The organism is Streptomyces crystallinus, from assembly GCF_039521265.1.
GTDB classification, from domain to species: Bacteria; Actinomycetota; Actinomycetes; order Streptomycetales; family Streptomycetaceae; genus Streptomyces; species Streptomyces crystallinus.
In genome coordinates, this window is the sequence record NZ_BAAACA010000018.1 from 1 (window position 1) to 57671 (window position 57671).

At 71.3% G+C, this 57671-nt stretch carries 48 protein-coding genes (1 of these 48 running past the window's edge); 16 read left to right on the top strand and 32 right to left on the bottom strand.

Annotated elements, in window-relative coordinates; translation table 11 throughout:
* Positions 1–204: 204 nt before the first annotated feature.
* Positions 205–513, bottom strand: coding sequence for a DUF5955 family protein (locus tag ABD236_RS17060; RefSeq protein WP_344074578.1), 309 nt, complete (start codon positions 511–513; stop codon positions 205–207).
* A 161-nt stretch (positions 514–674) separates the two neighbouring features.
* On the opposite strand from ABD236_RS17060, the gene ABD236_RS17065 reads away from it, so the two are divergent.
* From ABD236_RS17065 to ABD236_RS17075, 3 genes are all read left to right on the top strand, one after another.
* Entirely contained in the window at positions 675–1319 is a 645-nt protein-coding gene (locus tag ABD236_RS17065; protein WP_344074580.1) for a nucleotidyltransferase family protein, read from the top strand.
* A 236-nt stretch (positions 1320–1555) separates the two neighbouring features.
* On the top strand, positions 1556–3175 hold the full coding sequence (gene aceB / locus ABD236_RS17070) for a malate synthase A (RefSeq protein ID WP_344074581.1): 1620 nt from the start codon (positions 1556–1558) through the stop codon (positions 3173–3175).
* 80 nt (positions 3176–3255) lie between these two features.
* On the top strand, positions 3256–4461 hold the full coding sequence (locus ABD236_RS17075; RefSeq protein ID WP_344074582.1) for an FAD binding domain-containing protein: 1206 nt from the start codon (positions 3256–3258) through the stop codon (positions 4459–4461).
* A gap of 21 nt (positions 4462–4482) precedes the next feature.
* Here the strand turns inward: ABD236_RS17075 and ABD236_RS17080 are convergent, their stop codons facing one another.
* Positions 4483–5469 (bottom strand): fibronectin type III domain-containing protein, encoded by a 987-nt coding sequence (locus tag ABD236_RS17080; protein WP_344074583.1) that lies wholly within the window; start codon positions 5467–5469, stop codon positions 4483–4485.
* A gap of 326 nt (positions 5470–5795) precedes the next feature.
* Complete coding sequence (locus tag ABD236_RS17090) at positions 5796–6404, bottom strand: TMEM175 family protein (protein ID WP_344074584.1); 609 nt, start codon at positions 6402–6404, stop codon at positions 5796–5798.
* Between the two features lie 172 nt (positions 6405–6576).
* Between ABD236_RS17090 and ABD236_RS17095 the strand changes: the two genes are divergently transcribed.
* The gene (locus ABD236_RS17095) at positions 6577–7383 is read left to right on the top strand and encodes a chitosanase (protein WP_425543892.1); all 807 of its coding nucleotides are present in this window, start codon (positions 6577–6579) and stop codon (positions 7381–7383) included.
* An 84-nt stretch (positions 7384–7467) separates the two neighbouring features.
* Here the strand turns inward: ABD236_RS17095 and ABD236_RS17100 are convergent, their stop codons facing one another.
* The 7 genes from ABD236_RS17100 to ABD236_RS17130 all read right to left on the bottom strand — a co-directional run bounded on the left by ABD236_RS17100 (position 7468) and on the right by ABD236_RS17130 (position 13353).
* Positions 7468–8874, bottom strand: coding sequence for a nucleobase:cation symporter-2 family protein (locus tag ABD236_RS17100; RefSeq protein ID WP_344074585.1), 1407 nt, complete (start codon positions 8872–8874; stop codon positions 7468–7470).
* Positions 8875–9208: 334 nt separating this feature from the next.
* Positions 9209–10594, bottom strand: a complete 1386-nt coding sequence (locus ABD236_RS17105) for an 8-oxoguanine deaminase (protein ID WP_344074586.1) — start codon at positions 10592–10594, stop codon at positions 9209–9211.
* Between the two features lie 133 nt (positions 10595–10727).
* Entirely contained in the window at positions 10728–11651 is a 924-nt protein-coding gene (pucL, locus tag ABD236_RS17110) for a factor-independent urate hydroxylase (protein WP_344074587.1), read from the bottom strand.
* A 5-nt stretch (positions 11652–11656) separates the two neighbouring features.
* Entirely contained in the window at positions 11657–12046 is a 390-nt protein-coding gene (gene uraH / locus ABD236_RS17115) for a hydroxyisourate hydrolase (protein ID WP_344074588.1), read from the bottom strand.
* Positions 12046–12570: a 2-oxo-4-hydroxy-4-carboxy-5-ureidoimidazoline decarboxylase gene (gene uraD / locus ABD236_RS17120; RefSeq protein ID WP_344074589.1), complete on the bottom strand. Its 525-nt coding sequence runs from the start codon at positions 12568–12570 to the stop codon at positions 12046–12048. The genes uraH and uraD overlap by 1 nt, the downstream gene beginning before the upstream one ends.
* 157 nt (positions 12571–12727) lie before the next feature.
* Complete coding sequence (locus ABD236_RS17125; RefSeq protein ID WP_344074590.1) at positions 12728–13105, bottom strand: helix-turn-helix domain-containing protein; 378 nt, start codon at positions 13103–13105, stop codon at positions 12728–12730.
* The gene (locus tag ABD236_RS17130; RefSeq protein ID WP_344074591.1) at positions 13102–13353 is read right to left on the bottom strand and encodes a YkoF family thiamine-binding protein; all 252 of its coding nucleotides are present in this window, start codon (positions 13351–13353) and stop codon (positions 13102–13104) included. The genes ABD236_RS17125 and ABD236_RS17130 overlap by 4 nt, the downstream gene beginning before the upstream one ends.
* A 135-nt stretch (positions 13354–13488) precedes the next feature.
* Between ABD236_RS17130 and ABD236_RS17135 the strand changes: the two genes are divergently transcribed.
* The 3 genes from ABD236_RS17135 to ABD236_RS17145 all read left to right on the top strand — a co-directional run bounded on the left by ABD236_RS17135 (position 13489) and on the right by ABD236_RS17145 (position 16982).
* Entirely contained in the window at positions 13489–14343 is an 855-nt protein-coding gene (locus ABD236_RS17135; protein ID WP_344074592.1) for a TIM barrel protein, read from the top strand.
* A gap of 68 nt (positions 14344–14411) precedes the next feature.
* On the top strand, positions 14412–15302 hold the full coding sequence (locus ABD236_RS17140) for a 2-hydroxy-3-oxopropionate reductase (protein WP_344074593.1): 891 nt from the start codon (positions 14412–14414) through the stop codon (positions 15300–15302).
* Between the two features lie 222 nt (positions 15303–15524).
* Positions 15525–16982, top strand: a complete 1458-nt coding sequence (locus ABD236_RS17145; protein WP_344074594.1) for a catalase — start codon at positions 15525–15527, stop codon at positions 16980–16982.
* Positions 16983–18017: 1035 nt separating this feature from the next.
* Here ABD236_RS17145 and ABD236_RS17150 read toward each other — a convergent pair.
* Together ABD236_RS17150 and gcl are read right to left on the bottom strand one after the other, a co-directional pair.
* Positions 18018–18239 (bottom strand): hypothetical protein, encoded by a 222-nt coding sequence (locus tag ABD236_RS17150; protein WP_067166032.1) that lies wholly within the window; start codon positions 18237–18239, stop codon positions 18018–18020.
* Between the two features lie 161 nt (positions 18240–18400).
* Complete coding sequence (gcl, locus tag ABD236_RS17155) at positions 18401–20182, bottom strand: glyoxylate carboligase (protein WP_344074595.1); 1782 nt, start codon at positions 20180–20182, stop codon at positions 18401–18403.
* 684 nt (positions 20183–20866) lie between these two features.
* Here gcl and ABD236_RS17160 point away from each other — a divergent pair.
* Entirely contained in the window at positions 20867–21550 is a 684-nt protein-coding gene (locus tag ABD236_RS17160; RefSeq protein ID WP_344074637.1) for a hypothetical protein, read from the top strand.
* Between the two features lie 210 nt (positions 21551–21760).
* Here ABD236_RS17160 and ABD236_RS17165 read toward each other — a convergent pair whose 3' ends face one another.
* Both ABD236_RS17165 and ABD236_RS17170 read right to left on the bottom strand, forming a co-directional pair.
* On the bottom strand, positions 21761–23368 hold the full coding sequence (locus tag ABD236_RS17165) for an AMP-binding protein (RefSeq protein WP_344074596.1): 1608 nt from the start codon (positions 23366–23368) through the stop codon (positions 21761–21763).
* On the bottom strand, positions 23365–25053 hold the full coding sequence (locus tag ABD236_RS17170; protein ID WP_344074597.1) for an AMP-binding protein: 1689 nt from the start codon (positions 25051–25053) through the stop codon (positions 23365–23367). Before ABD236_RS17170 ends, ABD236_RS17165 begins: the two co-directional genes overlap by 4 nt.
* A gap of 515 nt (positions 25054–25568) precedes the next feature.
* Here ABD236_RS17170 and ABD236_RS17175 point away from each other — a divergent pair.
* A complete protein-coding gene (locus ABD236_RS17175) occupies positions 25569–26018 on the top strand; it encodes an SAV_915 family protein (protein WP_344074598.1) in 450 nt (149 codons plus the stop codon).
* 17 nt (positions 26019–26035) lie between these two features.
* A complete protein-coding gene (lysA, locus tag ABD236_RS17180; RefSeq protein ID WP_344074599.1) occupies positions 26036–27367 on the top strand; it encodes a diaminopimelate decarboxylase in 1332 nt (443 codons plus the stop codon).
* A 39-nt stretch (positions 27368–27406) separates the two neighbouring features.
* Here the strand turns inward: lysA and ABD236_RS17185 are convergent, their stop codons facing one another.
* The gene (locus tag ABD236_RS17185; protein ID WP_344074600.1) at positions 27407–28561 is read right to left on the bottom strand and encodes a winged helix DNA-binding domain-containing protein; all 1155 of its coding nucleotides are present in this window, start codon (positions 28559–28561) and stop codon (positions 27407–27409) included.
* Between the two features lie 190 nt (positions 28562–28751).
* Between ABD236_RS17185 and ABD236_RS17190 the strand changes: the two genes are divergently transcribed.
* Positions 28752–29906: a magnesium and cobalt transport protein CorA gene (locus tag ABD236_RS17190; protein WP_344074601.1), complete on the top strand. Its 1155-nt coding sequence runs from the start codon at positions 28752–28754 to the stop codon at positions 29904–29906.
* Positions 29907–30109: 203 nt separating this feature from the next.
* On the opposite strand, the gene aspA is transcribed toward ABD236_RS17190, so the two are convergent.
* From aspA to ABD236_RS17215, 5 genes are all read right to left on the bottom strand, one after another.
* Entirely contained in the window at positions 30110–31522 is a 1413-nt protein-coding gene (gene aspA, locus ABD236_RS17195; RefSeq protein WP_344074602.1) for an aspartate ammonia-lyase, read from the bottom strand.
* Positions 31523–31561: 39 nt separating this feature from the next.
* Positions 31562–32590, bottom strand: a complete 1029-nt coding sequence (locus ABD236_RS17200) for an asparaginase (protein WP_344074603.1) — start codon at positions 32588–32590, stop codon at positions 31562–31564.
* The gene (locus tag ABD236_RS17205; protein WP_344074604.1) at positions 32587–34044 is read right to left on the bottom strand and encodes an amino acid permease; all 1458 of its coding nucleotides are present in this window, start codon (positions 34042–34044) and stop codon (positions 32587–32589) included. Before ABD236_RS17205 ends, ABD236_RS17200 begins: the two co-directional genes overlap by 4 nt.
* A complete protein-coding gene (locus tag ABD236_RS17210; protein WP_344074639.1) occupies positions 34041–34718 on the bottom strand; it encodes a FadR/GntR family transcriptional regulator in 678 nt (225 codons plus the stop codon). The genes ABD236_RS17205 and ABD236_RS17210 overlap by 4 nt, the downstream gene beginning before the upstream one ends.
* A 293-nt stretch (positions 34719–35011) precedes the next feature.
* Entirely contained in the window at positions 35012–35206 is a 195-nt protein-coding gene (locus tag ABD236_RS17215) for a hypothetical protein (RefSeq protein WP_344074605.1), read from the bottom strand.
* Between the two features lie 319 nt (positions 35207–35525).
* Between ABD236_RS17215 and ABD236_RS17220 the strand changes: the two genes are divergently transcribed.
* Positions 35526–36824 (top strand): phosphatase PAP2 family protein, encoded by a 1299-nt coding sequence (locus ABD236_RS17220; protein ID WP_344074606.1) that lies wholly within the window; start codon positions 35526–35528, stop codon positions 36822–36824.
* 150 nt (positions 36825–36974) lie between these two features.
* Entirely contained in the window at positions 36975–37577 is a 603-nt protein-coding gene (locus ABD236_RS17225; RefSeq protein WP_344074607.1) for a hypothetical protein, read from the top strand.
* A 46-nt stretch (positions 37578–37623) separates the two neighbouring features.
* Here the strand turns inward: ABD236_RS17225 and ABD236_RS17230 are convergent, their stop codons facing one another.
* The 3 genes from ABD236_RS17230 to ABD236_RS17240 are packed head-to-tail and all read right to left on the bottom strand — an operon-like array spanning position 37624 to position 42361.
* Positions 37624–38991 carry an MFS transporter gene (locus tag ABD236_RS17230; protein ID WP_344074608.1) on the bottom strand — a complete coding sequence of 456 codons (1368 nt, stop codon included), beginning with the start codon at positions 38989–38991 and terminating at the stop codon, positions 37624–37626.
* Positions 38988–41012 carry a PEP/pyruvate-binding domain-containing protein gene (locus ABD236_RS17235; protein WP_344074609.1) on the bottom strand — a complete coding sequence of 675 codons (2025 nt, stop codon included), beginning with the start codon at positions 41010–41012 and terminating at the stop codon, positions 38988–38990. The genes ABD236_RS17230 and ABD236_RS17235 overlap by 4 nt, the downstream gene beginning before the upstream one ends.
* Positions 41009–42361, bottom strand: coding sequence for an ATP-grasp domain-containing protein (locus ABD236_RS17240; protein WP_425543891.1), 1353 nt, complete (start codon positions 42359–42361; stop codon positions 41009–41011). Before ABD236_RS17240 ends, ABD236_RS17235 begins: the two co-directional genes overlap by 4 nt.
* A 481-nt stretch (positions 42362–42842) precedes the next feature.
* Here ABD236_RS17240 and ABD236_RS17245 point away from each other — a divergent pair, with 481 nt between their 5' ends.
* Positions 42843–43862: a PAS domain-containing protein gene (locus tag ABD236_RS17245; protein ID WP_344074611.1), complete on the top strand. Its 1020-nt coding sequence runs from the start codon at positions 42843–42845 to the stop codon at positions 43860–43862.
* A gap of 17 nt (positions 43863–43879) precedes the next feature.
* Here ABD236_RS17245 and ABD236_RS17250 read toward each other — a convergent pair whose 3' ends face one another.
* The 3 genes from ABD236_RS17250 to ABD236_RS17260 all read right to left on the bottom strand — a co-directional run bounded on the left by ABD236_RS17250 (position 43880) and on the right by ABD236_RS17260 (position 49479).
* Positions 43880–45799: a serine/threonine-protein kinase gene (locus ABD236_RS17250; RefSeq protein WP_344074612.1), complete on the bottom strand. Its 1920-nt coding sequence runs from the start codon at positions 45797–45799 to the stop codon at positions 43880–43882.
* A 124-nt stretch (positions 45800–45923) separates the two neighbouring features.
* Positions 45924–48050 carry a nuclease-related domain-containing DEAD/DEAH box helicase gene (locus ABD236_RS17255; RefSeq protein ID WP_344074613.1) on the bottom strand — a complete coding sequence of 709 codons (2127 nt, stop codon included), beginning with the start codon at positions 48048–48050 and terminating at the stop codon, positions 45924–45926.
* Between the two features lie 115 nt (positions 48051–48165).
* Positions 48166–49479: a cation:proton antiporter gene (locus ABD236_RS17260; protein ID WP_344074614.1), complete on the bottom strand. Its 1314-nt coding sequence runs from the start codon at positions 49477–49479 to the stop codon at positions 48166–48168.
* A 212-nt stretch (positions 49480–49691) separates the two neighbouring features.
* Here ABD236_RS17260 and ABD236_RS17265 point away from each other — a divergent pair, with 212 nt between their 5' ends.
* Entirely contained in the window at positions 49692–50837 is a 1146-nt protein-coding gene (locus ABD236_RS17265) for an aromatic ring-hydroxylating oxygenase subunit alpha (protein WP_344074615.1), read from the top strand.
* 48 nt (positions 50838–50885) lie between these two features.
* Here the strand turns inward: ABD236_RS17265 and ABD236_RS17270 are convergent, their stop codons facing one another.
* From ABD236_RS17270 to ABD236_RS17295, 6 genes are read right to left on the bottom strand one after another with little or no spacing between them, the layout of a single operon-like run.
* The gene (locus ABD236_RS17270; RefSeq protein WP_344074617.1) at positions 50886–52124 is read right to left on the bottom strand and encodes a benzoate/H(+) symporter BenE family transporter; all 1239 of its coding nucleotides are present in this window, start codon (positions 52122–52124) and stop codon (positions 50886–50888) included.
* Positions 52121–53299, bottom strand: coding sequence for an acyl-CoA dehydrogenase family protein (locus tag ABD236_RS17275; RefSeq protein WP_344074618.1), 1179 nt, complete (start codon positions 53297–53299; stop codon positions 52121–52123). Before ABD236_RS17275 ends, ABD236_RS17270 begins: the two co-directional genes overlap by 4 nt.
* Positions 53296–54078, bottom strand: a complete 783-nt coding sequence (locus ABD236_RS17280) for a thioesterase II family protein (protein ID WP_344074619.1) — start codon at positions 54076–54078, stop codon at positions 53296–53298. The genes ABD236_RS17275 and ABD236_RS17280 overlap by 4 nt, the downstream gene beginning before the upstream one ends.
* 7 nt (positions 54079–54085) lie before the next feature.
* Entirely contained in the window at positions 54086–54358 is a 273-nt protein-coding gene (locus ABD236_RS17285; protein WP_344074621.1) for a phosphopantetheine-binding protein, read from the bottom strand.
* A 19-nt stretch (positions 54359–54377) separates the two neighbouring features.
* Positions 54378–56012, bottom strand: coding sequence for an amino acid adenylation domain-containing protein (locus ABD236_RS17290; RefSeq protein ID WP_344074622.1), 1635 nt, complete (start codon positions 56010–56012; stop codon positions 54378–54380).
* A gap of 44 nt (positions 56013–56056) precedes the next feature.
* Positions 56057–57019, bottom strand: coding sequence for a chlorinating enzyme (locus tag ABD236_RS17295; protein WP_344074623.1), 963 nt, complete (start codon positions 57017–57019; stop codon positions 56057–56059).
* Positions 57020–57532: 513 nt separating this feature from the next.
* Between ABD236_RS17295 and ABD236_RS17300 the strand changes: the two genes are divergently transcribed.
* Positions 57533–57671, top strand: partial view of a 3-oxoacyl-[acyl-carrier-protein] synthase III C-terminal domain-containing protein gene (locus ABD236_RS17300; RefSeq protein WP_344074624.1) — the beginning only. 902 nt of this gene lie beyond the right edge of the window; only the first 139 of its 1041 coding nucleotides appear in the window; it begins with the start codon at positions 57533–57535; the stop codon falls past the right edge of the window.

Genomic DNA, 57671 nt, shown 5'->3' on the forward strand with positions numbered 1-57671 from the left:
CAGCCACAGATCTTTTAGGGGCGCGGGGAACTGCGCGAGAAGCGGCCACCGGCCCGCACACGAAGGCCGGGCGCAAGAAGGGGCGCGGGGAACTGCGCGAGCAACCCACCACTCACCCGCAGACAAAGGCCGGGCCCGAGAAGGGGCGCGGGGAACTGCGCGGCCAGCCCGCCACCGGCCCGCAGACAACGCCCGGGCATCATTTCATCGCGGTGGCTCGCCGAAGAGGTCGACCGCCTCGCGTACCCCCTTCACCGCCACCGACAGCGCGCTCACCGACCCGATCGACCCCGCGATCAGCAGCAGCGAGCGCCGCAGCCGTAACACCTCCGGCGCGCCCGACGCCGCCATCGCGTCCAGCGCCGCCAGCTCGTCCTCCGCGACGGCCCGGTCCGGGAACTCCCCCGGGTACCCCGCGAGCTCCCGGCGCAGCCGCGCCACCGCGCCCCGTAGCTCCGCCACCCTGGGATCCGTCACTCCGGCCACCGGCCACTGCTCCACGCGTCGCAACAAAATTCCTTCCCCACGCACGTCACGCACGTCTTCGTGCCGGTGCTCACAGCCCGTCAGCGAAGGTCAACTGACGGGAGTTGCGGGCCAGTTAACGCCATCGCGCCCGGCGCGCGCCACCGTGTGGACGGAATTCGGCGGCGGCATTCGGTATACGTGGGGCCATGACCTCATCGACGAACGACGAACCCCAGGTCGTGGGCCTGCTGCTGGCCGCGGGCGGCGGACGGCGGCTCGGCGGCCGCCCCAAGGCCCTGTTGACGCACCGGGGGCGCCCGCTGGTGGAGCACGCGGTACGGATGCTCCGCGAGGGCGGCTGCGCCACCGTGCACGTGGTGCTGGGCGCCGCCGCGGACGAGGTGCGCGCCCGCGCCGACCTCACGGGCTGCGTGCTGGTCGACAACCCGGAGTGGCCCGAGGGCATGGGCTCCTCCCTGCGCGTCGGCCTCGCCTCACTGGCCAGAGCCGGGGCCGAAGCCGGGGCCAGGACCGAAGCCGGAGTCAGGGCCGACGCCGCCCTCGTCAGCCTCGTCGACCAGCCCGGCATCGGCGCCGAGGCGATCGCCCGCGTACGCGGCGCCTACCGCTCACCGGCCTCCCTCGCCGCCGCCGCGTACGACGGCAGGCGCGGTCACCCCGTCCTCCTCGGCGCCGACCGCTGGCAGCCGGTCGCGGCGAGCGCCCGGGGCGACCGCGGGGCGCGCGCCTATCTCGCCGCGCACGAGGGGGAGATCACGCTGGTCGAGTGCGGGGACGTGGCCGAGCCGTACGACATCGACACGGCGGCGGATCTCGGGCGGCTCGGCTGATCCTCCGGTACACCTGGAGTGAACGCGATGGCACCGAGCGCCACGGTCTGTCGAACCGGAGAATCTCGACATCAACAAACCATTGAACTTCCACTATGAGGAAACTAGTATCCACTGTTCAGAAGCGCCCGATTGATTGAGACGGCGCCCCCAGTCGCATCCGGGGCCCTGGCACTCAGTGCCTTTTCTGCCTCCGGCGGCCGGTCTGGGCACCGCCCGCGAAGGAGTGACAGCACATGTCCGCACCAGCGCCGTCCCCGCTGGCCATCGTCGACGCCGAACCCCTGCCCCGACAGGACGAGGTGCTCACCGACGCGGCCCTCGCCTTCGTGGCCGAGCTGCACCGGCTGTTCACGCCCCGCCGTGACGAGCTCCTGCTCCGCCGCCAGGAGCGCCGCGCCGAGATCGCCCGCACCTCCACCCTGAACTTCCGCCCCGAGACCGCCGCCGTGCGCGAGGGCGACTGGAAGGTCGCCCCGGCCCCGGCCGCGCTCAACGACCGCCGGGTCGAGATCACCGGCCCGACCGACCGCAAGATGACCATCAACGCGCTGAACTCCGGCGCCCGGGTCTGGCTCGCCGACTTCGAGGACGCCTCCGCTCCCACCTGGGAGAACGTCGTCCTCGGCCAGCTCAACCTGATCGACGCCTATGAGCGCCGGATCGACTTCACCGACCCGAAGTCGGGCAAGTCGTACGCCCTCAAGGACGCGGGCGAGCTCGCCACCGTCGTGATGCGCCCGCGCGGCTGGCACCTGGAGGAGCGCCATCTGCGCTTCGACGGCCGCCCGGTCCCCGGCGCCCTGGTGGACTTCGGCCTCTACTTCTTCCACAACGCCAAGCGCCTCATCGAACTCGGCAAGGGCCCGTACTTCTACCTCCCGAAGACCGAGTCGTATCTGGAGGCGCGTCTGTGGAACGACGTCTTCGTCTTCGCGCAGGACTACGTCGGCATCCCGCAGGGCACGGTCCGCGCGACCGTCCTCATCGAGACGATCACGGCCGCGTACGAGATGGAGGAGATCCTCTACGAGCTGCGCGACCACGCCGCCGGGCTGAACGCCGGCCGCTGGGACTACCTCTTCTCGATCGTCAAGAACTTCCGTGACGGCGGCGCCAAGTTCGTCCTGCCGGACCGCAACGCGGTCACCATGACGGCGCCGTTCATGCGCGCGTACACCGAACTCCTGGTCCGCACCTGCCACAAGCGCGGCGCGCACGCCATCGGCGGCATGGCGGCCTTCATCCCGTCCCGCAAGGACGCCGAGGTCAACAAGGTGGCGTTCGAGAAGGTCAAGGCGGACAAGGACCGCGAGGCGGGCGACGGCTTCGACGGCTCCTGGGTCGCCCACCCCGACCTGGTCCCGATCGCCATGGCCTCCTTCGACGCGGTCCTCGGCGACAAGCCGAACCAGAAGGACCGGCTGCGCGAGGACGTCTCCGTGGCGCCGGGCGATCTGATCGCCATCGACTCGCTGGACGCCAAGCCCACGTACGACGGTCTGCGCAACGCCGTCCAGGTCGGCATCCGCTACATCGAGGCCTGGCTGCGGGGCCTGGGCGCCGTCGCCATCTTCAACCTCATGGAGGACGCGGCCACCGCCGAGATCTCCCGCTCGCAGATCTGGCAGTGGATCAACGCGGGGGTGGTGTTCGAGAACGGCGAGCTCGCCACCGCCGAGCTCGCCCGCCAAGTCGCGGCCGAGGAACTCGCCGCGATCCGCGCCGAGATCGGCGAGGAGGCCTTCGCGGCCGGCCGCTGGCAGCAGGCCCACGACCTGCTCCTCAAGGTCTCCCTCGACGCGGACTACGCGGACTTCCTGACCCTGCCGGCCTACGAGCAGCTGGTCGGCTGACACAGCGTCACCTCACGCGGGGCCGGGGCGAATCCGTCGCCTCCGGCCCCGCGCCGCGTGCGCCCTGCCAGAATGAGCGGATGTTACGTGGAGGCAGGGTCGCCGTGGTCGGCGGCAGTATCGCCGGGTGTGCCGCGGCCTTGGCCGCCCACTGGGGCGGCGCGTCGGAAGTCACCGTCTTCGAGCGGGCATCGGGCCGCCTCGCGGACCGGGGCGTGGGGCTGGCCATGCACAACGACCGGTACGCGGAGCTGGAGGCGGCCGGATACCTCGACGCCACGATGCCGTGGCTCCAGCTGGGCCGGCGGTGCTGGTACGTGAAGAACGGCTCGGCGCCGCTGGGGCGGCTGGTCGGGGTGCTGCCGTTCCCGTTCCGTACGTACAACTGGGGTCCGCTCTGGCACGAGCTGCGGGGCCGGGTGCCCGAGTCGGCCGATTTCCGGTCCGGGAGGGCCGTCGGTGCGGTCGAGGTCACCCCGGACGGCGTGGAGCTGGCGACCGGGTCCGGCAGCGAGCGGTTCGACCTGGTGATCGGCGCCGACGGCTACCGCTCGGCGGTGCGCACGGCCGCCTGCCCCGAGGTCCGCCCGCGCTACGCGGGCTATCTGGCCTGGCGCGGCGCCTTCGAGGCCGAGCGGCTGATGGCGCCGGAGCTGTGGCCCGACGAGGACTGCGTGTACGCGGTCTTCCCCGGCGGGCACGTCATCATCTACCGCATCCCCGACGGCCGGGGCGGGCTGCGGATCAACTGGGTGCTCTACACCGCCCCTCCCCCCGACCTCGACCTGCGCTTCGACAACCCGACCAGCCTGCCGCCCGGCACCCTCGCCGAGACCCTGCACACCCGGCTCGCCCACATCGCGGACACCCGGCTCGCGCCCTACTGGGGCCAGTTGGTGCGGACGACCACTGCCGACGAGCTCTTCGTCCAGCCGATGTACGACTTCACCGCGCCGCACTACGCCACCGACCGGCTGGTGCTCACGGGCGACGCGGCCACGGTGGCGCGTCCGCACACCGGCGGCGGCGCGGTCAAGGCGCTCCAGGACGCCACCGCCCTGGAGGCCGCGCTGACGAACGCGACGGACTGGCGCGAGGCGCTGGGCGCGTACGACAGGGGGCGGGCCGCGAGCGGCCGCTCCATGGTCGAGCTGGGCCGCCGGCTCGGTGCCGGGCTGGTGGAGCGGACGCCGGACTGGAGCGCGATGGACCAGAGCGGCCTGGAGAAGTGGTGGCAGGAGGTGGACGGCTCGGGCGGGTTCGGCGGCCGCCGCCTCAACCCGTAGGCGCCTCACCTCGTAGCCACCTCAACTCGTGGGCGTACGGCTCCCGATGACGACCGTGCGCTGCGCCGAGAAGTCGCCCCACTTCCCGTCGGGCAGCCGGGCGCGGAGCTTGAGGCTGTAGCGGGTGCCCGGCTTCTCGGCGGAGACGGTGAGCGTGTACGAGGCGCGGCCCGGGGGCGGCCCCGCGCCGAACACGATCGTGGTGGTCAGCCGTCCGTCGAGGAAGAGCTGGTACGAGGTGACCGGGCCGCCGGTGTCCGGCGGCTGCCAGGACAGCTCGACGGTCGGCACCCCCGCCGCCTCGCCGACCCGCGCGCTCAGCCCGGTGGGCGCGGTACTGGGCGGCGCGCCCGGCGCGGACGCCGTGGTCAGGTCCACCGCGTCGCTGTCCGGCGAGGAGTGGTCGGCGGCGTCGCGCGCCCGCACGGTGAAGGTGTAGACGGTCCCGGGCCGCAGCCCGGTGACCCGGGCGCTGGTCTCGAGCCCGGGGACGCTGTGGATCCGTACGTCCTCCTGGTAGATGTCGTACGAGGTCACGCCCACGTCGTCGGTCGCCCGCCGCCAGCTCAGGGTGGCCGCGCGGCTCCCGTCGGCCCGGCCCCGCAGCGCGCCGGGCGCGCTGGGCGGGCCGTGGTCGGCGCGGCTCGGCGCGGGCGTCGTGACGGCCACGGGGGCGCTGGGCGCCGAGAAGTTCCCGGCGGCGTCGCGGGCGCGCACGGTGAAGCGGTAGGCGGTCGAGGGAGCGAGCCCGTCGACGTCGATCATGTGCTTCTCGCCCGGCACCGCCTTGACCCGGGTGCCGCGCTGGAGGACCTCGTACCCGGTGACGCCCTTGTCATCGGCCGACGCCTCCCACATGACGTGCACGGAGGTGGCGCTGCTGGCCTGCGCGGTCACCCCGCCGGGCACGGTCGGAGCCGTGCCGTCGCGCTCCTCGGCGGTGGCCGAGCAGGCGGCGAGGGCGAGAGCGGCGCAGACCGACACGGCGTATCTGGTGGGGCGGTGCACGGCCTCTCCCTCCGTACGGGCTCGCACGAGATGGTCCAGACCTATATCGCACAGCTCGCGTCGCGCGGCAAGGGGGCGGACGCCTCGGGTCGCGCGTGACGCACAGCGGAACGTCCCTCCGCACGCGATGAGTTCCGCCCGCCGGTCAGGTCTGCACTGCCATGGACACGCACACACAGACCCCCGGGCCGGTCGTCGAGGTGTCCGAGGACGCCCCGGTGCTCGACCGGGTGGTCGGGCTCAGTGGACGGGAGCCGGGCTGGACCGCCTGAGAGTCTGGCCGCCGGGGAGGCCGCGGGTCCGCCGGGCCCGCGGCCTCCCGTGTGTCAGACGGTCTCCCTGGTGGGGATCCTGAGCTGGTTGAAGCCGTAGTACAGCGCGAGCACCCCGTGCGCGGCGAGCGTCAGCGGGGCCGAGACGAAGGCGAGCAGCACGGTCGCCGGGTAGGCGAGCGAGCCGAGTGCGAAGCGGGCGCGGGTGGCGCGGGCGGCGGTGACGTCGACGCGGTCGTCGAAGAGGTGGCCGGTGCGGGTCACATGCCACCACAGCGCCTGGAAGTTGAGGGCCATGACGACCATGAGCCCGCTGTAGACGGCGGCGGCCACGTGCGAGGCGTTGTCCTCCCTGAGGTATTCGGCCATCAGTCCCGCCGGCCAGGGGATCGCGGCGACGGTCATGAGCAGCAGCAGATTGAGGAACATCAGCGTGCGGTCGACGCGCACCACATAGCTGAACAGCGTGTGGTGGTTGACCCACATGATGCCGATGACCAGGAAGCTCACCACATAGGCGGCGTACGAGGGCCACTGGTGGCCCAGATCGCTCCAGAGGTGGTCGCCCGCGTGCGGGGGCACCTTGATTTCCAGGATCAGAAGGGTGATCGCGATGGCGAAGACGCCGTCGCTGAAGGCCTCCACCCGGCTCGATTCATTCACCGGGTGAACTGAACCGGACACGGCCGAAATCTTCAACTTCCTTTTGCCGCAAGGGTGTACGCCTCCCTCCGCCAATGGTAGGAAAGTTTCCTAACAAAACAGCGAACGACGAACTCCCTCAGGAGGTCTGGTGCTCACCCCCCACCACAGCGCCCTCGCCCGTCGTCTCAGGATCACCGCGACCGCCGTGCTCGGCGCCGCAGTGATCGCCGTACCCGCGGCCACGGCCACCGCCGCGACCAGCCACAATGCCCCCATGGCAGCAGCGGCTACCGGGCTCGACGACCCGGCCAAGAAGGAAATAGCGATGGAGCTCGTCTCCAGCGCGGAGAACTCCTCACTGAACTGGAAGGCCCAGTACAAGTACATCGAGGACATCGGCGACGGCCGCGGCTACACCGCCGGGATCATCGGGTTCTGCTCCGGCACCGGAGACATGCTCGACCTGGTCGAGCTCTACTCGGCCCGCGAGCCCGGCAACGTGCTCCAGAAGTACCTGCCCGCACTGCGCAAGGTGAACGGGAGCGACTCGCACGCCGGGCTCGACCCCAACTTCACCAAGGACTGGAAGACGGCCGCCTCCGAGACCGCCTTCAAGAACGCCCAGAACGACGAGCGGGACCGGGTGTACTTCAACCCGGCCGTCAAGCAGGGCAAGTCCGACGGCGTCGGCACGCTCGGGCAGTTCATCTACTACGACGCCATCGTCATGCACGGCGACGGCGGCGACCCGACCAGCTTCAGCGGCATCCGCAAGAAGGCGCTGGCCAAGGCGAAGCCGCCGTCCCAGGGCGGCGACGAGACCAAGTACCTGAACGCCTTCCTCGACGCCCGGGTCTGGGCGATGAAGCAGGAGGAGGCGCACAGCGACACCAGCCGCGTCGACACCGCGCAGCGGGTGTTCCTGAAGAAGGGCAACCTCAACCTGAACACGCCGCTGGACTGGAAGGTCTACGGCGACTCGTACCACATCGGCTAATCGCGCCGACAGATGGAAGAGCGGCGCGTACGACACGGGGTAGGTGTCGTACGCGCCGCTCGCGTGCGGGCCGGGCGGGGCGGCTCAGTGCGCGGCCACCACGGGCTCGGCGATCACGCCCGGGTCCTGGGGCGAACTCTCCTTCTGGCCAAGGTGGTTGAAGGCCAGATTGAGGACGATCGCGACGACGCAGCCGGTGGAGATGCCGGAGTCGAGAACCACCCGGACGTTCTCCGGGAAGGCGTCGTAGAAGGTCGGCGCGGCGATCGGGATCAGCCCGATACCGAGGGCGGCCGCCACGATCAGGGCGTTCTCGCCCTTCTCCAGGGCCGCCGTGGACAGCGTCTGGATGCCGCTGGCCGCGACCGAGCCGAAGAGCACGATCCCCGCGCCGCCGAGCACCGGCAGCGGCACGAGCGCGATCACGGAGGCGGCCACCGGGCACAGCCCGAGCAGGATGAGGATGCCGCCGCCGGTGGCGACCACGAAGCGGCTGCGCACCTTGGTCATCGCGACCAGGCCGATGTTCTGGGCGAAGGCGCTGGCCATGAAGCCGTTGAAGAGCGGGCTGAGCGCGCTGCCGAGGGTGTCGGCGCGCAGTCCGCCCTCGATGGTCCGCTCGTCGGCCGGCCGTCCGACGATCTTGCCGAGCGCCAGCATGTCGGCGGTCGACTCGGTCATACAGACCAGCATCACGATGCACATCGAGACGATGGCGGCGGCCTCGAAGTGCGGGGCGCCGAAGTGGAACGGAGTGGGGAAGCCGACCGCGTCCGCGCCGCGGAGCGCGTCCAGGCTGGTCATCCCGAACGGCACGGCGATCAGGGTGCCGACGACCAGCCCGAGCAGGATCGCGATCTGCTGGAGGAACCCGCGCAGCAGCCTGCGCAGCGCCAGCACGATCACCAGGGTCAGCCCGGCCATGCCGATGTTCTTCATCGAACCGTAGTCGTGGGCGGTGGCGTTGCCGCCCTGCGACCAGCGGAAGGCGACCGGCAGCAGCGAGACGCCTATCAGGGTGATCACGGTGCCGGTGACGACGGGTGGGAAGAAGCGGAGCAGCCTGCTGAAGTAGGGGGCGAGCACGAAGCCCAGCACGCTGGCGACGATCACCGCCCCGAAGATGACGGCCATGCCCTCGTGGCCGCGGTCCTTGCCGATGGCAATCATCGGGGTGACACCGGCGAACGAGACGCCGTTGACGAACGGCAGGCGGGCGCCGACCTTCCAGAACCCGAGGGTCTGGAGCAAGGTGGCGAGCCCGGCGGTGAAGAGGCTCGCGCCGATCAGGAACGCGGTCTCCTTGGGGGTGAGCCCTACGGCGGGCCCGACGACCATGGGCGGGGCCACCACGCCCGCGTACATCGCGGCCACGTGCTGGAGGCCGCTGGTGAACATCTTCAGTGGGGGCAGGGTCTCGTCGACCGGGTGTTTCTCGATGGCGGGGTCGGGAGCGACTGCGTCGTTGCGAAACCTGGGCTGCGGGGCCACGGGCGGTTCCTCCGGTCGGTTACGCGTCGGTGGTGACGCGGGTGTCAGGGAGGTGGTGCAGGGTGACGCGTGGTGTGGTGCGGCGGTGTCGCGTACGGCGTACGGCAGGGTCTCGTACGAGGTACGGGTGTACGGCGTGCGGTGTGGAACGGCGGCGCTCCCGTGCGGGGATGGGCACGGGTCACCGTCCCGGGGAGCGCGCACCGTCCATGTGGTGCGCGCTCCCCGGGCGCGGCTGCCGCGGACCCCGCTCGGGTCCACGGCGACCGGCCGAGGGCCGTCCCCCTCGGCCGGACTCCTTGGCGGAATCCCGGGCGGGAATCCCGGGCCGGGATCAGCCCTGCGCGGCGATCCGCGCGAGGCGCTGCGCCTCGGCCCGCGTGTCGCGGGCGATGGCGTCCTCGTCGACGTTGAGGAGCCGGTTGTCCTCGACGATCTGCTTGCCGTTGACGAACGACGCCGTCACCGGGGCGGCGGCGCCGAAGACCAGCGCGGTGACCGGGTCGGCGATGGAGGCGTGGGCCAGCGTGTCGAGCTTCCAGAGCACGAAGTCGGCGAGCTTGCCGGCCTCCAGGGAGCCGATCTCGGCCGCGCGGCCGAGCACCTGGGCGCCGCCGTAGGTGCCGAGCCGCAGCGCCTGACGGGCGTTCAGGGCGGCCTCGCGGTGCGCGCCGAGGCGGTTGATCAGGAGCGCGTTGCGCAGTTCCGTGTGGAGTTCGCCGGACTCGTTGGAGGCGGTGCCGTCGACACCGAGACCGACCGGGACACCCGCCTTCAGCATGTCGGGCACCCGGGCGATACCGGCCGCCAGGCGCGCGTTGGAGGAGGGGCAGTGGGCGACGCCGGTGCCGGTGCGGGCGAAGGCGGCGATGTCCGAGTCGTTCATGTGGACGCAGTGCGCCATCCACACGTCCTCGCCGAGCCAGCCGGTGGACTCGAAGTAGTCGGTGGGGCCCATGCCGAACAGCTCCTTGCAGAACTGCTCCTCCTCCACGGTCTCCGAGCCGTGGGTGTGCAGCCGTACGCCCTTGCGACGGGCCAGCTCCGCGCCCTGCTTCATGAGTTCGGTGGAGACCGAGAACGGCGAGCAGGGGGCGACGGCGACCTGGGTCATCGAGCCGAACGCGGCGTCGTGGAAGCGGTCGACGGTCTCCTCGGTCCCGGCGAGCGCGCCCTCCAGCGTCTCGACGGCGAAGTCCGGCGGCAGCCCGCCGTCCTTCTTGCTGCGGTCCATGGAGCCGCGGGCCAGCGTGAAGCGGACGCCCATCTCGGAGGCGGCGCCGATGATGGCGCCGGACAGGTCCCCGGAGCCCCGCGGGTACACGTAGTGGTGGTCCATCGCGGTGGTGACACCGCCGCGGGCCATCATGGCGAGCGAGCCCTGGGCGGCGACCCGGCCCATCTGCTCGTCGATGCGCGCCCAGGTCGGGTAGAGCGCCACGAGCCAGTTGAAGAGGTTGTGGTCGGTGGCCAGACCGCGCGTGATCCACTGGTAGAAGTGGTGGTGGGTGTTGACCAGACCGGGGGTCACCAGGTGGCCGGTGCCGTCGATGCGGCGGACCACGTTCTCCAAGCCCTCCGGGGCCTTGCCCGCGCCGATCGACTCGATCGTGTTGCCGGCGACGACGAGGTACCCCGAGGCGTACTCGGTGTCGTCCGCGTCCACGGTCGCGATCGCGCAGTTCTCGATGACGATGCGCTGGGCTGCCGATGGTGCCATCGTGCTTCCTCTTCTTTCCATCAGTGAGTGGGCACGGCAGGACCCTAGAGGATTTGAGTGCCGGGGCCGGGTGACCCACGGGTGCCGAGTGAGGAACGCGCCCCCGGGCGGCGGGGTCCGGGGGCGCTCCGCGTCAGAGGTTGGTCATGTCGACCGGGATCCGCGGCTCGACGCCGTCCCGCAGGATGGTGGCCTCGATCAGACCGTAGGGCCGGTCGGCCGCGAAGTAGACCTCGTTGTCGTTCTTGAGCCCGAACGGCTCCAGATCGACCAGGAAGTGGTGGTTGTTCGGCAGCGAGAAGCGGATCTCGTCGATCTCGCTGCGGCTGTTGATGACCCGCGAACCCATCTGGTAGAGGGTCTGCTGGAGCGAGAGGGAGTACGTCTCGGCGAAGGCCTGCAGGATGTGCTTCTTGGCCTGCTCGTACGACTTCTCCCAGTGGGGCATCCGGTCTTCGTCGCTGGTCCAGTTGTAACGCCAGGCGGCGGAGACGTCGGTGCACAGGATGCGGTCGTACGCCTCCTTCAGCGTCGTGTACTTGTCCTTGACGTAGCCCCAGAACTCCGAGTTGGTGGAGTTCATCACCGTCAGGTCCTTCAGACCGGAGATGACCTCCCAGTTCTCACCGTCGAAGGTGATCTGGGTGGTACGCAGCTCCTGGCCCTTGCGGGCGAAGGAGTGGCGTACCTCGTCCGAGCCGATGAACTTGGAGTTGGCGTCGGAGGTGGCGATCCGCTCCCAGGCGTACTCCTCGATGCGGATGCGCGCCCGGTGGATCGGCTCCTGCGACGTCACGAAGTGACGGGCGAGGTGGATGCCGAACTGCTCGGCGGACTCGATGCCGTACTCCTTGGCGAAGGCGAACACCGTGTTCTTGGTGGTGTCCGTCGGCAGGACGTTGGCGTTCGAGCCGGAGTAGTGGACGTCGTCCATGTCGCCGGAGAGCGCGACCGAGACGTTCAGGTCCTTGATGTGGTGCGTGTCGCCGTCCCGCGTGATCTTGACGACGCGGTTCTCTGCTTTGCCGTACTGGTTCTGGCCGAGAATCGTGGGCATGTCTGCTAGCTCCCTCGGTAAACGGAGTAGCCGAACGGGTTGAGCAGCAGCGGTACGTGGTAATGCTCGCCCGGGGTGACGGCGAACGTGATCGCCACCTCCGGGAAGAACGCACCGCTGTCCCTTACGCGGGGGGCGTCCTGCTGCGCCTCGGCTTGCTTCTTTTCGAAGTAGGACTCGACCTCGAAGTCGAGCCGTACGTGGGTCGTGCCCTCCGGCAGCGCCGGAAGGTCCTTGCAGCGCCCGTCCGCGTCGGTCGCGGAGCCGCCGAGCGCCACCCACTCGGCGTCGCGGCCCGAGCGGGCGGCGAGCGAGATGGCGACACCCTCGGCGGGGCGCCCGACGCTGGTGTCCAGGATGTGCGTGGACACCGAAGCGGTGGTCGCGGTGCTCATCAGTCCCTGTCCTCTTCTTCTGCTGTCTCCACGAGACGGGTCAGCCGGATCCGGTTGATCTTCCCGAGTTCGGCGCGCACGATCTCGCGCTCCGCCTCGGCGGTGTTGCCGATCCTGGCCTTCATCGCGTCGCGCATCTGCTCACCGGTGGCCCCGGTGGCGCAGATCAGGAAGACATGGCCGAACCGGTCCTGGTAGGCCAGGTTCAGTTCGAGCATCTCGGCCTTGAGCTCCTCGGTGGCGCCGGCCATCCCCCGCTGCTCGCGGGCGGAGGTCGGGTCGCCCGGCTTCGGCCGCCCGATCGGCGGGTGCCCCGCCATCGCCTCTTCCAGGTCCTTCACGTCCAGCTCGGCCATGGCGGCGTCGCTGGCGGCGAAGAGCTCGTCGGCGGTGGCGTACGGGCGCCGGGCGAGCAGCTTGCTCCCCCATACCGAGCTGGCGCACACCTCGTGGAGCGCGGCGAGCGCCGCGTCGTCGTCGGAGGTGTTGAACCGGGCGAGGCCCGGCGTCGAGGTCGAAGTCACGAACGGCCTCCGTGGCCTTGGTGCTGGACGGGCTGCGGATAGCTAACGCCCTCGGAAACATCCCGTCAACACTTTGTTGAAAACTTGGAGCAACAAAAAGCCGCCGCCCGGGATTCCGGACGGCGGCGCGTCGAGCACGGCTCGCGGGCGGGCGATTTCAGTCGCTCTTGGCCGCGTTTTCCCTGTTCAGGTAGTTGTACACGGTGAAGCGACTGACCCCGAGGGCGGACGCGACGGTCTCCACCCCATGGCGTACGGAGAAGGCCCCGCGGGCCTCCAGGGTCCGGACGACCGACTGCTTGGCCCGGCGGTCGAGCTCGGCCAGCGGCTTGCCGTGGCGGCGCTCCATGGCGGCCAGGATGTGGTCGAGGGAGTCCGACAGCTGCGGCAGCCGTACGGCGATGACGTCCTCGCCCTCCCAGCTGAGCAGCACGTCGTCGGGCTGGGCCTGGTCGGGGCCCAGTATCTCCGCCCCCATGGCGTCCACCAGCGGCTTGACCGCGGCGACCAGCGGGTGGTCGGCGGGCTCGGTCACTTCTCTCCCTCCCCCACCACGTTGACCTGGAGCGACACCCGGGTGGCACCGGCCGCCAGGGACTGGCGCAGCAGCGCGTCCACGGCGGTCAGCACCTGGTCGGCGCCGCCCTCGGCGGTGTTGCCGAAGGGGCCCACGTCCACGGCGTCCAGCTCCGCCGACTGGAGGACCTCACGGGCGGCCACCGCGTGCGGCGGCGCCTCGTCCAGGTCGAAGGGCTCGGTCGTGAACTCCACTCTCAATCGCACGCGCACAACCTACTGCCCGAATCGCGAGATCCGGCAGGCCAATCGTACGGGCCCCCTTGACAAGCTCGCCGCTCTCCCTGCAACCTTCCATCAAGCAGAAACTAACTTCCGCAATACGGAAGGAGCGCCGACCCCATGGCCCCTCTCTTTCAGCATGAACGCGGCTCGGACCAGCGCTTCGATGTGAACCTCTCGATCCTCTTCACGGAACTCCCGCTCCTGGAGCGCCCCGCGGCCGCCGCCGCGGCGGGCTTCACGGCGGTCGAGCTGTGGTGGCCCTGGATCGAAACCCCCACTCCGGCGCAGGCCGAGCTCGACGCCCTGAAGAAGGCGCTCGACGACGCCGGCACCCAGCTGGTGGGGCTGAACTTCTATGCGGGCGCCCTGCCGGGCCCCGACCGCGGAGCCCTCTCCGTACCCGGCGAGGAGTCGGACCGCTTCCGCGCCAACATCGAGGTCGCGGCCGACTTCGCCGCCTCGGTGGGCTGCAAGGCGCTCAACGCGCTGTACGGCAACCGGGTGGAGGGGGCCGACCCGCAGGTGCAGGACGCGCTCGCGCTGGAGAACCTGGTGCTGGCCGCCCGCGCCGCCGACCGTATCGGCGCGATCCTCCTGGTCGAGACCCTCAACAAGCCGGAGTCGCCGCTCTACCCGCTGGTGAGCGCCCCGGCCGCGATCGAGGTCATCGACAAGGTGAACGCGGCGACCGGCCTCGGCAACGCCAAGTTCCTCCTCGACATCTACCACCTGTCGATGAACGGCGAGGACGTCTCCCAGGTCATCGAGGCCTACGCGGACAAGACCGGCCATGTGCAGATCGCCGACAACCCGGGCCGCGGCGCGCCGGGCACCGGCTCGCTGCCGCTGGAGGCCCTGCTCGACCAGCTCGCCAAGGCGGGTTACGAGGGCTGGGTCGGCCTGGAGTACAAGGCGGCCGACGCCGCCGCGTCCTTCGGGTGGCTCCCGGCCGAGGCCCGCGCGGCGCGCTGAGGCCCCCGCTCCGGCCTTACCGCCCCCTGAACTTCCTGACGTAACACCGCAGTTGAGAGAGGCCCCCTATGAGCACGCTCCCCAAGATCGCATGGATCGGCCTCGGCATCATGGGCTCCCCCATGTCCGAGAACCTGATCAAGGCCGGCTACTCGGTCACCGGCTTCACCCTGGAGCAGGACAAGCTGGACCGCCTGGCCGCCGCCGGCGGCAGCGCGGCCGCCTCGATCGCCGACGCGGTCAAGGACGCGGACGTGATCATCACCATGGTCCCGGCGTCCCCGCAGGTCGAGGCGATCGCCTACGGTGAGGCCGGCATCCTGGCCAACGCCAAGCAGGGCGCCCTGCTGATCGACATGTCCTCGATCACCCCGCAGACCTCGGTCGACCTGGCCAAGAACGCCAAGGACAAGGGCATCCGCGTGCTGGACGCCCCGGTGTCCGGCGGCGAGGCCGGCGCCATCGAGGCCGTGCTCTCCATCATGGTCGGCGGCGACAAGGCCGACTTCGACGAGGCCAAGGGCATCTTCGACGCGCTGGGCAAGACCATCGTGCTCTGCGGCCCGCACGGCTCCGGCCAGACGGTGAAGGCCGCCAACCAGCTCATCGTGGCGGTCAACATCCAGGCGTGCGCCGAGGCCGTGGTCTTCCTGGAGAAGTCCGGCGTGGACCTCGCCGCCGCCCTCGACGTCCTCAACGGCGGTCTGGCCGGCTCGACCGTGCTGACCCGCAAGAAGGACAACTTCCTCAACCGGGACTTCGCCCCCGGCTTCCGGATCGACCTGCACCACAAGGACATGGGCATCGTCACCGACGCCGCCCGCAACGTCGGTGCGGCGCTGCCGGTCGGCGCGGTCGTGGCCCAGCTGGTCGCCTCGCTGCGCGCCCAGGGCGACGGCGGGCTCGACCACTCCGCGCTGCTGCGCGCGGTGGAGCGCCTGTCCGGCGCCCAGCTCTGACGGCCGCCTGACGGGCCTTCCGGCTCCCGGCCCGCCCTGAGCGGGCCCCCAGACTTCCGGGCGGCGGTGGCGCTGACACCTGTCCTGTCGCGCCCAGGCGTCGCCGCCGCCCGGAACACCCCACTTCATTTTCAACAAACTGTTGACGTTCGCTTCGGGGCGTACCTACGCTCCTGACACCGCAGACCGCTCAGCAGTGCAGCTCCCGTACGGAAGGTCACGATGTCGAAGCGCGTGCTTACGACCGAGTCCGGCGCCCCCGTCGCCGACAACCAGAACTCCGCCACCGCCGGCGTCGGTGGCCCCATCCTCCTCCAGGACCAGCACCTGCTGGAGAAGCTCGCGCGCTTCAACCGTGAGCGGATCCCGGAGCGCGTGGTCCACGCCCGCGGCTCCGGCGCGTACGGCTACTTCGAGGTGACCGACGACGTCACCGGCTTCACCAAGGCCGACTTCCTCTCGCAGGTCGGCAAGCGCACCGAGACGTTCATCCGCTTCTCCACGGTGGCGGACTCGCTCGGCGGCGCGGACGCGGTCCGCGACCCGCGCGGCTTCGCGCTGAAGTTCTACACCGAAGAGGGCAACTACGACCTCGTCGGCAACAACACCCCGGTGTTCTTCATCAAGGACCCGATCAAGTTCCCCGACTTCATCCACTCCCAGAAGCGCGACCCGTTCACGGGCAGGCAGGAGCCGGACAACGTCTGGGACTTCTGGGCGCACGCCCCCGAGGCGACGCACCAGATCACCTGGCTGATGGGCGACCGCGGCATCCCGGCGTCGTACCGCCACATGAACGGCTACGGCTCGCACACCTACCAGTGGACGAACGCGGCGGGCGAGGCGTTCTTCGTCAAGTACCACTTCAAGACCAACCAGGGCGTGCGCAGCCTGTCGTCCGAGCAGGCCGCCGAGCTGGTCGGCAAGGACGCGAACTCGCACCAGACCGACCTCCTCCAGGCGATCGAGCGGGGCGTGAACCCGTCCTGGACGCTGTACGTGCAGGTCATGCCGGCGTCCGAGGCGGCCGACTACCGCTTCAACCCGTTCGACCTCACCAAGGTGTGGCCGCACGCCGACTACCCGCTCCAGCGGGTGGGCCGGCTGGTCCTGGACCGCAACCCCGACAACGTCTTCGCCGAGGTCGAGCAGGCCGCGTTCTCCCCGAACAACTTCGTTCCGGGCATCGGCCCCTCGCCCGACAAGATGCTCCAGGGCCGCCTCTTCGCGTACGCGGACGCGCACCGCTACCGCCTCGGCGTCAACCACACCCAGCTGCCGGTGAACGCGCCGAAGGCGACGACCGCGGACAACTACGGCCGCGACGGTCTGATGGCGACCCGCTACGGCTCGCGCCACGACAAGAACTACGAGCCCAACTCGTACGCGGGCCCGTCCCAGACGGACGCGGCGCTGTCCGCTCCGCTGGCGATCGCGGGCTGGACGGGCACCCACGCGGCCCCCACCCACGTCAAGGACGACGACTTCTTCCAGGCGGGCGAGCTGTACCGGCTGATGTCCGACGACGAGAAGTCCCGTCTGATCGCGAACATCGCGGGCGGCCTCTCCCAGGTCACCCGTGACGACGTGATCGAGAAGAACCTGGCCCACTTCCACGCCGCGGACCCCGAGTACGGCAAGCGCGTGGAGGAGGCGGTCCGCGCCCTGCGCGAGGACTGAGCCGCCCGCCCCTGAACGGCGTACGGAATCCGACGGGAGGTCAGATTCCGTACGCAGTCCGAACCGCCGGCCCGGATGAGGGGTGGCCGGCGATTCGGACGACTCGGTGATCGCGGCGGCGTGTCGATGCCAGTGCGGTGGTCAAGGTCTGCCCCGGCCCCTTCTTGACCTGAAGGAAGGCCCCCCGGGACACACCAATCGCCCCGCCGCCGCGATCCCGCACCCCCGGGCTCCAAGGAGCCCCCTCCCCCACTCGACTCCGCCCGGCGGCGCGAAAGTCCTGTCGCGCCCAGCCTCGCACCGTCGGGCGGTCACCACTGCGAGACCCGGGCGCCGGGTTCGGTTTACGGTCCCGAATCAAGCGCTCGATGATCAAGGCCTCACCTGCGGTTGCGGGTGGGGCCTTGATTCATTGCGCGTCGGTGGGAACACCACGGGAACACTGTGGGGCTCCTCCTCCGCCAATGATGCATCAGGTCCTTCTCGAATGCGGCCGCACCCAGGCCGACGTGCCTGGGCTTGCCGTCTACGGCGGTGCGCCGCGCACGGACCTGTGGACCAGTCCCGACGGTGAAGTGCAGGAGGCCACCGTTGTCACGGTGCTCGCACCCGAAGAAGTGGCTTCGGCAGTCGAGGTGCTGAGTGGAGCACAGTCAGAAGCGTGGGTCGTCGCCAATCCGCAGCGTATGACCGCAATGGTGCAGGAGCTCGGGTTCTCCACATCGTGGGACCGAGGCCCTACCGGCAGCTGGGTCTGGCACGGAAGGAGGACAGCCCGGGGCGGCAGTTCGCACACGCCCAACGCCTCGCCGAATGCCGCATCGCTCAGGTGGCGCTCCTGCGTGGCCTCGTCAAGACCCCGTACCAGGTGTGCCGGAATACCAGCCCCTGGGTCTGCCGGCTCATCGTGTATGTGCAAGCGGCCGGGTCGAGGCCGGAATAAGGCGGCAGGAAACAGCCTGAGCCCTGCTCGCGATCACACGATCGCGGGCAGGGCTCTGGCACGTGGAGCGTGTGGGCTGCGCCGTCCCTCGGTCAGAGGCGGTGCATGCGGGTGTAGGGGCTCAGGATCCGGGCGCGCCGGGAGCCGAAGTCGACGAGCATGGCGACTCCGTCCTCGACGCCCACGATCGTGCCCAGGCCGAACTGGTCGTGGGAGACCCGGTCGCCCAGGGCGAAGGTCTTGGCCTGCGGTTCGACCGGAGCTTTGAAGGGACTGGTGGGCAGATGGCGCCTCGGCGCGGACGGCTGCGTCATGGTCCTCTCAGTATGGGGCGTATAAGTGCGTCACAGTGGCTTCCGCCCGTCTCGGATTCGACACGATTGCCTACTGCACCCGAACGAGTGAACGGCGACGGCCCCGGCGCCACCCCCCACGGGAAGCACCGGAGCCGTCGGTCCGTCGGGCGTCGCGCGCCTTACGAGACCTGGAGCGGGCGGATCGCCGTCGGGGCGTGGCCCGGCTCCGTCGCCAGCTCCTCGAACTCGTTGATCGCGTCGATCTTGACGCCCATCGAGATATTGGTCACCCGCTCCAGGATCGCCTCGACGACGACCGGGACGCGGTACTCGGCGGCCAGCTTCTTGGCCTCCTCGAAGGCCGGCAGCAGCTGGTCCGGCTCCGTCACGCGGATCGCCTTGCAGCCCAGGCCCTCGACGACCTTGACGTGGTCGACGCCGTAGACGCCCAGCTCCGGGGAGTTGATGTTCTCGAACTCCAGGTTGACCTGGAAGTTGATGTCCAGGCCGCGCTGGGCCTGGCGGATCAGGCCCAGGTAGGAGTTGTTCACGAGGACGTGGACGTACGGGATGTTGTGCTGCGCGCCGACCGCCAGCTCCTCCAGCATGAACTGGAAGTCGTAGTCGCCGGAGAGGGCGACCACCGGGGTCTCCGGGTCGGCGGTGGCGACGCCCAGCGCGGCCGGGATGGTCCAGCCGAGCGGACCGGCCTGGCCGCAGTTGATCCAGTGGCGCGGCTTGTAGACGTGCAGCATCTGCGCGCCGGCGATCTGGGAGAGGCCGATGGTGGTGACGTACCGGGTCTCCGGGCCGAAGGCGCGGTTCATCTCCTCGTACACGCGCTGCGGCTTCAGCGGGACGTTGTCGAAGTGCGTACGCCGCTGGAGCCGCGCCTTGCGCTCCTGCGTGGAGGCCGCCCACGCGCTGCGGTCGGGCAGCCTGCCCGCCGCCTTCAGCTCCTTCGCCACCTCGACGAAGAGGGTCAGCGCCGCCTTGGCATCGGAGGCGATGCCGTAGTCCGGCGCGAAGATCTTGCCGATCTGGGTCGGCTCGATGTCGACGTGGACGAACTTGCGGCCCTTGGTGTAGACGTCCAGCTCGCCGGTGTGGCGGTTGGCCCAGCGGTTGCCGATGCCGAGGACGAAGTCGGACTCCAGGAAGTTCGCGTTGCCGTAGCGGTGCGAGGTCTGGAGGCCGACCATGCCGGCGTTCAGCGCGTGGTCGTCGGCGAGGATGCCCCAGCCCATCAGGGTCGGGATGACCGGGGTGCCGGTCAGCTCGGCGAACTCGACGAGCAGCTCGGACGCGTCGGCGTTGATGATGCCGCCGCCCGCCACGATCAGCGGCCGCTCGGACTCCAGCAGCAGGCCGATCGCCTTCTCGATCTGGGCGCGGGTCGCCGCCGGCTTGTAGACCGGCAGCGGCTCGTACGTCTCCGGGTCGAAGTCGATCTCGGTGAGCTGGACGTCGATCGGCAGGTCGATGAGGACCGGGCCGGGGCGGCCGGAGCGCATCAGGTGGAACGCCTGCTGGAACACGCCGGGGACCTGCGCGGCCTCCAGGACGGTGGTCGCGGCCTTGGTGACCGGCTTCGCGATGCTGGCGATGTCGACCGCCTGGAAGTCCTCCTTGTGGAGCTTGGCGACCGGCGCCTGGCCCGTGATGCAGAGGATCGGGATCGAGTCGGCGATCGCGGAGTACAGACCGGTGATCATGTCGGTGCCGGCCGGGCCGGACGTTCCGATGCAGACGCCGATGTTGCCGGCGTCGGCCCGGGTGTACCCCTCGGCCATGTGGGACGCGCCCTCGACGTGGCGGGCCAGCGTGTGCTTGATGCCGCCGCCGGCCTTGAGGGCCGCGTAGAAGGGGTTGATCGCCGCGCCCGGCACGCCGAACGCGTTGGTGACGCCCTCGCGCTTGAGGATCTCAACTGCCGCTCGGGCAGCGGTCATACGAGGCATGGAGTGCTCCTGCTTCGGCCTGGCGGATCGGGCTCTGTCGCGCCACCTGAGAGCCGTGATTCCGTAATGCGGAAGTTTAGTTCTGCGATATGGAAGAAACATAAAGGGCGTGCGCAGGCGCGTCAAGAGATCCCCCTGGTTCGCCTCCCGTACGGGCGCGGGTGCGGGACGATGGGCCGTACGGTCGGCGAGCACGGGGTGGACGACATGGGCATCAGCGGAACCGGGTCCGGCGGAGCCGGTGGATACGGCGGGTTCCCGGGACCGGGCGGCCCGGAGCGACGGGACGACACCCCTGGCCTCGGCCGCGCGGGCGGAGCCGGTGACTCGGGCGGCGTCGGCGGCTCGGGCGGAGCCGGTCACCCTGGGCGCCCCGGCGGGTCCGGGCACCCCGGCCCGGCCGGTTATCCGGGCGGCGCGGACACCGGCCGGGCTCGACACCCCAGTGAAGCCCCCTCATCCGGCGACGCCACCGGCCCCCGCAGCCCCGACGGCGCGGGACACCCTGGCGGCCCCGGGCACGCCGACGGGCTCGGGCGCCCCGGCTCGGCCAAGCACCCCGGCAGCCCCGGGCGCCCCGGCGCCGGATACCCCGGCCGGCCGGCACGCCCCGAAGCGGCCCCCTATCCCGTCCCCGCGACCCCCGCCCACCCCCGGGGCGGGCTCGGGCGCGAGACGCTCGGGGTGCGGTGTCCGGTGTGCCGGCGGGAGCACCGGTACGCCGCGACCACCTATCCCTGCCCCTGCGGCGCCCCGCTCGCCCCGCCGCTCCAGCGCGGGGCCCCGCCCGAGCCGATCACCCATCGCACCTGGACCGAGGACTGGGTCGCGGTGCGCTGCGACGCCTGCGGGCGGCAGGACCAGTGGCCGCAGCCCGAGCTGGGCTGCTCGTGCGGCGCGGTGCTGCGGATCCCGGTGCGACCGGTCGCCGCGGCGCCCGCGCCGCTGCCGACGCACATCCCGGTCCCGCCGACCGCGGCACCCCCGCGCCCGGCGTTCCGGCCGGTGACCATCCGTACCGCCCGGGACGCGGTGACCGCGGCGGCGCTCTATCTGAAGTGGCTGGGCTTCCGCGACGTCCTGCAGTCCGAGGCGCGGCCGGCCTCCGGGATCGATCTGCGCGGGCCCGGCCTGGTCGCCCAGGTCGACCCGACCACCCGCCCGGCGTCGCTGCGCGCGGTGGAGTGCCTGTGGCTGAACGCGCTGAGCAGCTCGGCGACCGGCGTCTACTTCTCCCTCGCCGGGTACACCAAGGACGCCCGCGCCCGGGGCGACGAGCTGTCCGTCCCGCTGTTCGTGATGGACCTGACGGGCACCCCGCAGCCGGTCAACGACGCGGCGGACGAACTGGTGGCGACGGGCCCCTGAGCCGCGCTCGGGGGCCCGCCGGCCGGGACCTGGCGGCCAGGGGCCGCCTGTCGACCGGGGGTTTCTCTACCTGCGGCCTGTCGACCTGGGGCCTGTCGACGTGGAGCGCAGGCCGCTCGCCGATCCGCGCGAACGGCCCGCGCCCACCAGGCCCGACCCACCAGGGCCCCGCCCACCACCACCAAGGAGGGCGTCCACCCCGCACGCGCCCTACTCCCCGTACCCCTCCCTCAGCTCCACCTTCCGCACCTTCCCGCTCACCGTCATCGGGAACTCGGTGAGGATCCGCAGCCGCCGCGGCACCTTGTAGTGCGCCAGGCGGTCTCGGCAGAACGCCGCGATGTCGTCCAGGGTGGGCGGGTCCGCCAGGTCGCGGGGGATCACACAGGCGAGGATCTCCTCGCCGTACTTCTCGTCGGGCACGCCCACCACCTGGACGTCCGCGATCTTCGGGTGGGCGTAGAGGAACTCCTCGATCTCACGCGGATAGACGTTCTCACCGCCCCGGATGATCATGTCCTTGATCCGGCCGACGATCTGTACATAGCCGTCCTCGCGCAGCACCGCCAGGTCCCCGGTGTGCATCCAGCGCCCCGCGTCGATCGCCTCGGCGGTCCGCTCCGGCTCGTCCCAGTAGCCGAGCATCACGCTGTAGCCGCGGGTGCACAGCTCGCCCGCCTCGCCACGCGGCACCGTGACACCGGTGGCCGGGTCCACCACCTTCACCTCGATGTGCGGCAGCACCCGCCCCACCGTGCCGGTCCTGCGCTCCAGGTCGTCCTCGACGCGGGTCTGGGTGGACACCGGGGACGTCTCCGTCATGCCGTAGCAGATGGACACCTCCGCCATGTTCATCTCGGTGACGACCCGCTTCATCACCTCGACCGGGCAGGGCGAGCCCGCCATGATCCCGGTACGGAGCGAGGACAGGTCGTACGCGGCGAAGTCGGGCAGGTTCAGCTCGGCGATGAACATCGTCGGCACGCCGTACAGCGAGGTGCACCGCTCCCGCTGCACCGCCCGCAGTGTCGCCGCCGGGTCGAAGGACGGCGCCGGGATCACCACACAGGCCCCGTGCGAGGTGGCCGCGAGGTTGCCCATCACCATGCCGAAGCAGTGGTAGAACGGCACCGGCACACAGATCCGGTCCTGCTCGCTGTAGGAGATCATCTCCCCCACGAAATAGCCGTTGTTGAGGATGTTGTGGTGGGAGAGCGTCGCCCCCTTGGGGAAGCCGGTGGTCCCCGAGGTGTACTGGATGTTGATGGGGTCGTCGCACGACAACCCGGCGGCGCGCGCGGCCAGTTCGCCGGGCGGTACCGAAGCGCCCGCCGCCACCAGCGCGTCCCACGACGCGTCCCCGATGAAGTGCACCGCCCGCAGCTCGGGGCACTCCGGACGCGCCTGCTCCACCAGCGCCCGGTAGTCGCTCGTCCGGTGCGTCCGCGAGGCGACCAGCAGCGAGATCCCGGCCTGCTTCAGTACGTACGCGAGCTCGTGCGCCCGGTAGGCCGGGTTGATGTTCACCATGACCGCGCCGATCCGGGCCGTGGCGTACTGCACGAGCACCCACTCCGGGCAGTTCACCGCCCAGATGCCAACCCGGTCGCCCTTGGCGACGCCGCTGCCGAGCAGCCCGCGCGCGAGCTCGTCGACCGCCGCGGCGAACTCCGCGTACGTCCAGCGCCGTCCCGACTCCACGTCCACCAGCGCCTCGCGGTCCGGCCAGGCGGCGACCGCCCGGTCCAGGTTGGCCCCGATCGTGTCGCCGAGCAGCGGGGTGCCGCTGGTGCCGTGGGCGTACGAGAGGTCGGTCATCGCAGGTCCCCCTCGTCGTACTCGGCGGTGGAGCCCGCCGCCGTCGCCTCGCGCAGCTCGATGCGGCGGATCTTCCCGGAGACCGTCTTGGGCAGCTCGCCGAACTCGATGCGGCGCACCCGCTTGTACGGGGCGAGGACCGCGCGCGAGTGCTCGAACAGCACCTTCGCGGTGTCCGGGCCGGGCTCCCAGCCCGCCGCGAGCACGATGTACGCCTTGGGCACGGCGAGCCGCACCGGGTCGGGCGCCGGCACGACGGCCGCCTCGGCCACCGCCTCGTGCTCCAGGAGCGCGCTCTCCAGCTCGAAGGGGCTGATCTTGTAGTCGGAGGCCTTGAAGACGTCGTCCGCCCGCCCCACGTAGGTGATGTAGCCGTCCTCGTCGCGGGAGCCGATGTCGCCGGTGCGGTAGTAGCCGCCCGCCATCGCCTCGGCCGTACGTTCCGGGTCGCCGTGGTAGCCGGTCATCAGGCCGACCGGGCGGGCCGACAGATCGAGGGCGATCTCGCCCTCGGCCGCGCCGTGCTCACCGGTCACCGGGTCCAGGAGCTCCACCCGGTAGCCGGGGCTCGGCCGCCCCATCGACCCGGTCTTGAGCAACTGCCCGGGTGTGTTGGCGACTTGCACGGCCGTCTCGGTCTGTCCGAAGCCGTCCCGGATGACCCGGCCCCACTGGCGCCGGACGGTCTCGATGACCTCGGGGTTGAGCGGCTCGCCGGCCGCGACGACCTCGCGCGGCGGGGACTTCAGCGCGCTCAGGTCGGCCTGGATCAGCATCCGCCACACCGTGGGCGGCGCACAGAAGCTGGTGACGCCCGCCGCGTCCATCGCCGCCATCAGCCGGGCCGCGTCGAAGCGTGTGTAGTTGTGGATGAAGACGGTGGCCTCGGCGTTCCACGGGGCGAACAGGTTCGACCAGGCGTGCTTGGCCCAGCCGGGCGAGGAGATGTTCAGATGCACGTCGCCGGGCTTGAGCCCGATCCAGTACATCGTCGCCAAATGGCCCACCGGATACGACACATGGGTGTGCTCGACCAGCTTGGGCCGGGCCGTGGTGCCGGAGGTGAAGTAGAGCATCAGCGGGTCGTCGGCCAGGGTCTCCCCGTCCGGCTCGAACCGCGCCTCGGCCCCGAACGCCCCGTCGAAGTCCAGCCACCCGGGAACGGGGCCGGTGCCGGGCGGGCTCACGGCGATCCGGGTGTACTCCCCCGGCACGTCCGCGAACTTGGCCGTGTCCCCGGCCCGGACGATCACATGCCGGGCGCGCCCGCGCTCGATCCGGTCCCGCAGGTCGGCCGGGCCCAGCAGCGGGGTCGCGGGGATGACGACGGCCCGCAGCTTCATCGCGGCCAGCGCGGTCATCCACAGTTCCTGCTGGTTGCCCAGCATCACGACGACCCGGTCCCCGGCCCGTACCCCCTGGGCGCGCAGCCAGTTGGCGACCTGGTCCGAGCGCAGCGACATCTCGGCGTACGAGAGGGTGATCTCGCTGCCGTCCTCCTCGACGATGTGCAGGGCGGTGGCGCCGTTGCCCTCGGCGATGACGTCGAACCAGTCGAGCGCCCAGTTGAACCGCTCGGGGCGCGGCCAGCTGAACTCCCGGCAGGCCGTCGCGTAGTCCTCCCGGTGCTCCAGCAGGAAGTCCCGTGCGGCCCGGAACTCCTGTGTGGCGCCACGTGCGTCCATGTGCCCTCCTCGTTGCCTGGCCACTCTCTACCACCTCGCGGTGTGTGACCAGGCCTCTTTACCCCCGCAGGGGGGTGCGGGGGAAGTCCGCGCGGCGGATTCCCCCGCCCCCTGAGAGCACGCCGAGGAGAACAGCGGGCCTCTGCTCGTCGGCGCGGGCCGCGTCCAGCCGGCCGTCGGCCACCTGTTCCAGCCGGTCCCGGGTCGCCGCCGACACCAGCTCGACCGGGATGCCGGGGGGCGAGCTCCCCGGGGACCCCCATGGCGGCCCGCCCGAAGTGCCGTTCCTCGGCGGCGGTGACGAAGCAGCTGAGCTGCCGCAGTTCCCTGCGGTGACTCTAACGAGGGAGATACGCCCGTCGGCGAGGGGCGCTAGAGGGCCGTCAAAGTCGGCCGGAACGAGGTCAACACGGCGTCAGGAGGCGACTCCCACCGGCGCGGGCGGGCATAACGTCGACGCGTCGCACCCAGCGGCGCTGCCCCTCAGGGACGCTTCCCCACCGAAGGACACCACCATGGAAACCCTCACCACCGACGACGCGGACCCCGACGAACGCCGCCCGGCGGCGCCGCCGTACAGGTCGGCCCGCCCTCTGTACGTACCGGTCCGCCCCCTGTACGTGCCGGTTCGGCTCGGCTCTGCCGGAGGACAGCAACTGTGCTTCTCGCGCACCCCGCTCGGCGTACGGACCGCCGTCGGCTTCACCAGTCCCGAGCGGCTGTGCGCGGTGCTCGGGCCCGACCAGAGCTGGATCCGGCTCGCGGAGCCCGCGCTGCGGTCGCTGGCGGCGCCGCTGGGCGTGACGACGGTGACGGTCGACCCGCAGCTGGCGGCCCCGGCCGCGGCGGCCGTACGCACCGGTCCCGGCGCGCATCCCTGTGCGCGCCGGGACCCGCAGACCGCCGGCCTGCCGCGCGTGCCGGCCTCGACGGCCGCCCCCGCGCTCCACGCGCTCGTCGACTGACGAAGGGGGAACGTCATATGACCACCGAACCGGACTCCCTCATACGGGAGTTGCACGCGCCCTCGGTCTGGCCGCGGTCCGCCGTGCACGCACCCGGCGGGGATGTGTCGCTCGCCGGGGTGTCGCTGGCCGAGCTGGCCGCACACCACGGGACGCCCGTGTACGTACTCGACGAGACCGAGGTGCGGTCCCGGGCGCGGGCCTGGCGGGCGGCGCTGCCGGACGCCGAGGTCGTCTACGCGGCGAAGGCCTTCGTGTGCCGGGCCGTCGTCGACTGGATGGCCGAGGAGGGCCTCGGGCTCGACGTCTGCTCGGCGGGCGAGCTGGAGCTCGCCGCGACCCGCGGCTTCCCGCCCGAGCGCCTCGTCCTGCACGGCAACGCCAAGTCCCCGCGCGACCTGGGCACGGCCCTGCGCCTGGGGGTGGGCCGGATCGTCATCGACGCGGACTCCGAGATCGCCCGGATCGCGGCCCAGGTGCCCCCGCGCACCGCCCAGAAGGTGCTGGTCCGGGTGCTGCCGGGGATCGAGGCGGGCGCGCACCCCAAGGTCCGCACGGGCGCGGAGGGCCAGAAGTTCGGCCTGTCGATCGCCAACGGCGACGCGGAGGACGCCGTCGTACGCGTCCTCGGCCAGCCCGGCCTCGACCTGGCCGGCCTGCACTGCCACCTGGGCTCCCAGATAGCGTCGGCCGAGCCGTACGGGGAGGCGGTGCGCAGGCTGGTCGCCTTCCTGGCCCGCATCCGCGACCGGCACGGCGTCACGCTCTCGGAGCTGGACCTGGGCGGCGGCTTCGCGGCGGCGTATCTGCCGGGCGACCCGGCGCCGCCGCCGGTCGCGTACGGCCGCCGCATCACGGACGAACTGACCCGCTCCTGCGCGGAGTTCGGCTTCCCGCTCCCCCGCCTGACGGTCGAGCCGGGCCGCTCGATCATGGCGTCGGCCGGGGTCGCGCTGTACCGCGTACTGTCGGTGAAGCGGACCGGCGGGCAGGTGTTCGTCGCGGTCGACGGCGGAATGAGCGACAACCCGCGCCCGGCGCTGTACGGCGCCCGCTACACGGTCCGTATGGTCGGCCGTACGACGACGGCGCCGATGCGCGCCACGACGGTGGTGGGCCGGCACTGCGAGGCGGGCGACGTCCTGGCGCAGGACGTCGAACTCCCCGAGGACGTACGCCCCGGAGACATCCTGGCCGTACCGGCGTCCGGGGCGTACCAGGTCTCGATGGCGTCCGGCTACAACATGACCGGCCGCCCGCCGGTGGTGGCGGTGTCCGGGGGCCGGGCCCGGCTGCTGCTGCGGCGGGAGACGTTCGAGGACCAGCGGGGGCGGGATGTGGGGGTGTGACGGCCGCTGAGCGGCCGGGGGCGGCCCGGCGGGCCGGGCTCACCCCATGACGTCCCCGAACCGGAGGTCGTACGAGGTGATCCCGGCCGGTGTCATCGCGGCGAGCAGCCGTTCGCCTTCCTCGGCCACTTCGTCGCGCTGGGCGCGCGTCAGCGTGCCGAACGGCTGAACGGTGAGGACGGCGCGCCCGTCCCGCGCGGACTCCTCCAAGCGCCACACACCGGCGAGGAACCCGTCCACGAGGAGGGTGCGGAAGGCCTGGTTGCCCTTCCAGGCGCGGCCCCAGTAGGCGGCCGGGATCACCCGCGTGCGGTCGGCGTGCGACAGCAGCAGGTTGTCGAACTCCGGCAGGAAGCGCGGCGGGGCCGGGGTGTCCTCGTGGGGGCGGGGCGCGTCCGGGAGGTCGAAGAGCTCGACCCCGTTCTCGTCACGGAAGGTGACGAGGCGGGGCCGCAGCCGCTCGAAGACCTCACCCAGCCGGGTCAGTCCCGCCCAGGTCTGCATGTCCTTGACGGAGGCGGGCCCGAAGGCGGCGAGATAGCGCAGCACGGTGTCGTCGGGCGCCGGGACCGGCCCCGGCGCGCGCCCCAGCCAGTGCTCGGCGGTGGTCAGCGCGACCTGCCCGCCGCGCCCCCACAGCCCGCGCGGGGTGACCTGCACGAGCGGCAGCACGCACCGGGCGGCGAGCGAGAGCGCCTGGGGAGTGGCGCCCGGCCACCGCGCACCGAGCACGTCCCGGAGCTCCTTCATGGTGTACGGCCGCTCCTCGACCAGCGCCCGTACGGTCGCGCCGAGCCGCTCCAGATCCACGCCCTCCAGCTGCCCCCGGAACTGCTTGAGCTCACGGTCGCGGGCCGCCTGGACGAGCGGCCGCAGGGTGAGGACGTCGTCGGCGGTGTGCAGATGGATGGTGGAGCGCAGGGTCACGATCCGTACGAGCTCACGCGCCTCGATGAGCGAGGAGAGCTGCTCGGGCCGAAACCCGGCGAGCCGGGCCCACAGCGCGAAGTACGGCGGCTTCACGTTCTGCGCCTGCAACCCCACGAGATGCGCGACCGCCTCCTTGGGCCCGAGCGCGGAGGTGCGCCGCAGGAGGTGCTGCCGGTCGAGGGTGGCGCGGTTGAGGGCGCGGGGGGTCAGGACGGGGGCGGTGGGGGTGTGGGTGGCGGCGCGGCGGGTGGTCTGTGGGGCCATGTGGGCACGCTAGCCCCGATCGAGGCCAGATCCTGGCCTCGATCGGCGTCGTTCCCGGGCCAAGGGCGTCCGGAACGCCGAGCCTGTGCCATTTGGGGCGTATATCCTGCGTCCGGAGCAGGCGGGCGATGGGCGCGGGAGGTGGTGGAGCCATGACCGAGCGAGGAGCGCGCGCGGGCGTGGTGAGGCCGTGAGTGAGCGGGGAGACGGCCCCGACAAGCCGTCGCCACCGGCGAGGAAGCACTCGTGGCGTCGCCAGCCGCCGCAGCCGACGCCCCCGGCGCTCGGGCCCCCGCCTCCCTCCGGCCCCGCCCGCCACGACCACGGCAGCGTGGTGGAGTCGGCGCTGTACCGGGACGGCCGCCGGGTCTCGTCCCCCGACACGCTGGCGGAGACCTTCCGCCGACTGCGCGAGACGCCCGACGGGATGGCGTGGATCGGCCTGCACCGCCCGTCCGAGGGGGAACTGCTGTCGCTGGCGGAGGAGTTCGACCTGCACCCACTGGCGGTCGAGGACGCGCTGGAGGCCCACCAGCGCCCCAAGCTGGAACGGTACGGGGAGACACTCTTCGTCGTCCTGCGGGCGGCGCGCTATCTGGACGCGCCCGAGGAGGTCGACTTCGGCGAGCTCCACGTCTTCATCGGCCGCGACTTCCTGATCACGGTCCGCCACGGCGCGGCGCCCGACCTCTCGGCGGTGCGCCGCCGCATGGAGGAGAGCCCCGAGCTGCTGGCCCTGGGTCCGGAAGCGGTGCTGTACGCGATCCTGGACGCGGTGGTCGACGGCTACGCCCCGGTCGTCTCCGGCGTCCAGAACGACATCGACGAAATCGAGACGGAAGTCTTCCGCGGCGACCCCGAAGTGTCCCGCCGCATCTACGAACTCTCCCGCGAGATCGTCGAGTTCCAGCGCGCCACCCGCCCTCTGGTCGGCATGCTGCACGGCCTGATGGCAGGCTTCGCCAAGTACGGCACGGACGAGGAACTCCAGCGCTACCTCCGCGACGTGGCCGACCACGTCACCCACACCAGCGAACGCGTAGACGGCTTCCGCCAGGCCCTCACGGAAATCCTCACGGTCAACGCGACGCTGGTGACACAGCAACAGAACGCGGAGATGCGGGCACTGGCGGAGGCGGGCTTCGAACAGAACGAGGAGATCAAGAAGATCTCGTCGTGGGCGGCCATTCTGTTTGCTCCCACGTTGGTGGGAACGATCTACGGCATGAACTTCGAGAACATGCCCGAGCTGAAGTGGGTGGCTGGGTACCCGTTCGCGATTCTGCTGATGGCTGGGGTGTGCGTGAGTCTGTACTTCATCTTCAAGCGGCGGGATTGGCTGTAGGCGCCACGCCAGTCCCGATGATCAACTTCGGGGCCCCGGGGGAGGATCTGGGGCCCGCCGATCCGCCGTCATCGCGTCGGAAACGAAGTACGGGTCGGGCTTGACGCGGAGCACGACCCTCGTATCCTCCGCCATGGCTGACCAGCCATGACGAAGGCCCCGACCGCTCAGCGGCGGTCGGGGCCTTCGACCGGCGGCCGGGGTCAGGGCTGCGGCGAACCGCTCCCCGCGAGCACCTCGGGCCGCAGCAGCCCCTGCAGTCGCTTGGCTGGCAAAAGGCCTTTCTCCAGCACGAGTTCAGCGACGCCGCGCCCGCTCGCGAGGGCCTCCTTGGCGATGCCGGTGGCCGCCTCGTAGCCGATGTACGGGTTGAGGGCGGTGACCAGGCCGATGGAGTTCTCCACGGCGGCCCGCAGTTCCGCCTCGTTCGCCGTGATCCCGGCGACGCACCGCTCGGCGAGGGTCAGGCAGGCGCGCTCCAGATGCACGATGCTCTTGGAGAGCGAGTGCAGGATGACCGGCTCGAAGGCGTTCAGCTGGAGCTGCCCGGCCTCCGCGGCCATGGTGATGGTGACGTCGTTGCCGATCACCTCGAAGGCGACCTGGTTGACGACTTCGGGGATCACCGGGTTGACCTTGCCGGGCATGATGCTCGAACCTGCCTGCACCGGCGGCAGGTTGATCTCGTTCAAGCCCGCGCGCGGCCCGGACGACAGCAGCCTCAGGTCGTTGCAGCTCTTGGAGAGCTTGACGGCGACCCGCTTGAGCACGCCGGACATCTGCACGAAGGCACCGCAGTCCTGAGTGGCCTCGACCAGGTTGGCGGCCGTCACCAGCGGAAGGCCGGTGATCTCGGCCAGGTGGCGGCGCGCCGACTCGGCGTATCCGGCCGGGGCATTGAGGCCCGTACCGATCGCCGTGGCGCCGAGGTTGATCTCCTGGATCAGCTCGACGGCCTCCGCGAGCCGGCTGCGGTCCTCGTCGATCATGACCGCGTACGCCGAGAACTCCTGCCCCAGCGTCATCGGCACCGCGTCCTGGAGCTGGGTGCGGCCCATCTTCAGGACGTCGCGGAACTCGACGGCCTTGCCGGCGAAGGCGTCCTGGAGCACGGCCATCGCCTTGAGCAGACCGCGCACGGCGAAGACCGTGGCGATCTTGACGGCGGTCGGGTAGACGTCGTTGGTGGACTGGCCGAGGTTGACGTCCTCGTTCGGGTGCAGGTGCTGGTACTCGCCCCTGGCGTGGCCGAGCAGCTCCAGCGCCCGGTTGGCGACGACCTCGTTGGCGTTCATGTTCGTCGAGGTACCGGCGCCACCCTGGATGACGTCGACGACGAACTGCTCGTGCAGCTTGCCGTCGCGGATCTCGCGGCATGCCCCGACGATGGCGGCGGCCTTCTCCGGCTCCAGCAGGCCGAGTTCCTCGTTGGCGAGGGCGGCGGCCTCCTTGACGGCGGCGAGGGCGTCGATCAGGTGCGGGTACGCGGAGATCGGCGTCCCCGAGACGGCGAAGTTCCCCTTGGCGCGCAGGGTGTGTATGCCCCAGTACGCCTCGGCGGGCACGTCGCGGTGGCCGAGCAGGTCGTGTTCGCTGCGGTGGGCTGCGGAGGTCATTGCTGTGTGGGCCTCTTTCGGAGGTGACGATTCGCTCGGTCAGGCTTGCGTGGGGGAGAGCGGGTCGAGCGCACGGACCGGCCGGACGCTGCCGACCGGCTTGCCGCCTCCGAGCAGCGGTTCACCCGCGAACTCGGCGAGAGCCGCCCGGTCGACGCCGGCGCGGGCGAGGGCCGCGGCAACGACCGGTATGCGCGCCCGGTTCGCCCCGTCGGAGATCTTCACGGCGACGGCCCGGCCGTCCGGCAGGGCGGCGACCTGGACACCCTCGAATCCGTCCTTGGTGAGGAGCCCGGGCACGGCGCGCATCAGCGCGGCGACGTCGCGCCCCGAGCCGGAGGCCATCTCCGCGTGCTCGCGCATCGCGTCGGCCACCCGGGCCTCCGGGGTGCCGGCCGGCGAGGTGGTGATCCGGGCCGCGGCACGCGCGAGCCCGTGCAGTGAGACGGTGAACAGGGGCGCGCCGCAGCCGTCGACGGTCACCTGGGCGATCGCCTGTCCTGTGAGGTCCTCGACGGTCTCGGCGATGGCCCGCTGGAGGGGGTGGGCGGGGTCGAGATAGTCCTCCAGCGACCAGCCGTTGAGCTCACAGGTGTACAGCATGGCCGCGTGCTTGCCGGAGCAGTTCTGCGCGAGCCGGGACGGCAGGCGCTCCTCGCGCACCCAGGTGTCGCGCACAACCGGGTCGTACGGAAGGTCCGGGATGTTGCGCAGTTCGTCCTCACGGACCCCGGCCAGCTCCAGGATGCGACGGGTGCCGGCGAGGTGCCGGCTCTCGCCGGAGTGGCTGGCCGCGGTCAGCGACAGTAGCTCCCCGTCGAGCGGCAGCCCAGCCCTCACCATCGCCACCGCCTGCAGCGGCTTGAGCGCCGAGCGCGGGTGGAAGGCGACCTCGATGTCACCGATTTGGAGGTCCACGGCCGAGTCGGCGCCGAGGAGGACGACCGAGCCGTAGTGGATGCCTTCGACGACTCCACCGCGGATGAGGTGGGCGACCGGGGCGTGGCGGGGCTCTCGAATCACCGGCGGCTGAGCCACCGGACTGCCGTCCAGCACTGCGTGGTTCACACATTCACCTTGGAGGACTTCGTACGGGCAACCCGCCCGCGTACGCCGTACCAGCCGGCCACCAGGGCGGCCACGATCAGCGGCACGCACAGCACGGTCGTGCGGCCGGCGCCGCCGTCTGCGTACATCAGGACGAACACGGAGAGGAGGAAGCCGAGCGTGACGATCTCGGTCCACGGAGAGCCGGGCAGCCGGTAGCTCGGCCGGGACAGTTCGCCCGCCTGCGTCTTCCGCCAGAACAGCAGGTGGCAGGTCATGATCATGCCCCAGGTGGACAGGATGCCGATCGCCGCGAAGTTGAGCACGATCTCGAACGCGTCCGCCGGGACGACGAAGTTGAGGCCCACGCCGAGGACGCAGATGCCGCTGGTGAGCAGGATGCCGCCGTAGGGGACCTGAGTGCGGCTCATCACGCCCGTGAACTTCGGTGCCGAGCCGGACATCGCCATGGAGCGCAGGATGCGCCCGGTGGAGTACAGGCCCGAGTTGAGCGAGGACATGGCCGCGGTGAGTACGACGAGGTTCATCACGGCGCCGGCCGCCGGGACGCCGATGTGGGAGAGGACCGTCACGAAGGGGCTCTGGCCTGCGGAGTACCTGTTCCAGGGCAGCAGCATCGACAGCAGGACGACCGAGCCGACGTAGAACAGACCGACGCGCCACATGATCGAGTTGATCGCCTTCGGCAGGATCTTCTCGGGGTTCTCGGTCTCGCCCGCCGCGACGCCGACCAACTCGACGGAGGCGTAGGCGAAGACGACACCCTGGATGATCAGCAGCATCGGCAGCACGCCGTTGGGGAAGACACCGCCGTGGTCGGTGATCAGCGACGGGCCGGGGGTGGCGCCGTCGACCGGGTGCCGGGTGACCAGCAGGAAGATCGCGATCCCCATGAAGATCACCAGGGCGCTGACCTTGATGATGGCGAACCAGAACTCCATCTCCCCGAAGATCTTCACCGAGATGAGGTTCACGGTGAGGACCACGGCCAGGGCGACGAGCGCGATCACCCACTGCGGTATGTCGGAGAACAGGCCCCAGTAATGGGTGTAGGTGGCCACGGCGGTGATGTCGGCGATGCCGGTGGTCACCCAGTTGAGGAAGTACATCCAGCCCGCGGTGTAGGCGCCCTTCTCACCGAGGAACTCCCGGGCGTACGAGACGAACGCGCCGGATGAGGGCCGGTACAGGACGAGTTCACCGAGGGCACGGACGACGAGAAAGGCGAAGACGCCGCAGACCGCGTACGCGATGAAGAGGGAGGGGCCGGCGTCGGCGAGGCGGCCGCCCGCGCCGAGGAACAGGCCGGTGCCGATGGCGCCGCCGATGGCGATCATGTTGACGTGCCGGGACTTGAGGGACTTGCTGTAGCCCGCGTCACCGGCGTCGACGTGACCGGACGAGGTGCGTATGTCCGCCTGATCGGACTCTTCCTGCAGGGACTGCTCGCTCACGCCTCGGGTTCGCCTTCCGTGGGGGTGTCCGTGCGCCGGGGGCGCACGATGTCGGTAAGGGTCGTCTCGACGCAGTCGAGGTGGTGGGCCATGGCCTCGACCGCGTCGTGCTGGGAGCCGTCCACCAGCGCCTCGACGATCGCCCGGTGCTCGCGGTTGGACCGCTCCCGCCGATCGCCCAGCTCGTTGAGGAAGGCCGACTGGCGGGCGAGCGCGTCCCGGATCTCCTCGATGACCCGGCGGAACACCGGGTTCTGGGCCGCCTCGGCCACGGCCAGGTGGAAGAGCGTGTCCATCGCGACCCACGCGGTGGTGTCGGTCTCCCGCTCCATCCGGTCCAGGAGGTGGGCCAGGTGGTCGAGATTCTCCGGAGTGCGGCGCAGCGCCGCATAGCCGGCGACCGGGATCTCGACGTGTCGGCGCACCTCCAGCAGGTCGCTGGCCGCGTAGTCGCCGAAGGTGGGGTCCTCGATGGTGCTGGCGACGACGAAGGTGCCCTTCCCCGTCTTGGAGACGGTCAGCCCCATGGTCTGCAGAGCCCGCAGGGCCTCGCGCAGCACGGGGCGGCTGACCTCCAGGGTGCGGCAGAGCTCCGCCTCGGAGGGGAGCTTGTCACCGATCACGTAGTCGCCGCGCTCGATGGCGCGACGGAGGTGGGTGAGGACCGCTTCCATGGCGCTGACACGCCGCAATCCCGAACCACCTGTCTGGCTGTCTGACAGGTTCACGGCAGTGATACTCCGGTCAACGGGACGTGACTGTCAAGGGTGGGAAGTGGAAGCAGTCCCACCGAATCCAGCTGACCGCTGGGGTTCGACCTACACGTGGAGCACGACGCCGGTGGGGCCCGTGTTCCGGCTGTCTGTATCCGAGGAACGCTTCGCATGCGCGTACACGAACCACGTACCCGTCAGGGCGGGTCGGAATCGATGACCGTCGCGGAAGCGGGAAGGCCCGTTCTCCGTTCCTAGTCGTCCCCGCTGGTGCCCCTGTTCACGCTCCGGCTCCGGTTCCTGTGGGCGCGGCGCACCAGTTCGCCCGCGGTGAGCGTCAGGGTCGCCACGACTCGGACCCAGCGGGGACCTCCGCGCTCCGCCCACACCACGCACACGCACCCGCCGACCGTGAGCGCCAGGACACCGAGCAGCGCCAGACCGATCATGTTCCCCCGCCTCTGCGTTCATCCGTACGATCCTGCTGATCATCTCAGCTCGCCCCGCCGGCCCCCAAGGGAGCAGGAATGATCACCGCGTTCCTCTCCCCCAGGAACGGCCGCACCCCGCCCCAATGGCATGATCGACCCTCGGTACGCCCACATCGCCCTCCCGAACCGGGGGTGATCCGCCCGCACAGCGTCTAACACATCGGCCAAACCATTGATACCTATAGATCCGCAAACGTCCTCCTCCCGAATAGCCCGAACAGAGCGCGGGGGCGAGCTCGCTCAGCCGCGTCAGGCGTGGTGGCGGCAGCCGCGTCTCGTGCTGTGGGCCGTGGCCGGGGTCGTGGCCCTCGGGTTTCTCGTTGCCGTGGAGGTCGTCGCGCGGCGGTACGCCGGTACCGCGGGGCCGATCACGCTTCAGGTGCGGGAGGTGTTCCTGCCGCCCAAGCCGGGGCCGCTCTACGGCGGGCTGGGGCTGATGATGGTCGTGCTCACCTGGCGGGAGCGGTTCATCGCGCTCGGTGCGGCGATCGGGATCGACCTCGTCTTCGTGCTGGGGCGGTGGGCCGCCGGCGCCGAGGTGCCCGAGGGGCAGGCGTTCGGCAACGGGGCGCTGTGGGTGATGCTGGGGTGCGCCGTCATCGCGGTCACCCGGCGCACCGGGTCGGAGCGCATGCTGCTGCTCAAGGGCGTCGGGCTGGGACTGCTGCTGGTGACCGGGCGCAAGACCGGTGACGCCTGGCTGCTGATCACCTCCAAGACCCGCCCCACCGTGCTCGACCCCTACGTGGCCATGGCCGACCACGCCCTGGGCAACCCGTCGTGGGCGGTGGGCCGCGCCGTCGAGGCCACCGGCTCCATCGGCTCCGGTCTGCTCCACTTCGTCTACGGCGAGCTCGCCGTCGCCGCTGTCGTCGTCGCCCTCTATCAGTTGCGGAACGTCTCGACCGAGCGGCGCTTCCCCCGCCACCACCTCGTGCGCACGTTCTTGGTGATCGGTCTTCTCGGGCCCGCCTTCTACATGATCTTCCCCGTCGTCGGGCCCGTCTTCGCCTACGGGCCCGGCGCCTCCGGCACCGGCGGCGTCGAGTGGGCCGTGGCCAACCTCTGGCCGCACACCCCGCCGCCGATCACGCTCCCGCACCCCGTCCCGTACGACGACATCACCCCGCGCAACTGCATGCCCAGCCTGCACACGGCCTGGGCCACCGCGATCTTCATCCACTCCCGCAAGGGGCCCGCATTCCTGCGGTACGCGGGGACCTTCTGGCTGGTCGCCACCCTCACCGCCACCCTGGGCTTCGGCTATCACTACGGTGTGGACCTCGTCGCCGGAGTCGTCTTCGCGCTCACCGTCGAGGCGGCTGTGCGGACGTTCGACCGCGGCTGGGACCGGGCCGGAATCCAGCTGGTCGCCCATGGCGCCGCCGTCTTCGCCGCGCTCCTGCTCTCGTACCGCTGGCTGCCCATGAAGATGGCCGCCCATCCCTGGGTCTTCGGGCCCCTTGTCCTGTTGGCGATGCTCTCCGTCATCTACCGCTATCTGCGGACCATCAGGGGATGGGAACCCCTGGCCGCCCCCGCCGCCCGGCTCGAACCGCGGCCCGAACTCGTCTGAGGCGAGCCGTACCGCGTCGGACCGTGGAGGTCCGATCCGTAGATCATGAGGGTCCGGCCCGCAGATCAATGGGTGTCCGACCCGTATCCCTTCGGCCGGTCATCGTGCATCCTCGTGGGGCCGGTGTGCCACGAGAAGGGTGTCCTCGCCATGATCGGATCCGTCTCCACCCGCTGGGGCCGGGCGGGCCTCCTCGTGGGTGCCCTCCTGGCTTCGGCCGTGCTCTGCACCCCGGCGAGCGCCGCCGTACCCGAGGCGCGTACGGGTTCCGGCTGCCCCGTCGTCTACTTCGACCTCGGCGAGACCCTCGTCCACACCGCCGACGACGGCGGCATCGGGTACCAGCCGGGCGCGGCCTCCTATCTGCGCGCCCTGCGCGAGCGCCACATCAAGGTCGGACTGATCACCAACGTCCCGCCGTCGTGGGGGACGACCGACGCCGAGCGCGCCGCCCGGCTGAAGCACGAGGTCGACGCCGCGTGGCGGGGCTCCGCGCCCTTCGCCTGGCGGGACTTCGGCGACCGTGTCCTCACACCCCGCACCGACGCCGAACGCAAGCCCGCGCCCGTCCTGTGGCAGCGCGCGAAGGCCGACTCGGGGCGCTGCCGGCTCGTCTACCAGGCGGAGACGGCCGAGGAGGTCGCCGTCGCCGCCTCGGTGGGCTATGTGCCCTACCAGGTGGGGCAGTCCCACCGGCCCACCTTCCTCCCGGTCGGGCTCGTCGAACTCCTCGGTCGCCGCCAGGCCCGCTAACTGGCGGACTTTTTATACCCAATGACCGAAATGTGCGTTCCGCCGTCTATCCGCCCGGCCCTCGCCCCCGCACACCTCCCCCTTTCGACCCGACCGCCTCACCGGTCTCCTGGCCCTCCGCCGCCCCCGGCGGTCCTGGCAACCCCGGGGCCCCCGGATCCCCCGACACCCCCGGCTCCCCCGCAGCCACCACCACCCCGCTCCGCAGCAACAGCTGGATCGCCCCCAGCAGTACCGCCGTCGCCAGCGCGCTCTGCCACAGCAGCGCGTCCAGACGGCCCGCCGCCACGTACGCGCCCACGGCGATCGCCGCCAGGGCGCACACCGCGCGGTCCACGATGCTCTCGATCGACAGCAGCGTGGCGCGCGGGGCGTCGGCGGGTACCGCGTCGTTCACCAGCTTGCGCTGGACCGGGTACGCGAAGCCGGTCGCCGCGGCGAACAGGCAGAGCAGGGCGACGACCGCCCACGGCCCGCCGAGCGTCATCGCCGCGAGCGTGCCCGCGAGCGCCAGGCTGAGGACCGACACCCAGGCGACCGGTGACAGGCGGCGGCTCAGCCACTGCGGGCGGGCCGAGCCCACCGCCTCCGCCACCGTCATCGCCGCCAGCACCGAGCCGTGCGAGGCCTCCCCGACGCCGTGGTCCAGCAGGATCGGCTGGAAGAGGTTGACCTGGCAGATCCGGGAGAGCGTGAAGACCGCCACGCCCTGCACCATCACCAGGGCCAGCCACCGCGAGGACGCCACGCAGCGCAGTGCGGAGCCCGCGTCACGCAGGAACGCACCCCCTCGGCGCCCGCCGTCCGGCTCCCCCGGGCGCGCGCCCAGCCGCGGCAGCGCCACCGCGCAGACCAGGGAGCCCGCGGCGCTGGCGGCGCTGAGGACGTACGGGGCCGCGTGCGCCACCGCCATCAGGGGGCCGACCAGCGGCCAGCACACCACCTTCGCCGCCAGGCCCAGCGCCCGGGCCGTGCCCTCCGCCTTCAGATAGTGCTCGTCGCACTTCTCGGCCCGCAGCCCGTCGTAGAGATAGGCGCTCGCCGCCCCGGAGGTGAGCGAGCGGCCCAGGGCGATGGCGAGGAAGTGGACGAGGAAGCCCGCGTACGAGGCGCTGAGCACCGGCGCCAGGTTCGCCGCCGTCATCACCACCGCGCCGGCCCGCAGGCAGTTGCGGGTGCCGATCCGGTCGGCGATCAGTCCGGTCGGGATCTCGAACAGGCAGAAGGCCACGTAGTAGATGCTCTGGATGCCGAAGATCTGGCTGTCCGAGAGGCCCGCCTGCTTCTGGTACGCGTAGAAGACCGGCATCCACCACAGCAGGTTGAACAGCAGCTGGAAGCCGTAGTTGAGGCGGATCACGCGGCGCGCGGTGGGTGTCAGGGCGGTGCGCGCGCCCGTGGCGGCCGGGCTCACAGCGCGTACGGGCGGATCTGGACCAGCCGGAAGTCGCCCCGCTCGGTCATCAGCCACTCGATGTCCAGCGGCTGGTCGACGTCGGCGCCGCCGAGGTCCGAGCCGCTGAAGTGGGACTGGAGGAGCCGTCCGGTCAGGGACAGGTCCGCGAGCCGGGCGCGGGTGGCGGCGGGCAGCCCGTCGCCCCACGAGCCCAGGGCGACGGTACGGCCGCCGCCCTCCACCGTGTTGTACAGATACTGCTGCGGCAGCACCGAGCCCTCGACCACCCGCTCCGGGGAGCCGGGCGAGCAGTTGAGGTAGACGTTGCGGAAGTCCTCGCGCCGGGTCGGGTCGCAGGTCACCAGGACGCCGCCGAGGGAGGCGGGCACGTACTCCTGGATGATCACGCCCATGTACGTGTCGTCGAGCGAGATCCCGACCTGGTGGCGCAGCCGCACGCTGCGCGGGGAGACCAGGGAGGCCCACACCTGGCGTACCGCGTCCAGGAGTTCGCCGGTGCCGTGGACCGTGGTGACGGAGTCGTAGACCCCGGCCGCGGAGAAGCCCGGCAGGTCCTCGGCGTTGGACGAGGAGCGCACCACCAGGCGGCCGCCGGCGGCCGGGGGAACGGAGAAGGCCTGGCTGATCCGGCGGGTGACGGACTCGGGGACGGGGGTGTGCCGGATCAGCTGCTGGAGTTGCAGACAGAGCGGGTCCAGGACCTCGGTGGCGTCGAGTTCGAGCGCCATCTTGAGTTTGCCGATGCCCTGCTGGATGGCGGGCGAGGAGGCGAGGAAGTGCTGCTGGAGCGCGAAGGGCAGCGCCACGCCCTCCGGGGCGCCGACCGTCGCCGCGACGAAGTCGGCCGCTTTGGCGCGGAGTTCGGCGGTGGAGGGGGCGTCGAGGCCGAGGCGGGCGGCGAGGTGGCCGTAGAGGTCCTCGCGCGGCGGGCGCGGCCGGCCGTAGAAGGCGGTGAGGTCGGCGGTGCGGCTGTCGAGTACGTGGTGCAGCTCGCCGAGGTTGGCCGCCTTGGTGCCGTAGCGGTCGCGGTCGGCGGCGCGCAGCCGGTGCAGGGACAGCACGGGGGCGTCTTCGAGCAGCGGAGGTTCGAGGCGGATGCGCTGCTGGTGCCAGGCCGGGGCCCGCAGCTCCGGCTCGTGCTCCAGCCGCTCCAGGCTGATCTCGTCCTCGCCCACCCGGTAGCGCACCCACGCGCCGTCCAGGCCGTCCTTCTCGACGAGCTGGTCCAGATCGCGCACGATCGCGTTGGGTATCCCCCAGCCGGAGGCCAGCACATTGGTGTGGGACAGGGGGGTGATGGGGGCGGTGTTGAGGAATCCGGCCACTCGGGGCACGTCGTCCGGCAGGCACGGCATGGCCACGATGTCCGCCCAGCCGAGCTCGGCCTCGGCGGCCGCGTACTCCTCGGTGGTGCGGAAGTACCGCAGCCGTCCGGTGACCTCGCCGGGGTTCAGCGGGGTGCGGGTCCTCGACCCGAAGAGCTCGTGGCTGAGGATGCGCGGCACCCGGCGTTCGCTGATCGCCGCCAGCTCCTCCTCCTGGCCGTGGTTGGCGGGCTTGAGCAGCACCGGGAGCCGGCCGTCGACGCGGGCTCGTACGAACTCGTAGAAGTACGCGAGGAGTTCGCCGTTCATGGTGTCGGCCTCGGTCGTCTCCAGGACGAGGAAGGTGCGCTCGCGGCCCTCCGGGTCCCGGTCGGTGTGCAGGGAGAGCACGCCGAGCAGGAAGCGGCGGTCGGGGTCCATGTAGACGGAGGCGTTGAAGGCGTCGAGCTCCGCGTCGAGTTCGGCGAGGTCCATGCCGAGGACGCGGGTGGCCACGTAGTTGACGTGGAAGGGGTGCGCGGCCGTGTCGAGCAGGTGCCAGGTGTTCTCGGCGCGGTCGACGACGACCTTGAGGTAGGGGTGGCCGGCCAGGACCCCGGAGAGGGTGCGGAAGAGCGGCAGGGAGAGGTTCTCGCCGACGACCGTACGGTCCGCGGCCCGCTCGGCGGCGGCGGTGAGCAGGGGCGCGGTCATACGGAGACCTCCTCGGGTCGCGCGGCGGGCAGTACCCGGGGCAGGGCGTCCACCAGCGCCTCGAAGTCGCGCAGCACGGTCCGCGCGTCGGTGGCCGAGAGCAGGCACAGGCCCGCCATGGTGTTGGCGCCCGCGGCCGGGTCGTACACCGGCACCACCTCGCCGTCGGCGAGCGAGCTCTCCGCGACGACGGACAGCTCGCTGCCCCGGCTGAGCGTCACGTCCTTGACGGCGGCCGGGTCCCAGACCTTGCGGTCGTGCCAAGGTTCGCCCCGGCCGTCGACCGCGAGGACGACGAGGGAGCCCGCCGCGCCGCGCGCCCGGTCGGGGGTGAGGGCGTGTTCCGGCCATTCGACGGGGCGGCCGAGGAGGTGGTCGACGAGCATGCCGACGAGGTCGAGCCCGAAGACGTCCTCGATCTGCGGCACGGTCATCGCGCCGCCGAACCGGGCGGCCGTCTCGATCAGCCACATGCGGCCGTCCGCGCCGAGCTTGATCTCGGTGTGGGTGCCGCAGTCGCGCAGGCCGAGGGCGTCGACGGCCTGCCGGGCGAGCGCCACGACGCGGTCCTGGGCGTCCTGGGACAGCGGGGCGGGGGTGATGCCCGCGCGCTCGGTGAAGGGCTCGACCGTGGGCATCCGGCCGCTGAGGCAGACCGGGTGGAAGGTGCCGTCCGCGACGACGCCCTCGACGCTGACGTAGTCGCCCCAGCCGGGCTCGTCGAACCACTCGGAGGCGGTGCCGGTGACGATCTGCTCGACCACGTAGTGCCCCTGCGCCTCGGCCACATGCAGTTCCGCGTAGCCCAACTGCGCGGATTCGGCCATCACTTCGCGCGAGCGGCGCCAGGCGGCGGAGACCTCGTACGGGGAGCGGATGATCTGGTGCGCGGTGGAGCCCGCACTCCAGGCCGCCTTCAGGAGCAGCGGGAACGGCAGGGAGGCGGCCGCCTCGTACAGGTCCGACTCGGTGGCCACGGAGCGGAACTCGGGCTGCGGAAGGCCGTGTTCACGCCAGGTGCGCCGCATCAGCCGCTTGTCGCGGGCGAGCGCGGCGGCCCGGCCGGTGCCCGCCAGACCGAGCGCCTCGCAGGCCTCGGCGACGGCCACGACCGCGTACTCGGAGAAGGTGAGCACCGCGTCCGCGCCCACCGCCCGGGCCCGCGAGACGATCAGGGAGACCAGGTCGCGGCTCGGGGCGTCGGAGGGCGTGTCGACGGAGGCGCACAGTCTGCGGGCGGAGCCCGCGACGACGGGAGGAAGAGCGCTGAGCGCCAGCAGGTGCACTTCCGCCCTCGCGGCCGCCCGGGACAGGACGTGACCGAGCGGCGGACCACCCTTGGCATGCACTAACAGCACCTTGCTCACTGAAGTTCGTCTCCATTCGTCCGTGTAGGTCCGTGTGGGTCTGTGCAGGTCCGTGTGGATCCGTCCGGGCCCGTACGCGCGGTTCATGTCATACGTGTGGTGCGTGTCGTCGTCGTACGTACGGTCCGGCTGGTGCGCGCCGGGCGCGGGGAACCTGCCGTATCTCCCGTATCACCCGGGGATATCCCGTATCTCCCCAGGATCCGTGTCGGGGCGTGTTCACCCGCACACTCAAGGGGACCACGCGAGCGGAGCGCACAACGCCGCCTGGGGCGCTGGGTATTCAGGCAAATGCCTGAGTTGCCGACCTTTTTGTCGCACCGGGGATATTCCGTGGGGACTTGCGGGGGCCGCCACTTCGGCCGAGAAGCGAGCATGCGCGGGATCGGGACGGGATACCCATCGCGAAGTGACTGTGCGTCAAGCAGTGGCGTACGGGCTGTTCAGGAACGGAGGGACTGCTGTGGACGACGAACGCCCCGGGACCCCGCGCCGGTACGCCGCCTTCGCGGGCCTCGCGGACCTCGCCCCGGCCGCCGCCTTCCTCCGGGACCGCGACGGCCGCTATCTGTGGGCCAACCACGCCTACGCGCACCTCTACGACACGGTTCCGGACGAGCTCGTCGGCAAGTACATCGAGGACTTCGACGCGCCCGCCGAGGCCGTCCGGTTCCGCGCCCTCGACCAGGAGATCCTGCGGCGGGGGGCGCCGGTGCGCCACACGCTCGACTACCGGCGCCCGGACGGCAGCGCGGGCCGGGCGGTGGGCCACCGGTTCCCCGTCCGGGAGAACGCGCGGACCTGCGTCGCCGGGATCTATGTGGACATCACCGACAGCCTGCGCGCCATGGTCCAGTGGCAGGAGGCCGAGGACAGCCTCCAGGCGCTGCGCGACCACAGCGGTCTGCCCTGCGCGCTGCTGTCGGCCAACGGGCGCGTGGTCGAGGCGAGCGCGGCGGCCGCCGAGCTGTTCCGGCTCAGCCTGCCCGACCTGGTGGGCCGCCGCGCGCACACCCTGCTTGCCCCCGACCCGGGGCTCGACCGGCTGCACCGCAGGTGGAACAGCCTGATAGCGCGGCGCACCAGACGGCTGGAGACGTGCGCGGTGCTCCTGGACACCCAGGGGCGCCAGCGCCGCGCGCAGGTCCATCTGACGACGGTCGGCCACTCCGCCGCGCGCGCCCGGTACGTCTGGGCGGTCGTCACCCACCAGAGCCTCGCCCACGAGGCCCATCCGTCCCTCACGGCCGCGCAGATCCGCATCCTCTCGCTGCTGGCGGCGGGCAGCACCAACGGCGACATCGCCACGTCGCTGAAGCTGTCCCGGCAGACGGTCGACTACCACCTCAGCCGACTGCGGGAGCTGCTGGGCGCCGCGACCCGACCGGCCCTCGTCGCCCGCGCCTACGTCCTCGGCATCCTGGCTCCGCGCGCGTGGCCGCCGCGCTCGGCGACGGCGGCGCATCCGCTGAGCACGGCGTGAGGCCCGAGGGGAGGCGCTCAGGAGGTGACCGCGTTGCGCCACACCGTCAGGTCCACCTCGACGAACTGGCTCGGTGACTCCTTCGGCGCGAATCCGAGCACGGTGACCAAGCCGTAGTGCCCGGCCCCGGTCTTCACGCAGATCCGGGAGCCCTTGCTCAGCTTGTCCTTGAGGATGGACGTGGTGTACCGGGTGTTGGCGCGGCAGCCGTCCAGCGAGCCGGGCTCGCCCGCGTCCAGCAGCGCCATGGTGTTCTTGGACTGGTTGGTGGCGAGGGCGGACCCGTTGACGATGTCGGACGCGTAGCCGAAGTCGCCCTGGTAGAACACGTCCTGCTTCAGCGGCCGGGGCGGCTCGTCGGCGAAGTTCACGGAGTAGTCGATGGGGATGCTGATGTCGTTGTACACGGCCGCCTTCGGCTGCGAGGGGGCCTTGCTGTGCGCGCTGCCCGCGCCCGTCCCCGCAGCCGCGCCGCCGGGATGCGACGACGCGTTGTTCTTGCTGTCACCCTTGCTGCTGCTCTTGCCGCCGCCCTTGCCGCTGCTGTTGGCGGCCTTGGAGTCGCCGCCGGAGGCCTGCCCCACGACGTACGCGCCACCGCCGATGAGCGCGCCGACGACCGCCGCCGCGGCGACCAGCGCGACACGCTTGCGCTTGCGGGGCGCCTGCGGCGGGGTGGCGGTCGCGGTCGCGGGATGACCGGTCGCGGGGGCGGGAGCGGGGTACCCGTACCCGCCCGCCGACGCCGGAGGGACGGGGTGCGGGTGTACGGGATGCGGCTGTACGGGGTGCGCGTACGCGGGCTGGGTCGGCGGCTGCGCCGGGCTCGGCGTGTGGGGCGCGGCGGCGGCCTGGGCGGGCGGGGGCGTGTGCGGGGCGGCTTGCGTCGGCGCGTGCGCGGGCGGAGGCGTCTGGGCCGTCTGCGTGGGCGCGTACGCGGGCGGGGGCGTCTGCGGGGCGGCCTGCGTCGGCACGTACGCCGGCGGGGCGTCCGAGGGCGCCGGGGCGGCCGAGGCCGACTGGGCCGGCGTGTGGGCCGACGCAGGCGCAGGGGCAGGCGGGGGCGTAGGGGCCGCCGCCTGGGTGAGGTCGGCCGCGTACGACGAGGGCAGCCAGCCCTCCGGGCGGCGCAGCGCCGGGTCCTGGGACGCCCGGCCGCACATCTCGATGACCTGGGCGGGGGACGGCCGCTGCGCCGGGTCCTTGCTCAGACAGGCGGTGACGATCTCCCGCAGCTCGTCGGGCAGCCGTGACAGGTCCGGCTCCTCGTGCACGATCCGGTAGAGCACCGCGTGCGAGGACCCGTCGCCGAAGGCGGCGGCGCCGGTCGCGGCGAAGACCGCGATCTGGCCGAGGGCGAAGACGTCGGTGGCGGCCGTGCAGCTGGTCCCGGCCGCCTGCTCGGGAGACATGAACGACGGGGTGCCGACGCTGACGCCGGTACCGGTGAGCGCGGTGGCGTCGGCGGCCCGGGCGATGCCGAAGTCGATGACGCGCGGCCCGTCGACGGCGAGCAGCACGTTGGACGGCTTGAGGTCGCGGTGGACGATGTCCGCCTGGTGGATGGCCTGGAGCGCCTCGGCGATCCCGGCCAGGAGCAGCAGCACGGTTCCCACGGGCATCGCCCCGTGCGCGGCGACGGCCGCGTGCAGGGAGGGCCCCTGGACGTACGCCGTAGCCAGCCAGGGCCGCGCCCCGTCGGTGTCGCTGTCGACCACCGGGGCGGTGTAGAGCCCCTGCACCCGCTGCGCGGCCCGCACCTCCTGCTGGAACCGCCGCCGGAAGTCGGGGTCCTCGGCGAACTCGGGCCGAATCACCTTGATCGCGACGGGCCGCCCGCCGGGCGTGTACGCGAGGTACACCTTGCCCATGCCCCCGGCCCCGAGCCGAGCGCTGAGCAGATACCCGGCGACGGACCGAGGATCGTCCTCCCCCAACGCCTGAAACACCCCCGCGCCCGTACCGCCCCCGCCCGATCCGTCCCCACGGACCGCATGCTGCTGATGATCCGTCACGTTATGCCCCCGTACATCCCTTTATCCAGCGCTTACGGGGGCGAGCCTATCGAAACAGGGGGCGTCTCTCCGGCGGGGTCCGGGGTCGCGCCACGCTCCCCAGCCACAGCACATCACGCGCCCGGGTCATGGCGACGAAGAGCTGGCTGCGCAGCAGCTCGTCACGCTCCCGTGCCGTTGCGGGCGCCTCGGCGGCTTCGGGGCCGCTCGCCGACGTTCCGGCCGGCAGGGCCGTGTCGTGCTGGGGCAGGTACACGTGCTTGAACTCCAGGCCCTTGGCTCTGCGGTAGGTGCCCAGCTTGACGGCGTCGACGGGACGGCCGTCGTAGTGCTCCAGGAGGCATGTCGGGATCCCCGCACGAGTGAGCAGGCGTTGATAGTGGCCGATGGCCCGCATGGAGGAGCACAGGACGGCGGCGTCGGCTCGCGCGCCGTCGGGCAGGGCGCCCAGGGCATCGAGAAGCGCCTGGTCGTGGGCGTCCTCGGTCGGCATGGCGACGCGGACCACCTGACCGTCGTAGTAGGTGAGGTCGACATCACGGCGGCCGGACGTGCGCATGCCGTCGATGTCCTCGAAGGAGTCGTCCGCGACGATCGCGAGTGCCGCGTCCAGAATCGGTTTGCTGTTGCGGTAGTTGGTCCGCAGCACCTGGCCACGGTCGCCGCGGATGTCGATCCCCGCGTCGGACAGGCGGAACCCGCCGGGATACACGGCCTGCTGGCCGTCACCGACCAGGAGCAACCCGTTGGGGGCATCGCCGACGAGGGCGTACAGGAGCCGCACGCCGACGAGGGTGAGGTCCTGGACCTCGTCCACGATGACGGCCGCGTACGGGAGCCGGTCCGGTAGACGCGTCGCCTCTGTCAGGGCGAGTGAGAGGACGTCGTTGAAGTCCTGCACGCCGCGCTCGGTGCGCAGCGACTCGTACGCCTCGTACAGCGCCCACACCGCTTCCCGGTGCGGGCGGCGCAGGATCGCCCTGCGCCGGCGCCGGGGAACGGTCGCGTACTCCTCGAAAGCCGTGATGCCGCGGCCTTTGATGACGTGGTCGATCTCCTCGCGCCAGTAGCCGGGTGCCGGGTCGATCTCGGCCAGTCGGCTGTCGCGCCCCACGTGCTTCCACGCGAGGCTGAAGGCGGTCTCGGCCTTGTCCCCGTGCAACCGCACCGGGACGCCGCGGCCTTGCAGGAACTCCTGCGCCCAGGAGTGCAGGCTGCGGAATTCCACCCGGTCCGCGACCGCCGGGGACATGGTCCTGAGGAAGGTTCCCTGCACTCGGGGCAGGTTGTTGGCGTACGTGACGTACAGGATCCGGTCGCCCGTGCGCCTGGCGAGATGGGCGGCGCGGTGCAGTCCCACGACCGTCTTCCCTGTTCCCGCCGGGCCGCTGATCCGCGCCGGACCCGACCAGTTGCGGCGTACCAGCGCGACCTGATCAGGGTGGAGAAAGGTCATCCACTGCTCGATGGGAGCCCGTAACGCCTCCTCCAGGGCCGCTTCCCGTAAGCCATCGAGGTCGAACAGGCCATCGAGTGCGGCTGGTTGAGACCCCTCCGACTCCGTCGGGTCACCTTGCGTGACCGCTGACCGCTCGTAGTCGGGAAAGACCCGTTCCAAGTGGTCGGCTATCGCGCGGACCGACTCGGTACGCAGCCTGCGACACTCCGCCAGGAGCGCCGGGCCGACCTCACGCTCGCCGAGAAGCCGGATGCGGCCTAAGCCGGTGTCGAGCCGCTGCCCCGCGAAGACCATGAGCGGCTGGACCGCCACCGGCGACAACCCCAGCGAGGCGACCGCGCTCTCGGCGGTCTTCGTCACCGCGAGCAACTTGGCCGCGTGCTCCTCCCGCGGCTCGCCCCCCGCCCGGAGCTTGTCGTCCGAGACCTCGGGAGCGGAACGCCAGTTCTTTACGTCGATGACGAAAACGCCCCCGGGGCCTACCAGCAGCATGTCCACGTTGGCGGTGCGGGTCCCGGGCCACCGGCGGTCCACGAGCAACCGCCACCCACGCTCGGTGAGCATCAACAGCTGTGCCGCGACCCGGCGTTCACCCTCGCTCGCCGCTTCCCACCGACGCGCCTCACGGCGAGCCGCCTGCCACTGCTCCCGCAACAGCCGTTCCTGCCGGCGCGCCTCCTGCGCCCGCCGTGCCGCCGATCCGCCTGCCGCCATACCGAGCCCCCTTTCACGCGGAGTAGCGATCGTAGGGCGATCCGCGACCGGAGCGGCAGTGCGCGTACGGGCGTGGGGCAGGGTTTCGACCCGAGCTCGGAGGCTGGTTGTCCCCTCAAGCCGCGTCGTGCAGCGAACGGTCCACTGCCGCCCCACTCACGGCCGAAAGCTCCTGCGCCCTCACCCGATCCAGCAACGGCCCCGTGATCAACGTGGTGATCACCGCCATCAACACCATCGCCGTGAACAGCCGTGTGTCGATGACGCCCAGCCCCAGGCCCACATTGAGGATGACCAGTTCGGTCAGGCCCCGGCAGTTCAGGAGGATTCCGAGGGCCGTCGCCTCGCGCGGACTCGCGCCCGTGAGGCGGGCCGCGCCGAAGGCGCCGGTGAACTTGCCCACGCAGGCCGTCACCACCACCGCCGCCGTCATGAGCAGGCCGCGGGCGCCGAGGCCCGAGATGTCCACGGACATGCCGGTGACGGTGAAGAACACCGGCAGGAGCAGCAGGCTGGTCTGCTCGATGCGTTCGGGGACCTGGGGAGCCGTCTCGTCGATCTGGCGGTGCGGGGCGATCGCGCCGAAGGCGAACGCGCCGAACACGGCGTGCAGGCCGATCTCGTCCGTGGCGACGGCGGTCAGCAGGACGCCGACTACCAGGACGGCGTGGGTGAGCGCGGGACCGCCCGCCCACGGGCGCGCCGGGTCGAGGAGCCAGGCGAGACCCGGCCGTACGAGCAGGACCAGCGCGGCCAGGAGCAGCGCCGACTCCAGGGCCATCCGGGCCAGCGGCCACGGGCCGCTCGCGCGGACCACCACGACCACCGCCGCCAGGATGCACCAGGCGAGGAAGTCCTGGACGGCCGCGCAGGCGAGCGAGATCGCGCCCAACGGGTCCTTGTACAGCCCGCGTTCGGCCAGGATGCGGGCGAGGACCGGGAAGGCCGTGATGGACATCGCCGCGCCGAGGAAGAGCGCCGGGCCCAGCGTGCCGGTCGTCTTGAGTTCGGACGTGCGCAGCCAGGGGTGGAGCCCGTACGCGAGGCCCACGCCCAAGCCGAACGGTAGCGCCACCGAGGTCAGCGAGACCGCCGCCACCTGCCGTTTCGCCGTGGGAGTGCGCAGATGCGCGAGGTCGAACTGGTAGCCGACGCCGAACATGAAGAGCACCAGACCCAGCTGGGACAGCAACTGGAGGTAGGGCAGCGTCGAGGGTGGGACCAGGCGGCTTTCCAGGTCGCCCGGCACCAGCGAGAGCAGGCTCGGGCCCAGCAGGATGCCGCCGACGATCTCGCCCATCACCGCGGGCTGTCGCACCCGCTGGGCCAGCCGGGCCAGGGCGTAGGCCACCGCGAGAATGACGGCGAGAGCGAGGAGGAACCGTCCGGTGGGAGGAGCGGCGGATCCGGCGAGTACGAATTGCGTCACGTCCGGGCACTCCTGTCGGGCCGCAGGGTGTTCCGCTGTCCCGCTGTTCTACGGTGAAATCCCCGACGGCACAACTGCCGTTCAACCGCGCACTTTTTGACATTGAACAGGCTCGTCACCCCAGAGGAACCCCGATAGAATTTCGGCGCACCCAGACCTCATTCCGATGATCACCACCGTTCCGTACGGCGGGACGTGGAGGGAGTTGGCGGATGGATCGCGACGAGGAACTCCGGATCCTTGACCGTGCCCTGGAGCATCTTCGCGACAAGCGACTCCCGCTGACCGACTCGGACACCCGGGTCAGCGTCGACCGCTATCACTCACCGCAGTGGTACCAGGCGGAACTCGACCGTATTTTCACCAAGTTGCCCTCGATGCTGGTGCACGGCTCGGAGATTCCCTCTCCCGGTACCTTCGCCACCCTGGAGCATTTCGGCAGGCCGTTGCTCGTCAGCCGCGACCAGGACGGTGTGGCGCATGTCTTCCTCAACGCCTGCCGGCACCGCGGGGCCCGCCTGGAAAAGGACCCCTACGGCGAACGCAGACAGTTCACCTGCGGATATCACGCCTGGCGTTACGACCTGGACGGCACCCTCGCCGCGATCCCCAGCCCGCACTGCTTCCCGGGCGTCGAGCGCGGAAAGCGGAATCTGGTGGAGCTGGCGGCGGTGGAGGCGTACGGGTTCGTCTGGCTGATGCCCGAGGAGAATCCGGGCCGCGCCGACCTCGACGCCTTCCTCGGCGACTTCCGGCCCGACATCGCGGATCTCGATCTCTCCTCGTACGAGATCTACGGCGCCGAGAGCCAGGAGTGGGAGATCAATTGGAAGCTGGTCGTCGAAGGCACGCTGGAGGGTTACCACTTCCCGTTCCTGCATGCGAAGAGCGCCAACCCGCTCTTCGAGAACAGCACGTTCTTCTTCGACTCGTTCGGCCCGCATCTGCGCTCGATCCTGCCGAAGCGCTCGATAAACTTCATCACCAGGACGGAACGCAGCGAGCGGCGCCTGCTCTCGGTCGCCAACGTGATCCACACCATTTTCCCGAACGAGACGGTGCTCCACCAGTCGGACCACTTCCTCTGGATCACCAGCCACCCGCTGGGCCCGACCCGTACGCTCGTGAAACTGCGTCTCATCGTGCCGAAGGGTTCGGTACGGGAAGGCAGCGTCGAGCAGTGGGAGGAGAACCGGCAGCTGACCTATCAGGTGCAGTACGAGGACCTGGAGATCTACCGCGAGATCCAGATCGGACTGACCAGCGGCGCCAACGACGAACACTGCTTTGGTACGCAGGAGTTCGCGCTCCAGAAGTACAACGAGGCGATAGAGGCGCAGCTTTTCGGAGAAGCGTGAGCCCCGTTCGCCTCACTTCGCCCGTTCACCTCACTTCGCGCGTCCGCCTCACTTCACCGGCAGCCGCCTCTTCGCCGCGTACAGCGCACCCCCGGCCAGCAGCCCCCAGAACGCGCCGCTGATCCCGAAGAACTGCACCCCCGACACCGTCACCACCAGCGTGACCACCGCCGCTTCCCGGTCGCCCGGGTCGGTCACCGCTCCCACCAGCGAGTTGCCGAGCGCACCGAGCAGCGCCAGGCCCGCCACCGCCTCGATCAGCGTGGGCGGGGCGGCCCCCACGAACGCGACGGCCGCGCCCGCGCCCAGGCCGAGCAGGATGTAGGCGCCACCGCCGATCGCCGCGGCCCGGTAGCGCTTGCGGGGGTCGGGGCCCGCGTTCTCGTCGGCGCACAGGGCCGCGGTGATCGCGGCGAGGTTGACCGCGTGGCCGCCGAAGGGCGCCGACGCCAGGCCGAAGGCGCCGGTCCAGCCGAACAGCGGGCCCGGCTCGGGCTCGTAGCCGTTGACGTTGAGGACCGCGATGCCCGGGATGTTCTGCGACGCCATCGTCACCACGTACAGCGGCAGCGCGATGCCGATCACGGCCGCCGCCGTGAAGTGGGGGGTGACCAGCTCGGGCCTCGGCCACAGCGGTCCGAGGTCGGCGGCGGAGATATGGGTGGTCGCGGTGATCAGGACCACCGCGACGACGACCGCGGCCGGGACCGCGTACAGCTTCTTGAACGTGCCGACCACCGCCCAGACGCCGACGATCGCGAGCCCCAGCGCCGGCTTCTCCTGGACCGCCTTGGCGGGGGCCAGGCACAGCGGCAGCAGGATTCCCGCGAGCATGGCGTTGGCCAGCGGCTTGGGGATGGCCGAGACCCAGCGGCCGAGCGGTTTCCACAGTCCGGTGAGCACGATCAGCGCGGCCGTCACCAGGAACGCGCCGACGGCGGCCGCGAAGCCGCCGTCGACCGAGGCGGCGCCGGCCAGCAGCGCCGCGCCCGGCGTCGACCAGGCGACGCTGATCGGCATCCGCAGCCGCAGGCTGAGGAAGATCGCACAGGCGCCCATCGCGACGCAGAGCGCCATCAGACCGGACGCCGCCTCGGCCCGGTCGGCGCCGACCCGGGTGAGCCCTTCCAGGACGATCGCGAACGAGCTGGAGAACCCCACGAACGCGGCGATCAGGCCGACCGTCCCTGCCCTGACCAGCTCGGACGCCAGGCTTGACCGTCCCGGCTCGGGTTCGTGGCCCGGTGGGCCGCCGGCGCTCGTCGCCTCCGTCTCGGACGTGGTCACTGGAACTCCTCGTATCCGCTCTGTACGACGATGTCGCGCATGACCTCGCTCGCTCCGGCGGCGACGGTGGCGGCTTGGGCGTCATGCACGGTCTGGACGATCGGCGCGCCCTCCCGGAAGCCCTCGGAGCCGTGCAGATGGCGGCACTCCTCGGCCACGGTCCGGGCCACTTCGGTGGCCTTGAGCTTAGCCATCGAGCAGGCGGTGATCGACAGTGGGTCGCGGGCGTAGCTCCAGGCGGCGTGGTGGGCGAGCTGGCGGACCGCCTCGACCTCGGTGAGCAGATCGGCCATCTTGTGGCGGACGGCTTGTTTGGCGCTGAGCGTGGACTCGAACATGCCCCGGCTCTTGAGGTATCTCCAGGTCGTGTCCAGGCAGTTGGCCGCGTCGCCGACCGCCGAGATCCCCGCCGCGAGCCGCTCCAGCTGCATGTTCTTCATGATCTGGACGAAGCCGGAGTTGCGGCGGCCGATCACGTTCTCCCTGGGCACCCGCACCCCGCGCATACTGATGTCGGCCATGCCCGAGGCCCGCCAGGCGATGGAGTCGTTGGGCAGGACGTGGACGCCCTCGGCGGCGCGGTCCACCACCAGCAGGGTGAGATTGCCCTGGCTGGAGCGGAGCGGGGCGCTCCCGGTGCGTACCGCCGTCACGAAGAAGTCCGCGAAGCCGCCGTTGACGACGAAGCGCTTCTCGGCGTCGACCACCAGATGGTCGCCGTCCTCGACGGCCGTCGCGGCCAGACGCCCGAGGTCCGAGCCCGCCTGCGGCTCGGTGATCGCCAGGCCCGCGATCAGGTCGCCCGCGACGGCCGGGCGCAGATAGCGCTGCTGGAGCTCGGGCGAGCCATTGGTGGCGAGGTAGCTGGTGCCCATATAGGCGTGCAGCGCCACCGCGAAGCGCACTCCCCCGAAGCCCGCCCGGCCCAGCTCCTCCAGGAAGACCACCGAGTGGAAGAAGTCGAGCCCGGCGCCGCCGACGGACGGGGGGTGGTTGAGGCCGAGGAGCCCCTCGGCGGCGAAGGCGTGCCAGGCCGACCGGGGCATCGCGCGCCGCCGCTCCCACTCCGCCGCGTACGGCACGACCTCCTTGCGGAAGAACGTCCGCACCGAGGCGCGGAACTCCTCGTGCACCGGGGTGAGATGGGGTGAGGGGCTGCTCAGCGGGTCCGTCACCGCACACCTCCGAGCCGTCCGCAGATCGTGGCGAGCACGGCCTCCTCCTCGTCGCGCAGGAAGAAGTGCCCGGCGGGAAAGGCCCGGATGGCGAACTCGGCGCTGGTGTGGTGCTTCCAGGCCACCATGTCCTCGTACGGGTCGATGTCGTCGTCCTCGCCGCACAGCGCCAGGATCGGCGCCGCGATCCGCCCCGGTGACGGCTCCCAGGTCTCGGCGAGCTTCAGATCGGCCCGCAGCACCGGCTCCAGGAGCCTCATCAGGGCGCGGCTGGCGAGGACTTCGGGCGGTACGCCGTTCATCTCGCGCAGCCTGGTGTGCAGGGTGGGTCCGTCCATGGTGTGCATGGGCGGGGTGCGCGGGGTGACGCCGGGCGCCCGGCACGCCGAGACGACCAGGAGCTCGGGCGGGCGGTGGCCGTCCGCGGTGAGCCGGTGGGCGAGTTCGTACGCGAGGCGGGCGCCCAGGCTGTGGCCGAAGAAGGCGTACGGCCCGAGCGCGGTCTGCGGGGCCAGCGCCTCGGCCAGCGCCCCGAGCGCCTGCGGCCAGGCGTCGAAGGGCCGCTCGCGAAAGCGCTGTTCCCGCCCGGGCAGCCGGATGCCGGTCACCCCGACGCCCGGCGGCACCCTGGACTGCCAGCCGCGGAAGACCTGGGTGCCGCCGCCCGCGTACGGGAAGCAGAACAGCCGGGTGGTGACCGCCGAGTCGCCGTGGAAGCGGGCGAACGGGTCGCCCGCCGCGGTCCGGGGCGGCGCGGCGGCGCGGGGTGGGGGGCGCACGGCGGGCCTACGCCATCGCCTCGTCGACGGCCTTGGCCAGACTGCTCAGCCTGGCGTCCTCGTAGAGCGTCTCGGGCAGCAGCACGTCGACGGCGAAGCGCTCCTCGACCCGGGAGAGGAACTTGATGGCGGTGAGCGAGTTGCCGCCGAGCTCGAAGAAGTCGTCTTCGACGGCCACTTCGCCGATGCCGAACAGACCGCGCCAGATCTCGGCGATCGCCTCCTCGGTCGCGGTCATGGACGGCGTGCCGAGCGCCGCCTGGGAGTCCTGGGACGTCATGGTCATCTCCTCCGTACGGTCAGTCCCGCGAGGCCACCGGCAGGGCGGCCGGGGTGGCGGGCGGTGGGGTGTGGGTCTCGTACGCGGTGAGCAGCGCACGGCCGTCGACCTTGCCGGTCGCGGTGAGCGGCAGCGCCTCGCACAGGTGGATGCGGGCCGGGACCAGGTACGCGGGCAGCCGGGTCCGCAGATGGTGGCGCAGGGAGGCCGGGGTGACGGACTGGTCGTCGGCCACCACGAAGGCCACCAGGGCCCGTTCGCCGCGCGCGCTGCTCACGGTCACGTGGCTGCGCCGGACCGAGGGGTGCCGGTCGAGGTGGTGGGCGACCTCGCCCAGCTCGATGCGGAAACCGTTGATCTTGACCTGGTCGTCCTCGCGGCCCTGGAAGACCAGCGAGCCGTCGGGGAGCAGGGTGCCGTGGTCGCCGGTCCGGTAGAGCCGTTCGGTGGTTCCGTCGACCACCCGGTCCACGAACCGCTCGGCGGTGAGGTCCGGCATGCCCACATAGCCGGGTGAGAGCCCGTCCCCGGCCAGACAGATCTCGCCGGTCCGGCCGGGCTCGCACAGGGTGTCGCCGTCGATCACATAGAGCCGGGTGTTCTGGATCGGGGTGCCGATCGGCAGCAGCCCCGAGTCGGGGACCAGCCGGTCGACGGGGTGGTAGGTGGCGAAGGTGGTGGCCTCGGTGGGCCCGTAGACATGGACGAGGCGGCCCGGCCCGTACCGTTCGAGCGCCGCCGCCACATGCGGCATCGAGTGGAGCTCGCCGCCCATCAGGACGGTCTCGGTCCCGTCGAGGGCGCCCGGCGCCTCGTCGACCAGGGCGTTGAACAGGGCCGTGGTGAGGAAGACGACGGTGACCCGGTGTTCGTCGACGACCCGCCCGAGCCGGGAGAGCCGTACCAGGCCCTCCGGGTAGAGCACACACGTACCGCCGTTGAGCAGCGGCCCCCAGATCTCGAAGGTCGCGGCGTCGAAGGTGACCGGCGCCAGCTGGAGCACCCGGCTGTCCGGCTCCAGCCGGGCGAAGCGGGCGCCCAGGACGAGCCGGGCGATGCTGCGGTGGCGGACGGCCACGCCCTTGGGGCGGCCCGTGGAGCCGGAGGTGAAGTTGACGTACGCGAGCGAGCCGCCGTCCACGTCGACCGCCGGCGCGGACGCGGACCCGGCCAACTCGCCTTCCACCGCCAGGACTTGGCACTCACCAAGCCGCCGGGACAGCTGTTCGTGGCGGTCGGTCAGCACCCATCGGCAGTCGGCGTCCGTGAACAGGCCGTGCAGCCGCTCGTCGGGCCAGCCCACGTCGAACGGAAGATAGGCGCCCCCGCACTTCAGCACCGCGAGCAGCGCCACGATCAGCTCGGGCGAGCGCGCCAGACACACCCCGGCGGTCGAGCCCGGGGCGAAGCCCTCGGCGAGCAGCCGGTGGGCGAGGTGGTTGGAGAGCCGGTCGAGCTGCCCATAGGTGTACGCGCGCTCGCCCTGCACCACGGCGGGCGCGTCCGGTGTGCGGGCGGCGCGCGCGGCGAAGAGCGCGGGCACCGAGCTGTCCCGCGGATAGTCGGCGGCGGTCCGGTTGATCCGGCGGTGGAGGGCCAGGGCCTCGTCGGTGCCGGTGAGTGGATTCCCCGTTGGTCTTTCCAGCGCAGACACCCCTCGGGATGTGGCGACGTCGGAGCAGGAGCGGCCGGGCGGCCTCAGCGGGCCGGCCGGAAGGGCGTGCCGTTGACGGTCTGCTCGACGAAGCGGTTGTGGTGGTAGGTGTCCTCGCCGGAGACCAGCACACAGCCGAACTTGTCGAGGCTGGCCTCCCCGCCGAACTCCTGGAGGGCGTCCGAGAACGGGTAGACCTGCACCTGGGTCGGCAGATAGCGGGCCGCGTAGCCCAGGCGCATGTTGTCGGTGAGTCCCGCGTGCGGGTGCGAGGCGTGCATCAGGGTCGACCAGAAGACGATGAACTGGCCCTGCTTGAGCACCATCGACCTGGCCTGGGACTCGTCCGGGGTCCAGTCGGGGTCCTTCTGGAGCTGGCGGTAGTCGTAGCCGAAGAAGCCGCGCCGTACACCGCCCTTCTCCACCTTGCCGATGGAGTCCGCGTCGTACGTCATGACCTTGGACTCGTCGTAGTTCATGGTCCGGTGCGAGCCGGGGATGAACTGGAGGCAGCCCATCTCCACGCTGGCGTCGGTGAACGCCGACCAGACGGTGATGGTGCCGCCGAACTCGGAGTCCTCGGGCCAGACGATCTGGGGGTGCTTGGATCCGGCCACGTTGGAGAAGTTGTCGGCCTGGTGCCAGTCGGTGCCCTCGTCGCCGGGGTACTTGGGGAAGAACTCGGTGCGCCAGCAGAGCACGTCGGGGCCGAGCAGACTGGCGACCCGGTGGACGATCTCGGGGCGGGTGATGTGTTCGGCGAGGAAGTCGACATCGAGGTGGCGGTCGTAGTTGGCGAGGTTGGTGACGCCGGAGACCGCCTTCTCCTGCCCGTAGATCGCCCGCTTGGTGTTGAGCAGCTTGGGGCGCAGGGCGCGGAGGTTGCGCTCCATCTCGTCGGGCTCGTACATGTCGAACGGGCCGATGTATCCGTCCCGGTGGAACTGCTCGATCTCCCGCGCGCTCAGGGAGAAGTCGGTGCTCGTGGTGCCGGCCAGGTCGTCCATGCATCACCTCTGTGTAAGCGACACTCCGCTGGGTCAGCGGACGGGTAAATGCGTGCTGTTCCGGTCAACTCGCGCCAGTCGAGGCAGAGTTGTGACCTGTTTAACACACGACCTCCTGCGGACGCTGCTCCTCCGTAGTTGCACACTTGCACGCCCGGCCCCGGACATCGTGCGGGTGACGGGCCCGGGAGGCCGGTGGATCCCGGCAGGGTTCGGACGGGCCGGGGTACGGGGGCGGGCGGCGCGGCCCGCCGGGACCGCGCACAATCGGCCGCGGACGAGGACTTCGGGCATAAGGTGCAGAGGGCCACAGAACCGACCGCCCACGGCTGCCCGGCCGGGGAGGCCGCTCGCGCTGTGCACACGGCCCCCGTCAACCGGGCGCGCGAGGGCCTTCGCGGGCGCGCGACTTGCCCCTTTCGGCCCTTGACGCGGTATCCCCGGGTGGAGAAGACTCTCGCTGATAATCCGCAACACTGACAATGTCTCCAAGGCCCATTCCGGGAGGCCCCGGTGCGTCTGTCCCCGCCCCTGACCACCCCGCTGCGGATCGCGGCCGCGACGCTGTGGCTCCCGGACCGGCGCGAGACCACCGAGGCCGCGCTGGCGGCCGGCCGGGTCGACGAGGAGACGGCGGCCCGCCTCGGCTACC

Excerpts from the sequence above, each read along its gene's own strand:
- ABD236_RS17065 (WP_344074580.1), top strand. The coding sequence starts at position 675 with ATGACCTCATCGACGAACGACGAACCCCAGGTCGTGGGCCTGCTGCTG.
- aceB (WP_344074581.1), top strand. The coding sequence starts at position 1,556 with ATGTCCGCACCAGCGCCGTCCCCGCTGGCCATCGTCGACGCCGAACCC.
- ABD236_RS17075 (WP_344074582.1), top strand. The coding sequence starts at position 3,256 with ATGTTACGTGGAGGCAGGGTCGCCGTGGTCGGCGGCAGTATCGCCGGG.
- ABD236_RS17105 (WP_344074586.1), bottom strand. The coding sequence starts at position 10,594 with ATGGCACCATCGGCAGCCCAGCGCATCGTCATCGAGAACTGCGCGATC.
- pucL (WP_344074587.1), bottom strand. The coding sequence starts at position 11,651 with ATGCCCACGATTCTCGGCCAGAACCAGTACGGCAAAGCAGAGAACCGC.
- uraH (WP_344074588.1), bottom strand. The coding sequence starts at position 12,046 with ATGAGCACCGCGACCACCGCTTCGGTGTCCACGCACATCCTGGACACC.
- ABD236_RS17135 (WP_344074592.1), top strand. The coding sequence starts at position 13,489 with ATGGCCCCTCTCTTTCAGCATGAACGCGGCTCGGACCAGCGCTTCGAT.
- ABD236_RS17140 (WP_344074593.1), top strand. The coding sequence starts at position 14,412 with ATGAGCACGCTCCCCAAGATCGCATGGATCGGCCTCGGCATCATGGGC.
- ABD236_RS17145 (WP_344074594.1), top strand. The coding sequence starts at position 15,525 with ATGTCGAAGCGCGTGCTTACGACCGAGTCCGGCGCCCCCGTCGCCGAC.
- ABD236_RS17150 (WP_067166032.1), bottom strand. The coding sequence starts at position 18,239 with ATGACGCAGCCGTCCGCGCCGAGGCGCCATCTGCCCACCAGTCCCTTC.
- gcl (WP_344074595.1), bottom strand. The coding sequence starts at position 20,182 with ATGCCTCGTATGACCGCTGCCCGAGCGGCAGTTGAGATCCTCAAGCGC.
- ABD236_RS17165 (WP_344074596.1), bottom strand. The coding sequence starts at position 23,368 with ATGACCGACCTCTCGTACGCCCACGGCACCAGCGGCACCCCGCTGCTC.
- ABD236_RS17170 (WP_344074597.1), bottom strand. The coding sequence starts at position 25,053 with ATGGACGCACGTGGCGCCACACAGGAGTTCCGGGCCGCACGGGACTTC.
- ABD236_RS17175 (WP_344074598.1), top strand. The coding sequence starts at position 25,569 with ATGGAAACCCTCACCACCGACGACGCGGACCCCGACGAACGCCGCCCG.
- lysA (WP_344074599.1), top strand. The coding sequence starts at position 26,036 with ATGACCACCGAACCGGACTCCCTCATACGGGAGTTGCACGCGCCCTCG.
- ABD236_RS17185 (WP_344074600.1), bottom strand. The coding sequence starts at position 28,561 with ATGGCCCCACAGACCACCCGCCGCGCCGCCACCCACACCCCCACCGCC.
- aspA (WP_344074602.1), bottom strand. The coding sequence starts at position 31,522 with ATGACCTCCGCAGCCCACCGCAGCGAACACGACCTGCTCGGCCACCGC.
- ABD236_RS17210 (WP_344074639.1), bottom strand. The coding sequence starts at position 34,718 with ATGGAAGCGGTCCTCACCCACCTCCGTCGCGCCATCGAGCGCGGCGAC.
- ABD236_RS17215 (WP_344074605.1), bottom strand. The coding sequence starts at position 35,206 with ATGATCGGTCTGGCGCTGCTCGGTGTCCTGGCGCTCACGGTCGGCGGG.
- ABD236_RS17225 (WP_344074607.1), top strand. The coding sequence starts at position 36,975 with ATGATCGGATCCGTCTCCACCCGCTGGGGCCGGGCGGGCCTCCTCGTG.
- ABD236_RS17235 (WP_344074609.1), bottom strand. The coding sequence starts at position 41,012 with ATGACCGCGCCCCTGCTCACCGCCGCCGCCGAGCGGGCCGCGGACCGT.
- ABD236_RS17255 (WP_344074613.1), bottom strand. The coding sequence starts at position 48,050 with ATGGCGGCAGGCGGATCGGCGGCACGGCGGGCGCAGGAGGCGCGCCGG.
- ABD236_RS17265 (WP_344074615.1), top strand. The coding sequence starts at position 49,692 with ATGGATCGCGACGAGGAACTCCGGATCCTTGACCGTGCCCTGGAGCAT.
- ABD236_RS17285 (WP_344074621.1), bottom strand. The coding sequence starts at position 54,358 with ATGACGTCCCAGGACTCCCAGGCGGCGCTCGGCACGCCGTCCATGACC.
- ABD236_RS17295 (WP_344074623.1), bottom strand. The coding sequence starts at position 57,019 with ATGGACGACCTGGCCGGCACCACGAGCACCGACTTCTCCCTGAGCGCG.